We start from the raw sequence: 45,897 nt of genomic DNA, 5'->3' as shown, positions 1-45,897 counted from the left end.
CGGGCGGGGCGGTCAGGCGAGGGCGGGCAGCCCGAGCAGCAGGTCGGCCGCGGCGGCCCGGCCGCCCGCCGTGCGCTGCGCGCTGCCGATGCTCTCGGCCCGCTCCCGGAAGGAGCGGTCGCCGAGCACCCGGGTGAGCTTGTCCACGACGTCGGCGGGGTCGAAGTCGCGCGGCCGGTCCAGGGTCAGGCTGATCCCGAAGTCCCGCCCGCGCACCGCCTGGTCGTAGCAGTCCACCCAGAGCGGCCGGACCACCAGCGGCTTCCCGAAGTACACGCCCTCGTGGAAGCCGTTGCCGCCGCCGTGGGTGAAGAACACGTCGACCTTGGGGTGGGCGAGCACGTCCAGCTGGGACGGCAGCCAGCTCTCCACCCGGAGGTTGCCGGGCAGTTCGGCGCTCGGCGGAAGCAGGTGCTGCTGCTCGGCGGGCAGCCGCCACAGCACCTGGTGCCGGCCGTCCAGCCGGCGGGCCACCTCCACCAGGTCCCGGACCTGTGGCGCGGTCAGCCGGGTGATGGTGCCGAAGCCCATGTAGACCACGGAGGACTGGGCATCCAGCCAGTCCATCACGCCGCTGCCGTCGTCGGCCGGCGAGGACTCCGGCAGTGGCGGCACCATCGCCCCGACCAGCCGTACCTTCTCGGGCAGTTCGAACGGGTAGTCCAGCTCCGGTACGGAGTTGCAGAGCACCAGCTCCGCGCGGTCGATCCGGGTCATCGGGCTGGGCTTTGGCAGGCCCAGCTCCTTGCGCAGCCGGGCGTCCTCGGAGAGCACCCTGCCCATCGCCGGGTTGAGGAAGAGCGCGAGCGTGCGGAGCTTGAAGAGCCGGTTGCGCAGCCGCTGGCCGGCGGACATCGGGTAGGGCAGGCCCGAGTGCGGGACGGGGAAGTCCTTCGGCGTGTAGGACGGCCCGAACGGGCTGTGCGAGGTCAGCACGTTGCTCGGCAGGAACGGGACGCTCAGCACGAAGGGGATTCCCCGGGCCAGCGCCAGGTCGACGGCGAAGGAGCTGACGCAGTCGATCACCATCAGGGCCGGGTCGCACTTGTCCACCACGGCGGCGAGCCGGCGGAACTTCTCGGCCTGGAGGTCGGGCCGGTAGGACTGGCGGATCACCGCGCGGTGCGCCTTGAACCGCGATTCCTGGGTCACCTGGCGGTACACGTCGTCGCTCCAGCTGACCGCCGACAGCTCGGAGAACACGTCGCCGAGGGAGGCGAACTCCACCGCCGACCGGTCGGCGAGGGCCGTCACCTCGGCGCGCCGCGGTTCGTCCGTGGCGAACCACAGGTCGGGCACGCCCCGCCGGGCCAGCTCACCGGCCAGCACCAGCAGGGGGTTGAGCAGGCCGCTCTCCGGAAGGCTGACAAACAGGATCGGCCGGCGCGCGGCGCTCGGCCGGGGCGGGGTGCTCATCGGACTCCCTCGGGGCGGGGTGGCGGCTGGGTCTGCACCCCACCTTGGTCCCATGCCCGGTTCCGGGAATTCCTTAGTTCTGACCGGGCCCGGCCGGGAGCGGGGGTTGATCATCCGCTTGTGTCCCGTTTTGGGCGGCGGGCGAGGGCGAGGACTCCGGCGCCTGCCACGAGCAATTCCCCCGACGGGTTCAACGGTTCGAACGCAGATGCGACCGCTGGCCGGATCGCCTCCGTTCCGGACCGGGATCGTTCGGTTGCTTGCCCACTTCTTGACGTGTCCCATATATTCTTGCTCAGAACTGGCCGGGTACGCTGATGCCCGGTCAGCCGCTTTAGTGGTTCGCTCTCCGGGGCCGCCTCGGAATATCGGGTCCGTCTGCGCTTCGGAGGTGCAGGAGTACGTGTCGTTCGCAGGGGGAATTCCGGCATCAGTCGTCGGTCCGGCGTCCGGGGGGACGGTGCCGGGAGTCCGGCGGGCGCGCTTCGGGAGATCCGGTGGGCGGCGGTCCCCTGTCGTGAAACCGGTCCGCCGGGGCTGACGACACCTGTACCTGCAGCTCTGAGCTGCGGAGAAACCGACTTCACCGACCATTACCGCCCTGTGGAGGGGCGGCGGTCCGTCCCAGCCCGACCTGTCCCAGGCCGGGGCCCGACCGGTGTCGCGCCTGTCGTGGCCGGCCGGTAACCCGGCCGATTCCTGGATTTCGCGCACAGTTCCATGTGCGGATGCGGGTCACCCGTACGAAGACCCGGGTAGTTCGAACACTTATCCATCCGCACTTTCGCCTCGAAGGGAACGGACTTTCCGTGGTGATTTCTCAGTCTGTCCAGCCGAATTCCGCCCGGACCGTCACACCCGAGCGGGATCAAGTCGGCGGCGCGGCGGCGCGGCACCAGCAGTCGGTCGGTCAGGCCGGCCTGACCATGGCCCAGCTCGACCGGGCCCTCACCATCCGCCAGGCCAACGAGGCCTTCTTCTGGCAGTTCGGCCGCTCCTCGGCCGACCTCTGCGGCCGGACCTTCAGCGAGCTCGTCCACCCGAGCGTCCAGCAGCCGCTGCTGCGCCAGTTCTCCGGGCTGATCGAGGGCCGGCGCGACCGCTTCGCCACCGACGTCATCGCGGTCGGTCCGGGGGACGAGACCTTCACGGTGCCGCTCACCGCCGTCATGGTGCGCGGCGGCCTGCCCGACGAGTCCTCGATCCTGGTCATGATGCCGGACGGTCGTCCGGAGCAGGGCGGGTCCGAGGTGGTGGCGGGCCGGAAGAAGCTGCTGAGCGACGTCGACGCCAGGATCCTCGAGGGCATAGCGGCGGGGATATCCACCGTCCCGCTGGCCGCCCGGCTCTACCTGAGCCGCCAGGGGGTCGAGTACCACGTCACCTGCCTGCTGCGGAAGTTGCGGGTCCCGAACCGCGCCGCGCTGGTCTCCCGGGCGTACTCCATGGGCGTCCTCAAGGTCGGTGTCTGGCCGCCCAAGGTGGTCGAGAGCTTCGTGAAGTAGCCGCGGCTGCCGTTCGCGCAGGCAGGCCGACCGCCCCAGCCCGGAGAGGCTCTTCCGCACACCGGAAACCTCGTCCGGCACCACGGCCGCACCGCGCGTCGCCCACCGGCGGCCCAGCAGGCCGCGGACGTCCCCCACCGGCGGCGCAGCACCCCGCAGACGCCCCCCACCCGTGGATGCTCCTCCGATTCACCCGGCCCCGCCCCGCGGAAGGCCCGGAGCCGACCGGACGAACACGTCCACGGGCCGGGTCCTGATGCGGTTCCGGGACGGGCGTGGGAGGTTGGGTGTTCGGGGGCGGACGACCGTGCAGGGCGGCCGCCCGAGACGCGGCGCTCCAGTGGACGCCGTGCCGTCGAACCCGTTCGGAGGTGCCCGATGACCGTGCCGATGGGAGTCGAGGAGGAGTTCCACATCGTCGATGTGGAGACCCGAATGCTGGCGGCACGGGCTCACGAGGTGCTGGACGGCTTACCGGACCGCGGCTTCACGACCGAGTTCCTCCAGTCGGCCGTCGAGACCAACAGCGGTGTGCACACCTCGCTGGACTCCCTCCACGCCGACCTGGCCCGGTCCCGGCGCACGCTGGTCGACGCGGCCGCCCCGCTGGGCCTGGCCGTGGTCGCAGCCGGCACGGCGCCGCTCGCCCGGATGGGGTCGGTGGACGTCACTCCGGACCCGCGGTACCTGCGCATGGCCGAGGAGTACCGCACCGTGGCCGACGAGCAGCTGATCTGCGGCGTGCAGTTCCACGTGGACGTGCCCGACCGCGACACGGCCGTCCGCGCGATGTGCCTCGTCTCGCCCTGGCTGCCGACCCTGCTGGCGCTGTCCGCCAGCTCACCCTTCTGCCTCGGCGCGGACACGGGCTACGCCAGTTGGCGCACCATGCTGTGGCAGCGCTGGCCCACCAGCGGTCCGGCCGGCTGCTTCGGTTCGGCAGCGGCCTACGACGCGGCCGTGGCCCGGTTGATCCGCTCCGGGGTGATCACCGACGCCGGGATGGTCTACTACGACATCCGGCCCTCCGCGCACCAGCCGACCCTGGAGCTGCGGGTGTGCGACGCCTGCCCCCGGGTGGAAACGGCAGTGATGATCGCGGGGCTGTTCCGCGCGCTGGTGGTCGACGCCTGCGAGACGGTGCGGCGGTTCAGCGGCTGTCCGCACTCCCTCCAGCCCTGGCTGCGCGCCATGACCTGGCGGGCCGCCCGCTCCGGGCTGGACGGCCGACTGGTCGATCCGGTCACCGGCCTGGAGCGGCCTGCCTGCGCCGTGGTCCGGTCGCTGCTGGCGCGGTTGCGGCCGGCCCTGGAGGAGTTCGGCGACTGGGAGACCGTCTCCGCACTGGCCGAGCAGACGCTGGGGCTGGGCGATGTCGCTCACCGGCTCCGGCGGGTCGCCGCCGACGGCGGCTTGACCGCGGCCGTCGACTTCCTGATCGCCCGGACCCGGGCGAACCCGGCCGTGATCGGCCCCCGCGCGCGGATCGACGGCAGGAGCCTGTCCGCGCGCTGCCGGAGGACCCGGGCCGCTCGGCTCGCGGCGCACCGATCCGGCGCACTGCTGCGCCGCACGAGCCGGATCCGCGGCCGGACGGACCGGACGCCGGCCGCGGACGGCCAGTCGTACGCGGGCAACGGCGACCCGACGACCGCCACCGTCCTCCCGGCGCCGCTCGAACGGAGGTGAGGCGGCATGTGCGGGCTGAGCGGAGAGATCCGTTTCGACGGCGGGCGTCCCGACCTGGCCGCCGTGGAGCGCATGACCGACCGGCTGGCGGCCCGCGGGCCCGACGGCCGCGGATTGTGGTCGCAGGGCGCCATGGCGCTCGGCCATCGCCGTCTGAAGATCATCGACCTGTCGGAGCGCGGCGCCCAGCCGATGACCGACCCGGAGAGCGGCCTCACCGTCGTCTTCAACGGCTGCGTCTACAACTACCGGGCGCTGCGGCAGGAGTTGGAGGACCTCGGTCACCGCTTCTTCTCCACCTCCGACACCGAGGTGCTGCTCAAGGCGTACCGGCAGTGGGGCACGGCCTGTGTGCGACGACTGTTCGGCATGTTCGCCTTCGCCGTGGCCGAGGCGGACACCGGTCGGCTGGTGCTCGGCCGCGACCGCCTCGGGATCAAACCCCTCTACCTGGCGCGGCGGCCGGGCCGGCTGCGCTTCGCCTCCTCGCTGCCCGCCCTGCTCGCGGGCGGCGGGGTGGACACCTCCATCGACCCGGCCGCACTGCACCAGTACCTGACCCTGCACGGGACGGTGGCGGCGCCGCGCACCGTGCTCAGCGGCGTCCGCAAGCTTCCGCCCGCCACCGTGCGGGTCGTGGAGCCGGACGGCGGGCAGCACGACGAGTGCTACTGGCAGCCGTCCTACAGCCGTCGGCCGGAGCACGCGGGCATGGACGCCGCCGACTGGCGCGATGCCGTGCTCGACGCCCTGCGCACCGCCGTCCGCCGCCGCACGGTGGCGGACGTACCGATCGGGGTGCTGCTCTCCGGTGGCCTGGACTCCAGCCTGATCGTGGCGCTGCTCGCCGAAGCCGGCCAGGACGACCAGGCCACCTTCAGTGTGGGGTTCGAGGCGGAACGCGGCGAGCAGGGCGACGAGTTCGCCTACTCGGACCTGGTGGCCCGGGAGTTCGCCACCGACCACCACCAGATCATGGTCCCCTCGGACCGGGTCCGGGGGGCGCTGGACCGGGCGGTGGCCGCCATGAGCGAGCCCATGGTCAGCCATGACGTGGTCGCCTTCCACCTGCTGTCGGAAGAGGTCTCCAAACACGTCAGCGTCGTGCAGAGCGGGCAGGGCGCCGACGAGGTGTTCGCCGGATACCGCTGGCACCCCGCCCTGGCGGCCGTGCCGCGCGAACGGGAGCCCGAGACCTTCGCCAAGGTGTTCTTCGACCGGTCGCACGCCGAGCTGGGGCGGATGCTCCAGCCGGAGGTGCTGGTCGACCACGACGCCTCCGGCGAACTGGTGCGGGCGAACATGGCACCCCCAGGGGCGGAGACCGCCCTGGACGCCGCCATCCGGTTGGACACCCACGTGCTGATGGTCGACGATCCGGTCAAGCGGGTCGACAACATGACCATGGACTGGGGGCTGGAGGCACGCGTGCCGTTCCTGGACCACGAACTGGTCGAGCTGGCCGCCGCCTGCCCGCCGCAGTTCAAGCTCGCCCACGGCGGCAAGGGAGTCCTCAAGGACGCCGCCCGCAAGCTCCTGCCCCCCGAGGTCATCGACCGGCCCAAGGGCTACTTCCCGGTGCCGGCGATCCGCCGGATGGCTCCGCCGGTGCTGGGCCGGATCGAGCAGGTCCTGTCGGCCCCCGAGGCCCGGGCCCGGGGGATCTTCCAGGAGGCCTATCTGGCCGGGCTGCTCGCCGCACCGGACGCCCACCGCACGGCGCGCGGGGCGAACGCGCTGTGGCAGGTGGCCCTGCTGGAGATGTGGCTGCAGTCCCACGGGATCAACTGAACGGGAGGCGTAACCGTGGTGGACCAGCGCTCCGATCCCGTGGCCCCGCCGCCGGCGGCCCCCCAGGCCGTGGTCCTCCCGGACGCCCACGACACCCGGGAGGGCCACAGCCCGGTGACCGCCCACGGGTGCTGGTACCCGTCGGCGGACCCCACCGGCGGGCGGGTGGCCTTCATCTGCAACCGCGGCGGCGTACCGCAGTTGTGGACCGGAGCGGCCGACGGCGACGACGTGCACCTGCTCGACACCGGCACCGACCCGGTCATCGAGGTCTCGTGGTCCCCGGACGGCCGCTGGATCGCCTACACCACCGCCCCCGGCGGGGGCGAGCACACCCGGGTGCTCTGCGTCCGGCCGGACGGCGGCGACCGCCGGATCCTGGCCGGTGCGTTGGCGGGCAGCACCGCCTACCTCGGTCGCTGGACCCGGGACGGTTCGGCCATCGCCATCACCACGACGGACCCGCTGGTCGGCCTGTCCGCCACCGAGCCCGGCACCACCGCACCCGCCGAGCCCTACCAGGAAGTCCCCCCGGGCGAGTGGATCAGCCGCGACGGGCGCGCCGTGCTGCTCGGCGGCGCCCACCACGGCGAGGTCGGGACGGTGCTGCTGGACACCGGCCTGCCGGGGGCGGTACCGACGGTGTTGCGTCCGCCGAGGCCGGCCCCCTACGAAATCGCCCCCGAGCCGCATCTCACCGGCGGGGGCCTGGCCGCCTACCTGGCCGATCCGAGCGGCGTGCGGCCCCCAGAACTCCTCGCCACCGAACCGGCGGGCGCCACCCTGCGGGTGTGCGACACCACCTCGGACGGCCGGCTCGTGCTGCTGCTGCGAGGGCCGCGCGGCCGGCGCGAGGCCGTGGTGCTGCGGACCGACAGCGGCGAGACGGCCTGCACCGTGCCGGTGGCCGACGGGGACCCCTGGATCGGCCGGTTCTCGCCAGACGGCCGGACGCTCTATCTGCGCAGCGACGCCGACCGTGAGTTCGCGGCCCTGGTCACCGCCGAGCTCGGGCCGGACGGCCACTGCCGACATCGTCAGGTGATCGCCCAACGGGACTGCGTCGACCTGGAGTTGCTGTCCGTCCGGGACGACGGCCGGAGCGCCGTGCTGGCCTGGAACGTGCGTGGCCGCAGCGAGCTGGAGGTCGTCTCCCTGCCCGCCTCGCGGCGGCGCCGGACCGGCGCCGGCATCGGGGCGGAGGTGGACGGCTCACCGCCCGAACCCGCCCCGCGTCCGCTGCCCCTGCCGCACGAGGTGGTGACCCGGATCAGCCCGGCGGGCCCGGTGGGCTTGGCGCTGGCCGTCTCCGGTTCGGTCCGCCGCCCCGGCGTCTGGCACGCGGCCGACGGCGGGTCGCCCGTCCGCACACCGTGGTCCTCGCGGGACGAGGACGCCGTCGCACCCGGCCGCCCGCCGCCGCAGCGGCCCGAGCACCTGCGCGTGCGGGCCCGTGACGGGCTGGAGTTGGGCGGCTGGTACTACCGCGCACCCGGCGGCGGCCCCGACCTGCACGCGCCGTGCGTCGTCCATCTGCACGGCGGGCCGGAGCAGCAGGAGCGACCGGTCTTCGATCCGCTCTACCACGAGCTGCTGGGCCACGGCCTGGACGTCTTCGCACCCGACGTGCGCGGCTCGCTGGGCGCGGGCCGCTCCTTCGTCAACGCCGACCTCGGCGCCGGGCGGTTCGCGGCGATCGACGACGTCGCGGACTGCGCGGCGCACGTGGTCGCCCTCGGACTCGCCGACCCCCGCCGGCTGGCCGTGATGGGCCACTCCTACGGCGGCTACCTCACGCTGGCTTCCCTGGTCTGGCATCCGGAGCTGTTCCGCACCGGTGTCTCCGTGTGCGGCATGTCGGACTTCCTGACGTTCTTCGCCGGCACCGAGCCGTGGATCGCCCGATCGGCCGCCGCCAAGTACGGCCATCCCGAACGCGACCGGGACCTCCTGCACGCGCTCTCCCCGATGAGCCGGATCGACGCCCTCCGGGTGCCGCTGCTGGCCGTTCACGGTGAGCACGACACCAACGTGCCGCCGGGCGAGTCCGAGCAGATGGTCCTGGCGGCCCGCCAGCGGGGGATCCCCGCCGAACTGCTGGTGCTGCCCAACGAGGGCCACGAGTTCAGGAACACCCGAAACCGGGTCCTGTTCCGCCGTACCGCGGCCGCCTGGATCGAACGCCACCTTGCCGACTGAGCGGTGCGCGGTCCCGCGGGTCGGGCAGGAGGTATGTGGTCGCACACCGATCCGCGCCATCGCGCACGGCCGACGTACCGTCAGGCCATGACCGACCTGGCCGTGCCCAAGCCCGGTGGCGGGGAGCGGCCGCACGCACCGGCCGGGTCGTACCCGGTTCACCTCTCGGTCGTCGGGCCGGTGGAATCCGCGGCTGACAGCCCGACTTCGAGAACGCGGGTGTTCAGCGGGGGCGGTACATCCGGTGGCGGACGTACAGCACGATGCAGGTGATCGCGCCGACCGCGCACACCGGCAGTCCCAGGCCGACCGCCATGGTCACGCCTTCGCTGACGTTCTGAGCGTCCTCGTCGGCGTGGCTGACGAGGTAGGAGACCAGGGAGACGCCCACGGCCAGGAAGACCACCGCTCCGGCCAGGAACCAGCCGCCGGCCCGGTCCTGCCACTCGTCCCCCTGCAGCCGCCGCGCGTGGGGGCTGTGCGCCAGCACCGCGCGGCCCAGGCCGGACGCCCCGGGGGTGTGCCCGTCGATGTGCAGGCGTGTGCCGCCGTCGAGGACGAGGCGGCAGCGGTAGTCGTTGCCCAGCCGACGGGCGAGGCCGTGGATCCTCGGGGTGCCGGGGATCGTGATCGAGACGACCTGGCTCCACTCCCAGCCCCGCACGCCGCGCCGCGAGCCGTGGACGAGGCCGCGCTCGTGGACCTCGAAGTACTCGCCCGGTCCGCCCCGCACCGCGCGCCAGGCCTGCGTCACGGCGACGAAGAGCGCGCCGAGGGACAGGCCGATCACCAGACCGATCGCCCGGCCGCCGCCCGAGCGGCCGTCGTCCGCGCTGAACAGCGCCCACAGCCCGAGCCAGCCGGTGGGCACCGCCAGCAGCAGTGCCCACATGGCGTTCTGCCACCGTGCACCGGTGTTCACCCGGTGCCTGCTGAGCACCGCGCCGAACAGCTCCGTCATCTCCGTCTCGCCGGTCATCCACACAGTGAAGCACCACCGTTGCCGCCGCTCAAGGGCGGGCGCCCACAGCCAGATCGGCTACGTCGCGCGCGAACGCGGCCGCGCGGAAAGTACGTTGGGACCGCAGGAGCGTCATCGACGCCGGACGGACCCGCGCGCACCACGCCGACGCGGTCAACTCGCTGACGGGACAGGCGAGATGACCGTCGACGGGCCGTTCGCCACCGCTGCGCCGCACGCGTTCGCGCGGGGAGCACCTGACCCGCCGGTAGGCGCAGCACCGCGCCACCGTACGTCGTGGCGTTCGACCGCGGGTTGCCGTCCCCCGTCGTCGCGGCCAGGCGATCCGAGGGCGCCGGCGAGGTGGCCGGGCAAACCGCTCAGCTGAAATGTGGTCATTCGTGTGGCGGAGTGCCGCGTGCGTCGGCTTGCGGAAACGGGCCGCGCCCGCTTGTCTGACGCAACGTCAACCGACATGTCCGCTGTCGACCAGCGTGTTCGCAGGCGGGCTGCTACTTCGGGAGTTGTTGTGCGTTCACGAATCCTCGCTGTCGCGGCCGCAGCCGCTGCTCTCGTCGTGGTCCAGCCGGGCCCTGCCGGCGCCGCGGGCGACCCCAGCACGACGGAGACGTTCACCGTCACGTCCGGCGCACTGACGCTGACGGTACCGGCCAGTGCCAACCTCGGTTCGGGAGCGCCCGGTACCGTCATCAGCGCGCCGATCGGCCCCTGCACCGTCACCGACGATCGCGCCCTCCTGTCGGCCTCCTGGACGGTGACCGCGGCGGAGACGGACTTCGTGAACGGTACGGCGACGATTCCCGCCACCAACGCCACCTACACGGTCGGGTCGGTGACGACGACCGGTACCATCACCGTCACTCCCACGAACGTGACGCTGAGCAACACCGCGCAGACGGTGCTCACCGGGACCGCCGGTGTCGGAGACAACACCGCGAGCTGGGACCCGACGATCTCCGTCAACGTGCCCGCCGGTGCCGTCGGCGGGACCTACACCGGAACGCTGACCCAGTCCGTTGCCTGATGGAATGAAGGGGGCACGCCGGTACGGGGTCCTGCTGCTGGTGCTGGCCTTCGTCCAGGCGGCCGGGGTGATGCCGGCAGCGGGGCACGGGGCGCCCGGGGTGTCCTCCCCGCAGGACCCGGTTGCGGGCAGGACCATCGGTGTCAAGCTGCTCGACGCTCCGGAGAGCCGCCGTGCCGATCCCAGGGCGCAGGCCTACATCGTCGACCACGTCGCGCCCGGCGCGACCATCGAGCGGCGGGTGGAGGTCACCAACAAGTCGTCCGCGCCGATGCACGTCAGCGTCTACGCCGCGGCGGCCACCATCGCGAACGGCAAGTACACCTTCGCGCCGCAGCGCACGTCCAACGAGCTGACCGGCTGGACGTCGTTCGACACGGCGGACCTCGAGCTGGCAGCCTCCGAAACGGCGCAGGTTCGCACCACCATCCGGGTGCCCGGGGACGCCGCCGCCGGGGAGCGGTACGGCGTCATCTGGGCGCAGACGGAGACCCCCACGGACCGCTCGCACACTCTGACGTTCCAGGGCCGGGTGGGCGTCCGCATGTACGTCGACGTCGGTCCCGGGGGTGAGCCACCCTCGGACTTCAGGATCGAGCGGCTCTCTCCGGCGCGAGCCGGCGACGGGCGGGAGGAGGCTCGCGCCCGGATCCACAACACGGGCAGCCGCGCCCTGGACATCAGCGGGGCGCTCTCCCTCGTCCACGGGCCGGGCGGACGGCGCGCTGGACCGTTCCCGGTCGAGCCGGGCACCACACTGGCTCCGGGCGACGTCGCGGAGGCGGTCGTCCCGTTGGACGAACGGCTGCCGGGCCCGTGGACCGTGGAACTCACGCTCAGGAGCGGCCTGGTCGAGCACACCATGCGTGCCACCACCACCTTCCCGACGACTCCGGGCAGCGTCGGAGAAGTCGCCGCGTCGGCCGCCCAGCAGGGGCGCTTCCCCGCCCCTGTGGTCGCCGGGCTCTCGGCCCTCGCCCTCGCCGCTCTGTGCGTCCTGCTCTCCGCGTTCCGCCGGCGCCGCCGGTGACCACTCCGATCGGGCCCCGCCCCCGCAGCGGGCTGACCATATGCGCGGGCCCGCTTCCGAAGCAGTGAGGGACATTCATGTCCCGGTGAGTACCCATGGCGTGTTGTCGGCGGTTTGGAAACGGAGATGTCGGTGTTCAGGCACGGGAGAGGGCGGGCTGGAGCAAGCCGCGGCACGGAAGGTACGGGCGGCATGTTCGGGTCGTGGTTGAGGGCGCGGGCCCGCAGGGCGGGGTCGGTCATGATGGCCGGGGTGGCCGTCCTGGCGGTCGTGCTGGCCGCAGCCTGGACCGCCACGGTTCAGGGCGCCTCCGTCGCCCAGGTCAACGACGGCATGGTGCCGGCGATCGGCACCGGCATCACCACCGGACTCACCCGACCCGGTGGCACCGCCACCGCCGACCGCGCCGCCGCCGGCACCGGCAGTACCGGTCTCGCCTTCACGGTCGTTCCGGTCCCACCCTCCCTGACCATCGCCAAGAGCCACGTGCACACCTTCGTCCGGGGCGAGGACGGCGTCTACACCATCACCGTGGGCAACGCCACCGCGGCCGGCCCGACCGATGGCACCGCGGTCACCGTCCACGACGTCCTTCCCGCGGGTCTCCGCGCCGAGAGGATCACCGGCAGCGGATGGAACTGCATCCTGGCCAGCCTCACCTGTACCCGCAGCGACGTCCTGCCTGCCGGGCACAGCTACCCGCCCGTCATCCTGAAGGCCGACGTCGCCTGCGACGCCCCCGCACAGGTCACCAACACGGCCACCGTCACCGGAGGCGGTGACACCACCACCCACACCGCCACCGACCCCACCGCGATCAACAAGCACCACGAGCACGACGGTGACGGCGGCAGCGGGTACGACGGTGACAGCGGCGGCGGCCACGACGGGCACCATGACCACTGCGATCGCCACGACCACTGACTACCGGCGCCCGGACCCCGACCTGTGAGGGGCACGGGGGCACGGGGCCGCCTCGCGGGGTGGGCACGGCCCGGGAGCACGGGACTGTCGCACGAGACAGCCCCCCGGTGCCGGTCCGCAGCACCCCGGGGCCGGCTCGGCCTCCGCTCACCCGGACCGGTGGTGTCCGGGTGAGCGGAGAAGAAGTGGGCGGCTTGTCGATGGCCGAGTCGATGGACGTCCTGACACGGCGGCCTTGAAGTCCTCCACCCGCTGCGCCCCCGCAGAGGAGGTCAGTCTCGGCCGTCGCCGTGCTCGTCGTCCGGCCATGTGCGGGTGTCGCGCGGCGGCACGTACGGCTCCTCGCCGGGTGGCATGCCGCCCTCGATGGCGCGCTCGCGGGCGAGCTCGGCGTCGAACTCCAGCCCGAGCAGGATCGCCAGGTTGGACAGCCACAGCCACACCAGGAACACGATCACCCCGGCGAGCGTGCCGTACGTCTTGTTGTAGGAGCCGAAATTGGCCACGTACGCGGCGAACCCGCCGGACAGGAGCAGCCACAGCAGCACTGCCAGCACGCTGCCCGGGGAGACCCAGCGAAAGCCGCGGCCTCGCACGTTCGGCGCGGCCCAGTACAGCACTGCGATCATGAGCGACACCAGCGCCACCAGCACCGGCCACTTCGCGATCGACCACACGGTTACGGCGGTGTGCCCCAGACCGATCACGTCACCGGCGCGCTGGGCCAGCGGGCCGGTGAACACCACGATCACCGCGCTGGCCGTCAGGAGGATCATCATCAGCAGGGTCAGGCCGACCCGCAGTGGTGTGGTCTTCCACATCGGCCGGCCCTCGCGGATGTCGTACACGACGTTGCCCGCGCGGATGAACGCCGCGATGTATCCGGACGCCGACCACAGGGAGCCGGCCAGGCCCACCACCGCCAGCACCCCGCCGGTGCCGCGGCTGGCCTGCAGCTGGGTGACCGCGGTGTGCAGGATGTCGCGTGCCGGCCCGGGCGCGAGCTGTTGCAGGTTGTCCAGGACCGCATGGGTGGCGGAGGTGCCGAGCAGGCCGAGCACCGACACCAGCACCAGCAGCGCCGGGAACGTCGCCAGCACGCCGTAGTACGTCAGCGCGGCGGCCCGGTCCGACAACTCGTCGTCGAGGAACTCCCGCCACGTGCGCCTGAGCACTCCGAGCCAGCCCCGGCCCGGTACCTGCGTCGGTGCGTCCGGGCCCTGGTCCGTGGCCTCCTGCGGGCCGCGGACAGGCCCACCGTCATGTTCGCCGTGTGCTCTTCGGAACCATCCCATGGTGGGCGTGTTCCCACCGTCTCCCGCTCCACGCGCCCTGCCGGAAAGAGCTCCGGCCTCGCTGCGCGGCGCCGCAACGATGCTGCCCGAGGTGGGTCCGAAGGACCAGCGGTTGCCCTCGGCACGCGCACGGCGAAGTCGCGGGAGCCGTAGCCGGTCTCGTGCAGCGCGGTGACGACTTCCGCGCCGACGACCTCGGTGCGAGACCGAGGGCCCCGGGAAGGGTGGCCATGGGTCGCCGTCCGTCGCTGGATCGCCGGTCCTGGCCGCGCTGTCGTGCCAGGTCTGGATGCGGGCCCGCCGGGGGCGGTGCATGGGGTACGGGTCAGCGGGCGATCGAGATCGCGAAGGGCGCGAATCCGCTGGACCGGATGACGTGCGGGACGAAGAGGATCGCGGCCTCCGTGGCGCGGGCGGTCTGGATCCGGCCGAGATCAGTGATCCACTCCTTGCGCCAGCCGAGGTCGGTGAGCAGTTCACCGACGGTCTGCTTGGCCTGCGGGTCGTCGCCGGAGAGGAACGCGGTTGGCGCCTGGGTGAGAGTGGCCGGCGCGGTCATCACCGGGAAGAGCATGGTGTTGAGGGTCTTGACGACGCGGGTTTCGGGGAGCGCGTCCTGGAGTTGCTCGGCGAGGCTCGAGCCGGGGTAGATCAGGCCGGCGGGCAGTCCGTCCGGTCCGTCGGTGGTGGCGTTGGAGACGTCGACGAGGATCTTGTCGCGCAGTTCCTCGCGCAGGGCGGCGAGCCGCTCCAGCGAGCCGGCTCCCGGGGTGGCGTTGATGACGATCCGGGCTGCCCGGGCGGCGTCGGCGGCGGCGCCCGGCGCGCGGTCCGCCACGGTCAGCTCATGCCCTGCCCGGGTGAGGGCTGTGGCCAGGTTGCCGCCGACACGGCCGTTTCCGAGGACTGCGATCGTGGTCATGGCGAGGTGGTCCTTTTCGTGAGTGCGGGTGGCTTGTGGTGCGCGGTCAGCGGGAGAGCGTGGCGACGGCCGTGGCGTGGACACCGGGCGCGGCGGCCAGGAAGCTCTCGCTCTGCGGGGTCCAGGGGCGGCCCTGGGCGTCGGAGACCTGTCCGCCGGCCTCGGTGACGAGCAGCGCCCCGGGCAACAGGTCCGCGCGGGCACCGGCGAACTGCCAGAAGGCGTCGATCCGGCCGGCGGCCACGTTGGTCAGGTGCAGGGTCGCGGGCACGGCCGTGCGGACGACGAGCGCGTCGAAGAGCATCGCGGTGATCGAGGAGCCGACGCGCCGCACGACCTTCTCGTCCTCGTCGGGGCGGGCCTGGCTGGTGGCCACGATGCTCAGGCCGAGGTCCGCGGTGGGGGAGACGCGCAGCGGTCGGCCGTCGAGGTGGGCGCCCCCGCCGGCGAGCGCGGTGTAGGTCTCGCCGGTCAGCGGCAGGTGGACCGCGGTGAGCACCGGCTGGTTCTCACGTACGAGGGTGGCGGTCACCGCCCACTCCGGCAGGGCGTGCAGGTGGTTGACGTTGCCCTCGGCCGGATCCACGACCCACCACTCGCCGGGCGGCAGCGCCCCGCGGTCCAGTTCGTCCTCCACCCAGCCGGCGTCCGGGCGCAGGCGTGTGAGGCGGGGGCCCAGGATGTCGAGGGCCGTCTCGTCGTTGACGGCGAGCGCGTGCAGCAGTTCTTCACGGCTCTGGTAGCGGACCACCTCGCCGAAGCGCTCGCGAAGCGCGGAGCCGGCCGCGCGCACGGCGATCGCGGTCTGGTCCAGCAGGTCCGCGTCGGAGGTGGCGACGTCAGTGGTCCGAGGCGTTTCGGGCATGATGAACTCCATTGTGAGTAAAGGGCGTTGGGGCCGTTCGGGCTGAAGTGTGCGCTCTGTTCGGTGCGCTGGTCTCGAAGGTATCCAGCCCGTTGATTAACTTCAAATGCATGTAAAGCACGCCTAGGATTACTCACATGCAATTGGATTTGAATCTGCTGGCCGCGCTCGACGCGCTGCTGGAGGAGGGCAGTGTGGCCGGGGCGGCCGCGCGCCTGCATGTCACCGCCCCCGCGATGAGCCGGAGCCTGGGCCGGATCCGGCGCACCACCGGGGACCAGATCCTGGTGCGCACCGGCCGGACAATGACCCCGACGCCGTACGCGATCGCCGTCCGGGAACGGGTGCACGAGCTGCTGCACCAGGTCCAAGGAGTGCTGGCGCCGAGCCGTGAACTCGATCTGGCAACGTTGGAGCGCACCTTCACACTCCGCTGGCACGATTCCCTGGTTGCCTTGAGCGGCCCCGCACTGCTCTCGGCCGTGCATGAGGAAGCGCCGGGCGTGCGATTGCGCTTCGTCGCGGAATCGAGCATCGACACCCCCGAGCTGCGGCGCGCCGAGGTCGATCTGGAGGCGAACGCCAACCGGCCGAGCGCACCGGACATCCGTGCCGAGAACGTGGGCGAGACCCGCCTCGTCATCGTCGTGAGGCAGGGACACCCCCTCACCCGCCGCCGGACCGTCACCGTAGAGCGGTACGCCGCCGCTGAGCACGTCACCGTCTCGCGACGTGGAAACCTCGGCAATGTCGTCGACGACGCCCTCGCCCGGCTCGGCCTCACCCGCCGCGTGGTGGCGAGCGCGCCCACGGAAGCGGCCGCTCTGGAGTTCGCGCGCGGCTCCGATCTCCTGATCAGCGTCCCCGAAGCCACCACGCGCTCCGCCGTCGCCGACCTCGGCCTGGTCGTGCTCCCCCTGCCACTCGAACTGCCGTCGGCACCGGTATACCTGTCGTGGCATCAGCGCTACGACACCGATCCCGCCCACGCCTGGCTGCGCGGGCTGGCGCGAACCGCGCTGGCCATGGGTGGAGCGTCGTCGTAGTCGGCGCCGGGCGGCCGTGCAGGCGCCGTCGGCACCGACCACCAGGTCGAAGTCCTCAGCGGTGCCGTCACCGAAGAGCAGCCGACAGGTGCCGTCCGCCAGGGGGGGTGACGCCGCTGACGGCGCTGTCCCACCGCACAGTTCCCTCGGTGAGCAGCCCCCCGCACTGCGGCGACTACGCCGTCCTCCCTGTGAACGATCTTGTCGCTGCCAATCACAGGCTCAGCAGCAGGTCCCGGACTGTGTCGGGCTGGGACAGGAACGGGTGGTGGCCGGCGTCGAGTTCGACAACGCTGCTGGCTCGGCGGGCGAACTCGCGCTGCAGGCGTGGCGGGGTGCCCCGGTCCTGGGCGCAGACGAGGTAGGTCGAGGGCACCTGATGCCATGCGGCCGCCCGGACCGGCTGCCCGGTCACCTGCACGCTCTGCCGGGCGAGGTGGTCCGCCGCCTGCGCCTGGATCTCGGGGTCGCAGTCCTGCAGGAAGGTGTCCACGAGTAGCCCGGAGCGAACCCCGAAGGTGCCGGCGTCGGAGTCGACGTCGAGGAACGGGGCGGGGCTGCCGTCCCCGAAGTCCGACAGGCTCTGCCCGACCTCGGGCAGGTAGCTGGAGATCAGCACCAGGTGGCGGACCGCCCCGACGCCCGCGGCGGCTTCCGCAGTGATGATGCCACCGTAGCTGTGGGCGACCACAACAGTGGGTTCATCGCCGTCCAGCAGCACCTGCCGCACCGCCGCGACGTCCTCGGCAAGCCCCGGACCGCCGCGGCCCCCGGGAAGGCCCGCCTCACCACAGCTCGGCAGCGCCGGCGCCACGCTCCGCATCCCTCGCTCCCGCAGCAACTCGGCAGTGCGATGCCACCACCACGACCCGTCCCGCACGCACGCCCCGTGCACGAACACGACCCTCACCGCTGCCTCCAGGACCGCCTTGGCTGCCTTTCGACCAACCATAGGAGTGGCCGCCGTCGCGGCAGGGACCCGAGGACCATTCACGGCATTTGCGGTCCGAGCCATCTCATGTGCGGTCCTCGGCCGAGGCACCGGGCCATCCGCTGACGGACTGCCCGTTCCGACAGCCGGCGGGGACGACGCCCGGGTACTCACACACGCGGGGCCCGGGCCGTCGTGCTCCCGAGTCGGCACCGAAGCGCCGAGGACCGTGCTGGTGTCCCGCAGGTCCTCGGGCAAGGTCCGCACGAGAGGCGCTGCTCTGGCGCACGGAGGTGACGGCCTCAGGGCGCGACCGGCTCCGGCCGGTAGGCGTGGTCGATGTTGTCCTCGACCCATGAGCGGAGTGCGTTGAGCGGGATCGCGGCGCTCCGGCCGAGCGCGGTGAGGGAGTACTCGACGTGCAGCGGGACGGCGGGGTAGACGGTGCGGTCGAGGATGCCGAAGTCCTCCAGGCGGCGCAGGGTCTGGGTCAGCACCTTGGGGCTGACGCCCTGGAGCTTGCGCTGGAGTTCGCCGAAGCGCTGGGGGCCGTCTTCGAGGGCGCCGATGGCGAGGGCGGACCATTTGTTGGCGAGCAGGTCCAGCAGGGCGCGGCAGGGGCACTGGGCGGCGTAGACGTCGTGGTGCGAGTGCTGGCCGCTGGGGCATGTGGTCGTCATGATCACCATCCTCACCAGGTTACTTCCCGATGGGAAGTACTAGACCTTGAAGGTAACCATACCCACGGGGATAGCGTCGCCGACGTCGAGGGAGGGCCGCCGACGGCCCTCCGCAGAGTGCTCTTTCAGGAGATGACGCATGTCCGCAAACATGATGCGCGCGGTGGTCCAGGACGGTTTCGGCGGGCCGGAGGTGCTGCGGATCGAGCGGGTGCCGCGCCCGGTGCCGCTGCCGACCGAGGTGCTGGTGCGGGTGCACGCGGCCGGGATCAACCCGGTGGACTGGAAGACCCGCGGCGGCACCGGCATGGCCGGCCTGCTGGGCGAGCCGCCGTTCACCCTCGGCTGGGACGTGTCCGGTGTGGTGGAGGAGGTCGGCTTCGGTGTGACCACGCTGAAGGCCGGCGACGAGGTGTACGGAATGCCGTGGTTCCCGCGCGTCGCCAATGCCTACGCCGAGTACGTGACCGCCCCGGCCCGCCAGTGGGCCCGCAAGCCGGCCACCATCGACCACGTGCACGCCGCTGCCGTACCCCTGGCCGCGCTGACGGCCTGGCAGGCCGTGGTCGACACCGCCCAGGTGCAGGCCGGCCAGCGTGTCCTGATCACCGCCGCCGCCGGTGGCGTCGGCCACTTCGCGGTCCAGTTCGCCCGCCACCTGGGCGCCCACGTGATCGCCACCGCCAGCGCCGCCCGCCACCCCTGGCTCAAGGAACTCGGCGCCGGCGAGAGCATCGACTACACCACGACCCGCTTCGAGGACGCCGTCGCGGGCGTCGACGTCGTCATCGACCTCGTGGGCGACGCCCACGACCAGACCAGCACCCGCTCGCTGAAGGTCCTGCGCCCCGGCGGCCTGCTGGTCGCGATCCCGGCCGGCGTCTCCGCGGAGCTGGCGCAGGCGGCTGAGGCGACGGGCGTGCGGGTGACCCCGTTCCTGGTGGAGCCGGACGGTACGGCGCTGGCCGCGATCGCCGGCCTGATCGACGCCGGCGAGGTCGCTGTCGAGGTGGAGGAGACCTTCCCACTGGAGCAGGCCGGTACGGCCCACGCCCGCGGCGAGGCCGGCCGCACCCGCGGCAAGCTCGTCCTGACCGTTACCAACTGACCATCACCACAAGAAGTTCGGAGCAGGCCGTGTACTACGAGATCCGCCGCTACCAGGTCCGGGCCGGACGCCGCGAGGAGTGGGTGTGCTACATGGAGGACGTGGTCATCCCGTTCCAGGCCTCGCTGGGCATGGACGTGACCGCCTCCTTCGTCGACGCCCAGGACGAGGACGGCTACGTCTGGATCCGCCGCTTCGAGGACGAGGCCCAGAGCGAGGCCCTGTACGCGGCGGTCTACCAGCACGACCGCTGGAAGAACGAGATCGGTCCGGTCGTCCACGGCCTTCTGATTCCGGAGAAGTCCGTCGTCACCCGCGTGATCCCCACCCCGGCCTCACCGCTGCGGTGACCGGCCCCGGCCGTCGCAGCGTCACCAACACCGCCCAGTCCCTGAGGAAACCTCCCATGAGCACTGACATCCTCCAGAAGTCAGCCCCCGCCTCCACGATCACCCGAGCAGCCGCCGGCGCGCTCATCGCGGCGGTGCACACCGCCGCTGCCCGGATCGGTTTCACGGCCGCCGTCGCCGTCACCGACCCGGGCGGACACCTGAAGGCGTTCGACCGCGCCGACGACGCGCTCTTCCTCACGGCCGAGGTCGCGCTCGACAAGGCCTGGACCGCGGCCTCCTTCCAGACCCCCACCCACACGTGGAACGACCACCTCGCCAACCCGCGGCTCTCGCCGCTCGCCGCACACCCGCGCCTGATGGCGGTCGGCGGCGGCTACCCGATCGTCGAGAACGGCCGGTGCCTCGGGGGACTCGGTATCTCCGGCGGCAGCTACGAGCAGGACCAGCAGGCCGCCGAGGAGGCCCTGACCGCCCTCGGGTTCGAGCTGCAGACTGCGATCGTGGCCTGAGCGGGTTCTCCCGTGCCCACGACGGAAGACCCCTGCTTCTGCTTCGCTAGCGTGGCCGCCCGGTCGAGGGATCTGCCCGAACTGCGGGCGTCACACGGGATCGTGACCGCGCCGTAGACGCCCTACGGCTCGCCGGCGGTGACGGCCGGCACCTCGGAGGAGCTCGACGCCGGAGCGGAGAGCGCCCTTTCGGCGCGGACGCAGGGCGAGTTGGCCGCCCTGGTGGCCGACCCGGCGAACTGGTCATCGTCGGCGGACCCGGCATCGTGATGCAGTCGAGGAGGCCGTGGCGCCAGGCGGGGAGGAAGGTGCGGGTCCAGTGGTCGGTGGGGATCCTGGTCGGTGGCCGGGGGGGGGTGGAGGCTGCCGCGAGGGTGTGCGGCGATGCCGTGCCGGCGCAGGGCGCCGGCTGCCGTCGGATCAAAACGTGTCGCTCCGGGCTGCAGTGGGTGGTTACGCTCGCGCGATGGAGTTGGACGAGGCGCTGGAGCCGTTGCGCCGGGTGCTGCTGGAGCGACGTACCGACGGTTGTCCGGAGTCGGTCGCCCAGGCGGTGGAGGCTGCCTGGGCGGCGCTGGCCGGCGGGGCGGACACCCCGAGTCTGTGGGAGCTCGGCGTGCTGTCCGACGGGGAGGTCCTGGAGACGCGCCGGCTGCTGGCCGAGGTGGAGCAGGAACTCTGGCCTGCGCTGCGGCTGCCCACCACCCTTGAGGGCCGCGACCTGGCGCTTGCCCGGTACTGCCTCAGGGACCTGGTGGACGGCCGTCTCGATCCGCTGGCAGCGGCCGAGCGGATCGGCTTTGAGCTGTGCTCCGCCGATGACCCCGGCTCGCCACTGTGGCCGGTCCGCGGATGGCTGTACCGCGCGGAGGACCAACAGGAGCACCGCGGCGGGCTGACGAAGGAATTGGTGGCCGAACTGCACGACCTGGCCGCCGGGCTGCTGGCCGGCCCGCTGTCCTGACGGCCGGGCTCCGACCGCGGCCGCCCACCATGCCGTCTCGCCGCCGCCCCGGGCGCCGTCCCCGTGCGGGGACGGGGTGTGGGTGGGGGCCGTCAGGCCGACCGTCCAGGAGGTGACGTGCCGCCTCGGGGGAGGCCACGGCGGTCAGGCTGCGCCCGGCGGTGTCGAACTGACGGCACATCGGTCGCCACGGTCCGGTTGCCTCGACGGCAACCCCAGGACGGGGCACGGGACGTACCGGTGGGGGCAGCGGGGCTGGAGGCCGCCGCCGGGCAGAACAGCGCGAATCCACTTCCCCCGACGCCGCCCGCGCGGGCGACGCTGCGGGGACCGCCCCGAATACCGCATCTCTGGAACGGCCGCTCTGCCGGGCACCAACGGCCCGGGCGTTCCGTCCAGGCCGCCGACGTCGCGCTCGGTCCGGCCGCGGGCAAGTCCGGTCATCAGCCGAAGCCTCGGCCGGCCCAGCTTCGGGGAGTCCTTGGAGAAGACGCCCCGGAACAGCGCGGTCTCGCCTGATCCCGGCGGCCGACCTTGTTCGCGGCTCGGCGTCCACCTGTCGGGCTGCGGCGGTAACTGCTGACACCTGGGGCCCGGGGCTGCCGGGCCATCGGGTACGGTCACGGTTTCACGTCCGCTCAGTTCCGGTGACGGCCCGTCCGGATCGCCACCAGGCGAGCGGCGAGTCCCACCCGAACCGTGTACAACCCCTAGGGAGCTTCCTCGTGCACCAACTCCTGCGCCGGAGCCTTCCGGCCCTCGCCGCCCTCGGCATAGCCGTCGGCGCTCCGCTGCTCACCGCCGGCGCCGCCCAGGCCCAGGCCGAGCACGGGTGCGGCACCGTCGGCGTCCAGTTCTCCGTCGACGGCGGCAAGGGCTGGATCTCCGACGGCCGGATGTCCCAGCCGCACGGCGTCATCCAGGTCCGCCTGGCCGGCGACGTCGTGGAGGGCTGCGACTACCGGATCTCGCTGGCCTCCTACGACACCGAGGGGCCGACCTGGGCCACCTCGGGCAAGCAGACCTTCCTCGGCTGGGCGACCACGACGCTGCGCAGCGGGAACCGCCAGGCGACCCTGGACGTCTCCGCCCACCTGCCGAAGTGCTACGGCCAGATCGACCTGTACAACGGCGACAAGAAGTTCGACGGCGTCGCCAACCCCGCGCCGAGGTACCCGGACGGCGTCTACTCGGACAACCTGATCTCGGCCTGGAACGGCGGCAAGGCCTGCGTGCCGACCCCGACCGGCACGCCGACCGTCCCGGTGCCGACCTCCTCGGCGTCGCCCACGGCCACCGCGACCCCGCACCCGACCGGGACGCCCACCGCCACGACGACGCCTTCGGCCACCGCCACCGCCTCGCCCTCCACCACCGCCAAGCCGTCGGGGCCGGCCACCACCGGGACGCCGTCCAGCGGCACCCCGTCGACCACCCCGGCCGTGCCGGCGCCGTCCGCCCCGGCGGACACGACCGGCCCGGTCGGCAAGCCGACCGCCAATCCGGTCTCGACCACGCCGGACAGCACCCTGGCCAGCACGGGTGGCAACAGCAGCCAGATGATCGTCTACGGCGCTGGTGGCGCCGCGCTGCTCGCCGTCGGCGGAGGCGCGCTGGTGATCGCCCGCCGTCGGGGCGCCCGCCGCTGACGCGGCACCGCTGAGGTACCCAGGACGCCCGCGGGTCCCGAACCCGCGGGCGTCCGTCGTGTGCGGCTACAAACCGTGGGGGTTTCCCACGCCCGTGCCCCGTTCGGATGAATCCCCGGGAAGGGGCACCGTCCGCCCCCGGCACCGGGCGAAGATGTCACCGCACCCGCACCCGCACCCGCACCCGCACCCGCACCCGCACCCGAGCAGCGGGCCCGCGTGCTCCCGCACACCCATTGCTCCGCGCCTGCGCGGGCACGCACCACGAGGCAGGGGACCACGATGGCGAACGGCACCGTCCTGCTGGCACTGCGCAACGACCCCCTCGCCGGCGGCGTGAGCGCCGAACAGATGCGCCGGATCGGCAAGGAACTGGAAGACCGCGGCCTGGAGTTGCGCTGGGCCGGTGACAGCAGGGACGCCACGGCGATGCTTCAGATCGAGGCCGGTCTGGCCGCCGCGGTCGTGGCGTGGGGCCTGCCGCGCCCGCCCGGTGACAGTGGGGACGCCGGTGCCTCGGAGAGCGGGGTCGAACTGCCCACCGGTGGGGCCGAGGTGCTGGACCGCATCCGGCACCGGTTCAAGGACCTGCCGGTCTTCCTGCTCATGGCGGACGGCTCCGACCATGACCTGGAGCACCTTCCGCTGTGGGTCGCCGAGGCCGTCATCGGCTACATCTGGCCACTGGAGGACACGCCCCCTTTCATCGCCGGACGGGTCGCGGCTGCTGCCGCCGCCTACCAGCGCGATGTCCTGCCGCCGTTCTTCAGCGCCCTGCGGCACTTCGACGACGCCCACGAGTACTCCTGGCACACCCCGGCGCACTCCGGCGGCGTGGCCTTCCTCAAGTCGGCGGCCGGCCGCGCCTTCTTCGACTACTACGGCGAGCGGCTGCTGCGCACCGACCTGTCCATCTCGGTCGGTGAGCTCGGGTCCCTCTACGAGCACTCCGGCCCGATCGGCGAGGCCGAACGCAACGCGGCCCGGGTCTTCGGCGCGGAGCGCACCTACTTCGTCCTGCACGGCGACTCCACCTGCAACCGCATGGTCGGCCACTACAGCGTCACCTCGGACGAGATCGCCCTGGTCGACCGCAACTGCCACAAGTCCGTCCTGCACGGCCTGGTCGTCACCGGCGCCCGGCCGGTCTACCTGGTGCCCACCCGCAACGGCTACGGCCTCGCCGGACCGCTGCCCCCCGCCGCCATCGACGCCGAGGCCGTCGCGGCCCGGATCGCCGCCAATCCGCTGACCGCCGACGCCCTCTCACCGCAGCCGCAGTACGCCGTCATCACCAACTCCACCTACGACGGCCTGTGCTACGACACCCTCGCCACGGCCCGGGCCCTCTCGCCCAGCACGCCGCGCCTGCACTTCGACGAGGCGTGGATCGCCTACGCCCGCTTCCACCCGCTCTACCGGGGCCGGTACGGCATGGCCGTCGGCCCGGACACCTTCCCGGAGCCGCAGCGGCCGACCGTCTTCGCCACCCACTCCACGCACAAGTTGCTCGCCGCCCTCTCGCAGTGCGCCATGGTCCATGTCCGCCCCTCGCCCCGCGCGCCCGTCGAGCACCACCGCTTCAACGAGGCGTTCATGATGCACGGCACCACCTCGGCGTTCTACCCCGCCATCGCCTCCCTCGACGTGGCGACCGCCATGATGGACGGGCCCCAGGGCCGCTGGCTCATCGACGAGGTCGTCACCGAGGCCGTCCGATTCCGCCAGGCCGTCGTGCGCACCGGGCGCCGGATCGCCACCGCCGGCGACCGGCCCGGCTGGTTCTTCGGCATCTGGCAGCCCGAGACGGTCACCGAACCCGACACCGGCACCACCATGGCGTTCGCCGACGCACCGGTGTCCCTGCTCGTCACCGAGCCCTCATGCTGGCAACTCGAACCGGGCGCCGCCTGGCACGGCTTCGACGGTCTGACCGACGGCTACAGCCTCCTCGACCCGATCAAGGTGACCATCACCTGCCCGGGCGTCACCGCCACCGGCCGGACCGAGCCCTGGGGAATCCCGGCGCGCATCCTGACCGAGTACCTGGCCGACCGCGGCATCGTCGTGGAGAAGACCGACAGCTACAGCACCCTCGTCCTCTTCTCCATGGGCATCACCAAGGGCAAGTGGGGCACGCTCATGGACGGCCTGATGGACTTCAAGGCCCTCTACGACGAGGACGCCCCGCTCCACCAGGTGCTGCCCGACCTCACCCGGAACCACCCCCGCCACTACCGGGACACCGGCCTGCGCGAGCTGTGCGCTCGGATGCACCGCCACCTCACCGACGGCGCGTTCGTCCAGTCCCTCGACGAGGCCTTCCGGAACCTGCCCACCCCGGTCCACCCGCCCCGGCACTGCTACCAGCAACTCGTCCGCGGGGGCACCGAACGCGTCCGCCTCGCCGACGCCGCCGGACGGACCGCCGCCGCGATGGTCACCGTCACCCCGCCCGGCATCCCGGTCCTCATGCCCGGGGAATCACTCGGCGCCCACGACGGCCCGCTGCTGCGCTACCTCACCGCCCTTGAGTCCTTCGACCGTGCCTTCCCCGGCTTCGGCAGCGAGGCCCACGGCGTCGTCACCGATCCCGACACCGGCGACTACCTCATCGAATGCCTGATCCCCGCCACCCGACCGCAGCCCTGAGGAGCCCCGGTCATGACGACATCACCGTCCGTGGCCTGGCCCGACGTTGTTTCGACATGCAGGGTGGAGGAGTGACAGCACCAACCAGCAGTCTGCGCGACCACCTCGGGTACTGGCTTCGCCGTCTCTCCGATGAGGTCCACGGCCGCTTCGAGAAGCAACTGGCCGAGCACGGCGTGACCGTCTCCCAGTGGGCGGTCCTGATCACCGTCTACCGCGGCGACGCCACCACCACCCGCGAGGTGGCCCGCTACCTCGACATCGACGTCGGCGCGGTCTCCCGCCTGGTCGACCGCCTGGTAGCCAAGGGCCTGATGTCCCGCGAAAGCGACCCCAACTCCCGGCGCATCCTGCGCCTGACCCTCACCGACGCCGGCCTCGACCTCACGCCGCGCCTGGCGGAGATCGCCGACCGCAACGAGGCCCACTTCTTCGCCCACCTCGACCCGACCCGGCGCCTCCAACTGGAGGACTGGATCCGCCGCCTGGTCGGCGACACCCACCCCGAAACCCCTGCCTCCGGAAGGGCCCCGTCATGAAGGCCACTCCGGCCACGGCCCGTTCGATGACCAAGGCCGTGAGCATCCGGCGCCCCGTCGCCGAGGTCTTCGCCTTCCTTGCTGATCCCGCGAACTGGCCCGCTTGGGCCGTTGTCAACGTCAAGGCCGTCGAGCCCACCGACGACCCCGACTGGTGGCTGATGACCACTCCGCGCGGCCCCGCCAGGCTCCGTATCCGCGGCAACGCCGCACTCGGCATCCTCGACCATGACTACGTCGAGGACCAGGCGTCCTGGCAGGTCCCCGCCCGCGTCGTCGCCAACGGCACGGGCGCCGAATTCATGATCACCTTCTTCCAGCCGCCCACCTTCACCGACGCCTTCTTCGACGAGCAGATCGCTCTCGTCGACACCGAACTGGCCACCCTCAAGCGCATCCTGGAAACCGGTGCGTGAGCCTGTCCCGAAGTCGGAAGGTCCGGGCCGGTTGAAGACCTGAAGGAGGCGCACGGCTTGGAATTTCAAAGTATTTGCTTTGAAAACCCAAGTGGTGGCGTTATGCTGACATGCCGTGATCACTCACAGGGATGACGGATACGAACTCTCAGTGGACCCGGACCGCCTCGATGTCGTTCTGGTCCACCACTGGCTCTCGACCGACGCGTTCTGGGCGCTGGGCCGTAGCCGGGAGACGGTCGAGCAATCCGTGCGCGCTTCACTGAACTTCGCCGTCTACGAGACAGCCGGTGGCGCTCAGGTCGCTTACGCCCGTGTCGTCACGGACTGGACGACGTTCGCTTGGCTGTGCGATGTCTACGTGGCGCCGGCACACCGCGGCAAGGGCCTCGGCACCTGGATGGCCGGCGCTGTTCGTGACCACCTTGCCCCTTACAGACTCAAACGAGTCCTGCTCACCACACTCGACGCGCACCACGTCTACGCGAAGGCCGGCTTCGAACCGTTCCCGAACCCTGAACGCCTGATGATCCTGAACCCGGCACCATGACGGAACCAGCTGGCCTCAGGCCGCCCGACCGCTGGTCACCCATGGTCACCGGACCCCCGGTCAGACCCGCCCCTGGCTGGACCTCGCGGCCTGATCGGCCAGTGCGCGGCCGACGGGCGCAAAAGCGTGGGAATCCGTCGGCCGCGCTGCGCGCCCGAGCAGCGGCCGACACACAAGAGCAGCTACTGACCTGGCTGGTCCGCCTGCCCGTCGGCGGGCTCCGCCCCCCTGACGCCGACCCGTGCTGACGCGCCCGGCCCGGTCGCCGCACGGGGGCGGTGACCGGGCCGGGGTTGGAGTGTGTGCAGCGGGGAGGGTCAGCTGATGCTCAGGTCGTCTGCGTAGTACGTCCCCTGCGAGTACCAGCCGTGGACGTAGAGGGTGATGCTCGTGGTGTCGGGGTGCGCGGTCCCGCTGCCCTGACGTGTCCAGCGCGGCACCCAGCCGGGCGAAGGCCTGCCCGTGCCGTACGGGTCCCCGAGCCGGCGGCGGATCTCCAAGCCCTGCTCGGCGCAGTCGACCGCCTGCCGAAGTTCGCCCTGCCGTCGGTACGCCTCCGCCAGGTCCAGCAGGGCCAGCGCCTCGCGGTAGAGATTGCCCTGCATCCGGGCCAGGTCGCGGCTCTCGAACTGGAGGGCGATCGCCTCGTCGAGCCGGCCCTGCTCGCAGCGGACCAGCCCGAGGATGTTCAGGGGAGCCGAAGCCAGTTCGGCCGACGCACCGGCGCGGTGGAAGGCGATGCTCTCCAGGCAGTGCGCTGATGCCTCCTCCCGGGCACCCCGTCTGAGGTGGAGCAGGCCGAGGTTGTCGAGCGTGATGGCCGCGTCGAGCTCGCTGCCCCGGGCACGCTGGACGGCGAGCGCACGCTCCAGGCAGTCCGCGGCCTCCTGATGACGGCCCGTCTCGATGTAGACGACACCCAGGTTGTTCAGCGCCCGCCCCTGCCGCAGCTCATCCCCCGTCCGTCCGAACAGCTCGACACTGAGCCGCAGTTCGGCTACGGCCTGGGCAAAACGGTGCCGAGTTGAGGCCAGGGTGCCGAGCTCCAGGTGGCCGATCGCCGCAGCGCGGGCCCAGCAGTCACTGTCGCCCGCCGCCTCCACGGTGGCGGTGGCAAGCAGCTCCCAGTCCGTCCAGTGGCCACGCCGCTGCAGGAACGCGCGTAGTCTGGTGGTGAGTTCAGCCAACTGATCGGGCCGGACCGCACCGTGACCGGCAGCCTGCAGGGCCACTGAGACGATCGCTGCCCGCTCTGACTCCAGCCAGCGCAGTGCAGCTGACGGTCCGACGAACCGCTGGAGCGCCGGGCCCGCGGCCGACGCCTCGCAACCGGCCTCCCTCTGATGGCCGGGGCGCAGCAACTCGTCCGCGTCGACCACCGCGGTCAGGTGAGCATCCACCACTCGGGCAAGTGACTGTGCAATGTCCGCAGGGGTCTCGGTGGCGCCGCTGACCTCTTGAGCGAACAACCTCAACAGATCGTGGTACCGGTAGCGGTGGGCATCCTGCGCCGCAATGGCGGACACCCCAACCTATCCGCCGGCTCGCAACGGCACCGCCACCCCGCGGTACCGGGATCCTGTGGCCGGGCCTTGCTGGTTCCTGCTGGGCAGTCAGTGGGCCTGGGCAGCGACGCCCATGTCGGGCGGCGGGACGCATGACGCGCGCAGATTCCCCTGACGCTCGTGAGAGACGGCGCGGGTGGGGTCCGTGTGCCCACGGAACGGCGGTAGTGTCCATGCCGCCGTCACGGCCTGGGAATCGTTACATCACTCGCCTGGGCCGCTTCCTGCGAGGGCACCTGGCGCGCCTGGAGCGGTGTATGACCCGCGCCCTGGAGAACGCCGTCCGCCGGGGCGAGGTCAGGGCTTCGCCGGATGCGGAGGGTGTCGCCAAATTGCTGGTTGCGGCGAGCTGCTGGGCAAGTGCCGGGACTTCCTGGCGGAGATCGAGGCGGAGACCGCCGGTGAGCACTTCACCTGCGCCGAGCGGGAGGAGAACGACGTGCCGTGCCCCGGGGCGCGGGCGCGCTACCTGGCCAACGAGACCCTGCGCGTTGGCCGGGTAGCGCGAAGGATCAGGCCGCTGTGGCGAGTGCCCGGGTGGGCTGCGTTTGCTCGTAGGCGTGACCGACCCGCAGGAGCACGGGCTCGCCGAGGGGCCGGCCGATCAGCTGCATGCCGATGGGCAGGCCCCCCGCGTCGTGGCCGACCGGGACGGTCAGGGCGGGCATTCCGGTGATGTTGGCGGGGGCGCAGAGGCGCACGTAGGCGTCGGAGACGCTCTCGGCCGTGCCGTCGGGCCACGTGACCGTCTCCTCGTCGGCTCCGACCGCGGGCATCGGGACGCTCGGGGCGGCGATCACGTCGACCTCCTCCAGCATCCGTGCCCACTCGGCGCGCATGAGCGTGCGGGAGCGTTGAGCGCGTAGGTAGTCCCCCGCGCTCATCAACTCGCTCGCCTCCAGCAGGATGCGGACGTCGTCCTGGTACAGCTCGGGGACCGTGCGCAGGCTGCCTTCGTGGTAGGCGCCGGCCTCCGGCACCATCAGGCCCCACTGGGTGGCCTGGATGTAGCGGGTCATCGGGATGTCGACCTCGACGAGCTGGGCGCCCAGGGCTTCCAGTTGCCCGACGGCGTGCCGGACGGCGGTCTCCACCTGCGGGTGGACGTGGTCGAAGTAGTAGGTGCGCGGCACACCGATGCGCAGCCCCGTCAGGTCCGTGCCGACGCCGGGCCGGTAGTCCGTGGCGGGCACGGACAGCGAGGCGGGGTCGCGCGGGTCGTGTCCGGCCAGCGCGGTCAGGACCAGGGCGGCGTCCTCGACGGTGCGGGTGAGCGGGCCGACGTGGTCCAGCGACCAGGACAGGGGGGTGACGCCGTGACGGGGGACGAGACCGTAGGTCGGTTTGAGGCCGACGACCCCGTTGAGCGCGGCGGGGACCCGGATCGACCCGCCGGTGTCGGTGCCCAGGGCGAAGGTGGCGGTGCCCGAGGCGACGGCGACCGCGGAGCCGCCGCTGGAGCCGCCGGCGACCCGGGTGCGGTCCCAGGCGTTGCGGGTCTGCGGGGTGGTCAGGCCGAACGCGAACTCATGGGTGTGGGTCTTGCCGAGCAGGATCGCGCCGGCTGCGCTGAGCCGCGCGGCGACTGTGCTGTCCGCCGTCGCGCGATGGTCGGCACGAACCCGGGAGCTGGCCGTGGTGGCCATCCCGCCGACGTCGATCAGGTCCTTGAGCGCCATCGGGATGCCGTGCAGCGGTCCCCGGTAACGGCCGTGCGCCGCTTCGTGCTCGGCTTCGCCCGCCGCCCGGCGCGCCCGCTCGGCGGCGACGGTGACGTAGGCGCCGAGGTGCGGCTCCACCTCCTCGATGCGGTCGAGGACGGAGTCGACCAGTTCGACGGGGGACAGGCGCCGGGCCCGGATCGCGTCCGCGGCGGCGGCGAGGGACAGCTCATACGGCTGCATCGTGGTGCTCCTCTGCGGCGCGGTAGGCGGCGGCGGGCGGGACGTCCGCGAAGTCCAGTTCGCGCAGGACGGCGACGACGCTGTGGATGTGGTCGGCGACCGCGGCCACCGCGGCGTGGCGCTCGGCGGGCAGCACGAGTCCGGCGCGGGCGGCCCAACGGGCGGCCTCCGGCGGTGTGAGTTCGGCGGCGGACATGGATGTTCTCCCTTTCGGTGGAGGTTGGAGTGGCGGAGCCACCGACGCCCTGAAGGCCAGGGATTCGTCAGACAGCTGCAGACGCCACGGCAGTTCGGCGGCACGTGCGGGAGCGCCGAGCGGGGCAGGTCGCGGGGTCAGGCCGCAGCCGGCGGCATCACGCTGCCGTGCTCGGCGAGCAGACGGTAGCGGCCGTTCTCCCGGCGGACGGTGCCGGCCGTGGGCTGCGGGAAGTGGGTGCCCAGGAGCAGCGCGTCGGTGTCCGCCAGGGCGTCGAGCAGCCGGGCGCGGGTGCGGACCGCCTGGGCGGGGTCGATGTCGACGCAGCTGTGCACGTGGGGGTGGGACAGCTGCACGGGGTGGTGGATGCTGTCGCCGGTGATCAGCGCCCGGCGGTCGCTGCCGCGCAGTTCCACGGCGACCTGCCCCGGGGTGTGGCCCGGGGCCGGGACCAGGAGGACGCCCGGCGCCACCTCGTGCCCCTGCTCGGGCACGTCCACGAGGTGGTACTGCCCGTTGTCGCGGACGGGGTGGACGGAGTCGCGGAACATCTGGCTGCGGGCCTCGTCCAGGTCGGTGGCGGCCCAGTGGTCCCATTCGGTGCGGCTGGTGAGGTAGCGGGCGTTGGGAAAGGTGGGGACCCAATCGCCGCCGACGAGGCGGGTGTTCCAGCCGACGTGGTCGGTGTGCAGGTGCGTGGTGATCACCAGGTCCACGGACTCGGGCGGGAAGCCGGCCGCCGCCAGCCGCTCCAGGAAGTCGGTGTCGAGACCGTTCCAGGCCGGGTTGGCGCGGTTCTTGCCATTGCCGATGCCGGTGTCCACGACGATCCGCAGCCCGCCGGCCTCCACCGCGAAGCTGTGGCTCGCCAGGCGGGGGGCGTCGGCGTCGGCGAAGTCGGGGCGCAGCCATGCGGCCTCGTCCAGCACCTCCTTGGTGGCGGCCGGCAGCAGCCAGGGGCCGGTCTGCCGCGGCAGTTCGATCTCGTCGACGCGGTGGACGGCGATGTCGCCGAGGCTCCATCCCGTACTGGTCGAGGAGGTGGTCGGACGGGTCGTGCTGGTGCTCATCTCTGAGTCCTTGCGTGCTGGTTGGGTCGAGTTTGAGATCGGTCAGGCGGTACGCGGCCGACGCACGGCGCGGGTGAGGCCGATAAGGGCCAGCAGGACGACGGTCGCGGCGTAGAGCGAGACGGCCTTCTGCAGGCCGTACAGGTTGGTCAGCAGGCCGGCGAGGACGGCGGGGATGCTCATGGCCAGGTAGCTGAGGACGTAGTAGGCGGCGAGCGTGCCGGCGCGTTCGCCCGGGGCGGCCGGGGGCAGCAGCAGGCGCAGGGCGCCCTGGGTGACGGCGCCGAAGCCCGCGCCCGCCACTGCGGTGCCGGCGAACAGCGCGGGCAGGCTGTGCAGTTGGGGGCTGCTCAGGGTCAGCAGGGCTCCCGGGATCAGGAGCGCGGTGCCGGCGAGGCTCACGGTGCGGGCGGGCAGCGCCCGGGCGGTGTGGCCGGCGATGCCGGCCGCGGCCGTGAGGGTGAAGAAGACCAGGCCGCCGGTCGCGCGGGCGGCGTGCGGGTCGATGAGTCGGGCGAGCGAGGGGCCGAGGGAGGAGTAGAAGCCACCCAGTGCCCAGGCGGCGACGATGCCGGGCGTGGTGAGGGCGAGGGTAGGCCGGGAGGCGGGGGCGACGGTGATCGCGGGGCGCAGTGAGCGCCAGGCGCCGGGGTGGGGGTGGGCGGTCTCGGGGGTGAGCAGGACCGCGGCGGCCTGTGCGGTGAAGAGCAGGAGCAGCGGCAGGTAGACGGTGCGAGTGGGGGCGGGGGCGTACTGCACGAGGGCGGTGGCGGCCAGCACGCCGACCGCCATGCCGGCCACGGGGGTGATGCCGTTGGCGACCGTTGCCCGGCCAGGGCGGTCGGGGTCCTCGAAGTCGAGCAGGGCGGCTCCGGCGGCGCTGGTGGCCACGCCGGTGGCCAGGCCCTGCAGGATCCGGGCGGCGATCAGCGCCGGCACCCCCTGAGCGGTGGCGAAGACGGTCATCGCGACGGCTTCGGCCAGCAGCGCCCCGGCGAGGACCGGGCGCCGGCCGAGGTGGTCCGAGAGCGTTCCCGCGGTCAGCAGTGCCACCAGCAGGGCGAGCGCGTAGGCGCTGAACACGACGGTGAGCGTCATGGCCGAGAAGTGCCACGCGGCCTGGTAGAGCGCGTAGAGCGGGGTCGGCGCGCTGGAGGCGGCCAGCAGGGCGACCAGGACCGAGGCGTGCAGTCGGAAGGCACCGCGGCGGCCCAGCGCGTTCAGGCGGCGGCGGGACGGCAGGGCTGTGACGCTGAGCATGGAGCACCTCTCATGCCTAAAGGCAAACGCTTTGCGTTAGGAAGGGTAGGCCCCATGCCATTCAAAACGCAAACCTTTAGCTTTTGGGTGCCGAGGGAGCGGAATCCCCGCCGAGCGCCGCCGCCACCAGGTGGCCGGTGTAGCCCTCCGACAGGTCGGAGGGGCGGAACAGGATCCGGTACATCAGGGGGGCGACGACGACGTCCAGCAGGGTCTCCACGCCGGGCACGGCCTCCCCGCGCCCGGCCGCGCGCACCCCGATGGCCTTCAACTGCTCGGCGGCGTAGTCGGAGCAGCGGGCCGCGTTGCCCTGCTCGGGGTCGCCCAGCAGGGCGTCGCGGATGTAGGTACGGCCCGCCGCCGAGGACATCTCGTCGGCGAACTGCGCCGCCCATGCCTCCAGGTCCGCCCGCAGGCTGCCGTGGTCGGCCGGCAGGGCGTCGGGGCGCAGCCGCTCGACGGCCACGTCGGACAGCAGTTCCCGCAGGTCCCCCCAGCGCCGGTAGACGGTGGACGGCGTGACTCCCGCGCGGGCGGCGATCAGCGGCACGGTGAGCGCATCCCGCCCCAGTTCCGCCTCCAGATCTCGGACGGCCTGGTGCACGGACTGCTGGACGCGGGCGCTGCGCCCGCCGGGGCGTGTGGTGGCTCGGGCACTCATGAACCCAGCTTAACGCGAAGGAGTTGCGTCTGGTTCGACCAGGCGCCGGAGCTCCGGTTGAGGCCCTCGCAGGGCCACCCGCCAGCACGGCACCGCCCGACAGTCGGACCTCCGCGATCGGCGCTGTACAGCTCACCTGTTGCCCTCGCACAGCGGACAACGGAGGCCGCCCCGGGCGGCGGTAGCCAAGCCCGCCAGAGGCCCACAACTGTCGGACGAACCGGCTTCAGCGGACGACGCCGTGTTCCCAGGCCCAGGCTGCGATCTCCACACGGTTGCGGGCCGGCAGTTTGTCCTGGATCCGGCTGAGGTGGCTCTTGACGGTGCTGAGCGAGAGAGTCAGCTGTGCGGCGATCTCGTTGTTCGTGTGCCCGCGGGCGACCCGGCTCACGACCTTGAGTTCCTGGGGAGTGAGCCGTCGTGCGGCGGCGGCCGCGGTCTCAGCGCGTGACGGTTTGCTCAGGTGTTCCAGGAGCCGAACAGTGACGGACGGCGAGATGAGGGAGTCACCTTTGACAGCGGCATGCACTGCTTCGATCAGCAGCCGGGGGCCGGAGTTCTTGACCACGAAGCCACTGGCACCGGCGCGGAGCGCTCCGTAGACGTACTCGTCCATGTCGAACGTCGTGACGATGACGATCTTCGTACCGTCCGTCGCGGCTCCCTGTGCCTGGCGCAGGCGCCTGGTCGCCTCCAGGCCGTCCAGTTTCGGCATGCGGATGTCCATCAAGCAGACGTCCGGCCGCAGCCGGTGAACTGCCTCGACCGCCTCCGCGCCGTCGGAGGCCTCCCCGATCACGGAGATGTCGTCTTGCCCCTCCAGGATGAGGCGGAAGCCCATCCGCACCATCTCCTGATCGTCGGCGATCACCACAGAGACGCTCACTACGGGTCCCCACTCCCTCACTTCATGGGTATCGACGCAGCCAGCTCCCAGCCGCCCTCCGGCATGGGGCCGCTGCTGAGCTCACCGCCCAGCTCGACCACCCGCTCCGACAGGCCGACCATGCCGAAACCGCTGGGGCGGAACCACACCCGGCCGCGTTGCTGACCGCTCGCGTTGTCACGTACGCGGACGACCAGTCGGTCTCCGTCGGTTCCCAGCTTGACATGCACGGTGGTCGCGGTGTGGGCGTGCTTGCGGATGTTGGTCAGGCCCTCCTGGACCAGTCGTTCGACGGACTTGGCGAGTTGCGGCGACCAGACGGCACCGTCCACGTCGTCGGCTATGTCCAGCCAGGCGTGCTGGCCGGTGCCGCTGAACTGGTGGACGAGATCCTCGATCCTCGTCATGGCGGGGGTGACGGGTGCCTCCGCCACGGCTCCGTCCGCGTCGCGCAGGAGTCGGACCATGCGGCTCATCGCCACCAGCCCTTCCTGGCCGGTCCGCTCGATGTTGGCGAACAGCTTGCGTGCCGTGGCCGGGTCACGTTCCGCGGTGGGTTCACCAGCCTGAGCCTGGACGACCATAGCCGTGACGTAGTGGGCCACGTGATCGTGCAAGTCGCGGGCGAGGTCCAGGCGTTCTGCCTGGCGTACGTTCTCCGCGGCGGTCCTGCGTCTGCCGTCCTCGGCTCGCAGGTAGCCGCCCAGCAGCACGAAACCCACCGGCAGCAGGGTGAACAGGCCGTTGATGTCATTGAGCACCGGCAGATCCGACAGTGTTGGAGCGCGGCCCTCGATCCGTACGACCGCCACGAAGAGCGGGACCACCGACAACATGAGCGGCACAGGTCGTCCATACCGGCAGGAAAGGCACAGCAGCACCAGAAGGCCGAGGAGTTCGGCCCACCCGGGGGTGCGCTGGAGCACGGTGCCCTTCACCAGGGACGTGGTCAGCAACGAGACGGTCGCCACGACGACGCACAGCGCGCCTGCCGTCCACTGCCGTCCGAACCGGTACAGCCGCAACTGCGCGGCGGCGGCGCCCAGCGCCATGACCCCGCTGGCGACCACCGCCAGCCCGACGTAGCTGAAGCTCACCACGGATGCGTCGAGAAGCACGAGCAGCGCGCTCAGACACAATGCGGCGACCGTCCCGGGGGAGGGGCGCGGGAAAGAGCGGGGCATGGCGACGAGTTTAGACGCCCGTTCGCCGGCCCTCGGAACGGAGCAGGCCGATACGTACTTTCGGCCGATGCCGCCAGCTCGAATACCGTCTTTCGACGGCATCGCGACCCGTCGGCCGCTCCCACAATGATGCGTGTCCAGGCAGAAGATCCTCCCGTCACCAGGAGTCGCTGTGAAGTTTCCCGCGTTCCGTACGCATGTCAGGTCCCTGTTGGCGGCCGGATCCGTGGTTGTGGCAGCCGTGTCGCTCACCGGCTGCGGTGTGTTCGGCCACAGCTGGGACGTGAAGCTGGAGGTGACAGGTCCCGGCAGCGCCGACGTCGGCTACAGCTTCTCCGGTGACACCAGCGGGAAGACGGCGCTCAATCAGAAGCTGCCCTGGAACAAGGCCCAGAACGTCGGCTTCGGCTTCAACGATCTGGCCGTCAAGAACGCGAAACCCGGCACCGTCTGCCGTATCTACGTCGACGGCGAGCTCAAGGTCGAGCAGAACAAGCCCAACGCCGAGGGCGCCCTGTCGTGCTTCATCCAACTGAAGGGCTGATCCGATGTCTTTGACGAGTGTGGCCGCTCGCACGGCGGTCCGTGCGACCGGCGTCACCAAGGTGTACGGGGCGGAAAAGCCCGGCACCACCGCGGCGGTCGGCGTTCAAGCACTGCGCGGAGTCGACCTGGCGATCGACAAGGGAAGCTTCCTGGCCGTCATGGGACCTTCCGGATCCGGGAAGTCCACCCTGATGCACTGCCTTGCCGGCCTGGACCGTCCGTCCTCCGGCACGATCATCCTGGAGGACACCGAGATCACCGCACTGTCCGAACGACAGCGCACGGACCTGCGTCGCGACCGCATCGGCTTCGTCTTCCAGCAGTACCACCTGCTGCCAGAGTTGAACGGCTCCGAGAACATTCTGCTACCGCTGGATATAGCAGGCCGCCGCCCTGACCAGGACTGGCTGGACACGCTCGTGAGCGCCCTTCAGATCGGTGATCAACTCTCGCGCCGCCCCTCGGAGTTGTCCGGCGGACAGCAGCAGCGCATCGGCATCGCTCGCGCGCTGGCGGCCCGTCCCGCAGTCGTCTTCGCGGACGAGCCCACCGGCAATCTGGACGCCGGCTCCGGCCGGCACGTATTGGAGTTCCTGCGCTACTCCACCCGCGAGTTCGGGCAGACGGTGGTGATGGTCACGCACGACCCGGTGGCGGCCTCCTATTCCGACCGCGTCGTGCTGCTGCTGGACGGTCGCATCAGCGGCAGGGTCGACGGACCCACCCCCGAGTCCGTACTCGACGCGCTCCAGAACCCCGGGAAGCGGTGAGGGCGTTGAGGGCATCGGGGCTGACCAAGGCGGCGATACGGCAGATCGCGGCCAGGCCGTCACGGCTGCTGCTCACCGGCTGCACACTGATGGTGACGGCTTTCTTCCTGGCCGGTTCGATCGTCTTCACCGACACCCTGAAGCGGCAGTTGGCCGACGACCTCTCGCCGGTCGCCGCGGGCACGGCCGTGGTGGTCGGCACGGACGGCACCCAGCCGCTCGACGACAAGAGGGTCGAGGAACTCAAGAACGTACCGGGGGTGGCCGAGGTCCAACCCGTGGCCACCGGCAGCGTGCTTCTGAAAGGCGCGGGCCGTGACCCCTACCCGCTGATCGGCACGGCGCTCACGGGGCCGCAGTCCGTCATCCGCCCGTTGCAGGGCACGCTTCCGGACGGGCCCGGTGAGGTCGTGCTCACCCGGATGCTGGCCGACCTCCCAGGCATGGGAGTCGGCAGCCGGATCACACTCGTTCCGCAGGCCGGCGTCGGCTCGGCGACGTCCCGGGACGCTCCTGCCCGAACGGTGACCGTGACGGTCTCGGGCGTCGTCCAGGCCCCCTCGGCCATGGGAACCGCCGTGCTCACCACGCCCACCAACGCCCGCTCGTGGCTGGGCACCGACGGCTGGCAGCAGACGCTGCTCCGCGTCCCGGACCGCCCCGCTGCCGACGTGGCGTCCACGGTCCAGGCCGAGCTGGGCAGAGGCTTCTCCGTACGCACCGCATCCAAACTGCGCGCGGAGAGCGGACCCAAGTGGTTCACCACCGTGTCCACCCTGCTCACGATCTTCGTCGCAGTGGCCCTGCTCGCCGGAACCCTGATCGTCTCCACGACGTACCGGGTGCTGCTCGTGCGGGACCAGACACGGCTGGCCCTGCTGCGCTGCGTGGGCGCACGGCCGGGGCAGGTCATGCGGTCCGTGCTGCTACAGGCCGCGGGTTCCGGGCTGATCGCCGGTGCGGTCGGAACGGTCGCGGCGATCTGCTGCGCCTTCGCGATCACCGGAATCACAGCTCTGCCCGGTCCCGCGATCTCGGCACCCTCACTGTCCGCAGGTGTGCTCGTTTCCGTGCTGGCCGCCCTGCTCGCGGCGATGCCGGCGGCGAGAGCCGCAACGCGCGTCGCACCGGTCGCCGCCCTGTCCGTGGCGGCCACCCGCCACGCACCGGACCGCATCGGCCGCACGCGCGCGCTGATCGGAGTGCTCTGCCTGGTCTGCGCGCTCCTGCTCATCGCCCTCGCGGGGCTCGGCGGCGCGGGCGGTGCCGTGGCGGCGGTCGGCTCAGTCGTCTCCGCGGTCGCTCTGTTCGGTTGCCTCCTCGCGCTCGGGCCGGCACTGCTGCGCCGCGCGACACTCGCCCTTCAACAGCCCGTGCGGGCGGTCGCGGGGCTGGACGGTGCCCTGGCAGTGCGCAACCTGGGCCGTGCCGCGCGCCGGACCGCGGCCTGCGCGACGGTCCTCACCCTGGGCTTCACCATGGTCGCCGCGGTGCTCGTGACACTGGCCTCGGTGGAGAAGGGCACGGACCGGCGGCTACGGGAGCGCGACCCGGTCGACGTCGTGCTCGACGCGTCGCGCACCGGCCCGTCGGCGCTCACCCCTGCCGTGGTGAAGGCGGTGGCGGCACAGCCCGAGACCGACGCGGTGGTGCCCGTCACCCGGGTGGACGGCGTCGCCCTCGGCGGCAACGGTCGCCACCAGGAGACGGAGATCCGAGGCCTTGATCCTGCCGCGATCCCCGCACTGCTGGCCGACAGCCAACGTGACTCCCACGGCGGAGACCTGCGGGGTGGCCAGGCAGCCATCTCCACGTCCGTGGCGCAGTCGCTCGGGGTCCGTCCCGGCGACCGGATCTCGCTGCGCGTGTCCGGCGGCGGGGAGTCCAGCGCCGAAGTGGCCCTGATCCATCCGGACGACGCCTACATGCTGGGCGGTGTCGCCGTCCTGCCGGGGGACTTCGCCCAACTGGCGCCTCTCGCCCCTGTACGGTCCTTGTACATCACCGCCGTCCACCGAGACAACCCGCTGTCGCTGCGCGCTCCGTTGGACAGGGCGCTGCCGTCGAACGCTTCGCTCCACCTGTCCTATCCGGGCGAAGACCGGGCCTCTCTGCGACAGTTGATCGGTCAGCTGCGGATCACGGCACTGGGGCTGGTCGGCATCACCGTGCTGGTATCGCTCGTAGGCGTGGCGATCACCCTGACCCTGTCCTCGATGGAACGCGAAAGAGAGAACGGTGTCCTGCGAGCGGTGGGTTTGCGCGGCTCACGCCTGCGCTCCGTGACGGCTTGGGAAGCCGGACTGCTCGGCTTGTACGCGGCCGTCCTCGGCGTCACGCTGGGCTCGCTCTACGGCCGGATGATGCTCGGTGCGCTGCCCGGTCTCAGCAGCCCCACGATCCCGTACGGGCAGTTGACGGCGACGTTGGTGGGGGCCCTGGCCCTCGTGCTGGGCGCGTCTGTGATCCCGGCCCTGCGTTCAGCGGCGGTCTCGCCCATGACGGCCCTGCGCGCGGACTGAGAACTCCTAACGCAAGGCAGTTCGCAAGCGTCGCCAGCAGATCAGCGAGCAGGCGAGTTTGAGGAATGCCTCGTGGATGTCGTCGCGAGCCTCCCGGCGGATGCGTAGGCGGCCGAAGCAGTGCAGCAGTGCAGTCTGTTCCACGGACCCACCGCTTGGTTCCGAGTCCGGAGCCATGGGCGGTGCCGCGGCGGCGATGACGGGTTTGATGCCCTTCGCCCAGAGGTAGCAGTCGTGGTCATGGCCGCGGTCGGCGTAGACCTCTTTAGGCCGCCTGCGGGGCCGTCCGCGTTTGCCGCGGATCGGTGGGATCGCTGCGAGCAGGGGTATCAGCTGGGTGACGTCGTTACGGTTGCCGCCGGTCAGGGTCACGGCCAGCGGGATGCCGGTGGCGTCGCAGATCACGTGGTGCTTGGAGCGCGGCCCGCCCCGGCCGACCGGGCTCCGGCCGGTTTTTGGCCGCCCTTGAGCGCCCGCACATGGGAGCTCTCGATCAGGAGAAGGCGCCGGGCCGGCCAGGGTGGTGAGCACGCCGTCGAGGCAGGCCTTGACGGCGTCCCGATCCGGCCACGAGGAGGCCGGCAGGAATCCTCGGGTTCGCGGCAACCCTTTGCGGAGTCTGTGGCAACAAGAGGACGGATCCGGCCCGTTCCGGTGCCGGGATCCGCTCCCACCTCGTGCACGGTTCGCAAGGAGAACGTCAACCTATGAGCAAATCCCCCCGCAGTGGCCGCCGCGGACGTCACCGCCGTCGCCTGAGCGCCACCGCTCTGCTGCTCGCCGTACCCCTCGGCGTCGGGTCGTACTTCGTGCTCGTACACGGGGATTCCCAGGCCGCGACGGTCGACGGCGACGCGTACTACCGGCTGGTCTCGGTGCGCAGCGGCAAGGTGCTGGACGTCAACGGCTTCTCCACTGCCGACGGCACCCGTATCCAGCAGTGGACCGACCAGAACACCGCCAACCAGCAGTGGCGGCTGAAGCCGACCGGGGACGGCTACTACGAGCTGGTGAACCGCAACAGCGGCAAGGTGCTGGGCATCGTGGGCGACTCGACGAACCAGGGCGCCGTCGCCGAGCAGCAGACGGACCGCTCCGCCCCCTCCCAGCAGTGGCGGATCGGCGACGTGAGCGGGTCCGACGCGGTCACCTTCACCTCCCGCAAGAACGGTCAGGTCCTGGACGTCACGGGCAACTCCACGAACCAGGGCGCGCAGGTCATCCAGTGGCCCGGCTGGGGCGGTGCCAACCAGCAGTGGAAGCTGGTGAAGGTCCCCGGCACGGCGGTGCCCGGATCCGCGACCGGCGGCTCCCAGGGCTCCGGCTCGTACGTGTGGAAGAACGCCCCGGTGGCGGGCGGCGGTTACGTCACCGGCCTGGTCTTCAACCAGAAGGAGAAGGGCCTGCTGTACGCGCGCACCGACATGGGCGGCGCCTACCGCTGGGACACCGGCGCCGAGCAGTGGATACCGCTCACCGACTGGGTCGCCCAGAAGGACTGGAACCTGCTGGGCATCGAGTCGCTGGCCACCGACCCGGTCGACCCGGACCGGCTCTACCTCGCGGCCGGCACCTACACCAACGACTGGGCCGGCAACGGTGCGATCCTGCGCTCCACCGACCGCGGCCGCACCTTCCAGCGCACCGACCTGCCGTTCAAGCTGGGCGGCAACGAGGACGGCCGCGGGGCGGGCGAGCGCCTGGTGATCGACCCCGCGAACCACGACAACCTGCTGCTGGGCACCCGTAAGAACGGCCTGTGGCGCAGCACCGACGCCGGCGTGACGTGGAGCCAGGTCTCCTCGTTCCCGGTCAAGGACGGGGCGAGCTTCGGCACCGGCATCTCCTTCGTGACCTACGGCCCGGCCGGCAGCAACGCGGTCTACGTCGGCGTCGCCGACAAGTCCGTCAACCTGTACCGCTCCACCGACGGTGGCAACTCCTGGCAGGCCGTCTCCGGGCAGCCCACCGGCCAGATGCCGCAGCACGGCGTGCTCTCCGGTGACGGCTCGCTGTACCTGACGTACACCAACGCCCCCGGGCCCAACGGCGTGACGGCGGGTTCGGTGTGGAAGTACAACACCTCCGGCGGCGGGTGGAAGAACGTCTCGCCGTCCCAGGGCGGCTACGGGTTCGCCGGTCTGGCCGTCGACCCGCAGAAGCCGTCCACGGTGATGGTCACCACGCTGGACCGCTGGTGGCCGCAGGACGAGGTCTACCGCAGCACTGACGGCGGTGCGACCTGGAAGACACAGTCCGACAAGTCGGTGCGGGATCCCTCCATCGCCCCGTACCTCGGCACCGGCATCGGGCACTGGATGACCGCCCTGAGCATCGACCCGTTCGACTCCGGGCACGTGATGTACGGCACCGGCAACGGCATCTGGGCCAGCAAGGACGCCAACGCGACCGACAACGGCGGCACCAGCCACTGGACCATCGGAGCCCGCGGGCTGGAGGAGACCGCACTGTACGACGCGGTCTCCCCGCCCGGTCCCGCCGCCCTCATCACCGCGATGGGCGACCAGGGCGGCTTCGTGTACGACGACCTGACGAAGGAGCCGACCGGGCGGCTGGTCAACCCGACGATCTACAACAGCACCTCGGTCGACTACGCCCAGTCCAACCCCTCCCTGGTGGTCCGGGTCGGCCGGGGCGGCGAGCAGGACGGCGCCCTGTCCACCGACGGCGGCCACACCTGGAACGGTTTCAAGGGCGAGCCCGTGCCCAGCGCGGACAGCGGCCACATCGCCATCGCGGCGGACGGCTCCAGCATCGTGTGGACCGAGGCCGGCCAGGCCCCGTACCGCTCCACCGACCGGGGCGCGAGCTGGTCGAAGGTCAACGGACTGGGCAAGGACGCGCTGGTGATCGCCGACCGGTCCTCGGCCACCACCTACTACTCGCTGAACAACGGCACGCTCTACGCCAGCACAGACGGCGGCGCGAGCTTCGGTGCCCGCGCCACCAGCCTGCCCTCCGGCAAGCTCACCGCCGTCCCCGGCGTCGCGGGCGACCTGTGGCTCGCCACCGGCCAGGGCGTGCTGCACTCCACCGACGGCGGGCGCAGCTTTACCAAGCTCTCCTCGGTGCAGTCCGGCACCGCCGTCGGCTTCGGCAAGGCCGCACCGGGCACCTCATACCAGGCGCTGTACCTGATCGGAACGGTCAAGGATGTCGCCGGCGTCTTCCGCTCCACCGACCAGGGCGCCAGCTGGGTGCGGATCAACGACGACGCCCACCAGTGGGGCGGCTTCGCCGGACAGGGCATCATCACCGGCGACCCCGACACCTACGGTCGCGTCTACATCGGCACCAACGGACGCGGTCTCCAGTACGGCGACCCGTCCTGACACCACCGACCGTGCGGCGCCGCCGACCCTTGCTCAGGTTCTAGTAGTACTTCGTTAGGTCTGAAGTGGTTCGGTGTGCCCTCCTGACCGAATACACCAAACACCGCTGCAAGGTAGCTGGCGGCTTGTCCGGCTGGGGCGGGTCTGGTTGCTCGGCGGCGGCGCGTGCTGGCGTCCCGGGCCGACGGCTCGTCTAGCGGTCCACTACCGACAGCAACACGTCCACGAGACGGTCGGCGGCGTCCGGCCGGCCCGTGCCCGGCGGCCCGTCGCGCGATGTCCGCGCGGCGGGCCGGGTCCGTCAGCAGCGGACCGATCGCGTCCTGGAGTGTGTCGGGAGCGGGCCGGCCGAGCAGGGCCACTGCCGCGCCGGCATCCGCCAGGTGACGGGCGTTGTGCTCCTGCTCGTTCCCGGCCGAGGTGGCGAGCGGGATGAACACCGCGGCCCGCCCCAGGGCGGTCAGCTCGGCCAGCGTCCCCGCGCCGCTGCGGGAGATGACCACGTCGGCGAGGGCGAGCACGTCCGGCAGCTCTGGGCCGACGAAACCGGTCACCAGGTACCGGGAGCGCAGGTGCTCCGGCAGCACCGCCGCCCGCTCCCGAAGCCGCTCCTCGTGGCTGGGACCGCACTGGTGGACCACGTTGGCGTGGCCGAGGAGCCACGGCAGGATCTCGCTCACCAGCTCGTTGATCTGCTGGGAGCCCTGCGCGCCGCCGGTGACGTGCACGGTCGGCCGGGAACGGTCGAAGCCCCACAGACCGAGCGCGTGGATCGCCTTGTCGCCTTGGCCGGTCAGCACCTCGGGACGTACCGGGTTGCCGGTCACCACAGCGGTAGCGCGGGCGGCCTCGGGCAGGAACTGGAGCGTCGACTCCGAGGAGACGGCGACCCGGGTCGCCATCCGGGCCAGGGCCCGGTTGCCCAGACCGAGCCTGACGGTCTGCTCGTGGACCACCAGCCTGTTCCGCGCGATCGGTTGACACGACGCAGTGACGGCTTCCGGCCATGTTCGGTCGCGGAGGTCGGTTCATCGCGTCCGCCCAGCAACGATGGCGAGACGGGGCGTTGCTGCAGGCAGGTGGGGCCTGCGATCCAGCTCTCGCAGTCGCTTCGGCATGCTGTTCCCATGGGAACAGCAAGGGGCGGCCAAGCGGGCAGATGCGGGTCCAAGCGGGGAGGAACGGGGACCGTTCGTCAAGGCCACGAGATCGCCGCAGGTCAGAGCATGTATCGGTGGCGGGTCAGGAACCGGTGATGGCGGGGACGGGTGGCGGGTCGGTCGGGAGCGTGACGCCGGTGCACGGGTACTGCTGGGCGAACGCCTTCGCCAGCTTGAGCACGATCCGGGCGTCGGCCTGGCGTACCTCGGCGGGCGGCGGTGCGGGCGGGAAGCTGGGGTTGCCGGCCGCGTCGATGGAGATCCGGGCGTAGCCGGTGGCGGACTGCCCGGTGTAGGGGTCGCGGAAGCCGCACGGGATGGCCAGGTCGAGTGAGTAGCCCTCGGCCGCTTGCCAGGCGGTGTTTCCGCTGCCGAAGGAGAGCGGCCGCACCGCGCCGCGGCTCGCGTCCAGCGCGCGGGCCTGGGTCAGCTGGCTTTCCGTGTGGAGCGCGATGGTGGGACCGTTGCCCAGGTAGGTCGGTGCCGAGCCGCCGTGCCAGGCCAGCTCGCAGTGGTAGCCGGCGCCGCCGGCCGACTGCCCCGGTTGCAGTGTGGGGGTGGTGGTCGCGGCGGTCAGGGTGCCGTTTCCGCCGCCCGCCAGGGGGCGGAGGTCATCGGCGTCCAGCACCCCCCAGCAGGCCTGAGCGGGCAGGTGGGTGACGGGCTGCCAGGGCTGGCGGACCAGCAGCGTGACGCCGACGGCGACCAGCACCGCCGCCGCCGCGATGCCGGCCCGCGCCCGGAACCGCCTCCGACCGGGCCGGAGCCCGGTGGACGCGCCGCTCACTTGCCCGCCTGGTGGTAGGAGCTGTCCACGGCCAGTCCGCTGTTGTAGGCCTGCTGGGCCTGGGTGGCGGCGTTCAGGGCGCTGCTCCCGTTCGGGTCGAGACCGGCGTTGCCGAGCGCCTGCTGGACCGCCTGACCGACCGCCTTGTGGCCCTGGTCGACGAGCGCGATGTTCGCGGTGACGCTCGTCTGGGTGCTGTCGTGCTGGTACTGCGCGCCGATGTTCGTGATCATGTTGCTGACCTGGTCGTTCGCGATGTCACCGAGGATCGGGACCTTGCCGACCACGCTCCCGAGCGTCTGGCTGTAGATCGTGTTGGCGATGCCGGTGTTGGTGGTGATCGACTGGTTGTAGGCGGCGTCCGCCGCCCAACCGGCCTGCGAGACCGCGTTGGCGCGCGCGTTGCTGAGGATGCCGCTGACCGTGCCGGTCTGGGCGGCGACACGGTTGAGGTTGGCGCCGAGCTGGTCGGGGGTCTGCCCCGGTTGGTGCACCTGGGTCTCCAGCTGGGCGGCCAGGTAGCCGTTCTGGGCCTGCTGGAGGGTGCCGTAGGCGCCCGGGTCCCGGGCCAGGGTGTCCAGCAGGTGGTTGGCGTTGTCGGCGTTGAGGTTCGCCGGGGTGCCGAAGACGCTGAGCTGGTTGCCGACCGGCGCGTTGACGGCCTGGTTGACGTCGCCGATGTAGGAGGCGGTCATGTTCGCCACACTGCCGTTCATGCTGGAGAGCGGGCCCTGCAGCAGGCTCGGGTCCTTGCCGAAGGTGTTGACCACCTGGTTCATCACGTCGTCGGTGGCGGCGGTGTGCGGCGGCAGCTGGGTGCCGTTCGGCGCGTCCCACGGGACGCCCGTGGTGGCGGCCTGGAGCGCGTGGCCCAGCGCCGTCGGCTCGTAGGTGAGGGTCGCCTTGTAGTTGGGGTCCGTGATGCTGGTGTCGGTCAGGATCGGGTTCTTGCTGCCGTCGGTGAGGAAGCTCAGGTAGTCGTTGGGCGCCGTGT

Annotated in this window: 38 protein-coding genes and 2 pseudogenes (1 of these 40 running past the window's edge); 21 read left to right on the top strand and 19 right to left on the bottom strand. The window is 71.8% G+C overall.

The genetic code is table 11. The annotated features are described in order from the left end of the window. Positions 1–12 precede the first annotated feature (12 nt). On the bottom strand, positions 13–1,416 hold the full coding sequence (locus HS99_RS27935) for a glycosyltransferase (RefSeq protein WP_030598399.1): 1,404 nt from the start codon (positions 1,414–1,416) through the stop codon (positions 13–15). Between the two features lie 809 nt (positions 1,417–2,225). Between HS99_RS27935 and HS99_RS27930 the strand changes: the two genes are divergently transcribed. From HS99_RS27930 to HS99_RS27915, 4 genes are all read left to right on the top strand, one after another. Then, positions 2,226–2,921 (top strand): LuxR C-terminal-related transcriptional regulator, encoded by a 696-nt coding sequence (locus tag HS99_RS27930; protein WP_370863306.1) that lies wholly within the window; start codon positions 2,226–2,228, stop codon positions 2,919–2,921. Positions 2,922–3,299: 378 nt separating this feature from the next. Further along, positions 3,300–4,610: a carboxylate-amine ligase gene (locus HS99_RS27925; protein WP_063737943.1), complete on the top strand. Its 1,311-nt coding sequence runs from the start codon at positions 3,300–3,302 to the stop codon at positions 4,608–4,610. Between the two features lie 6 nt (positions 4,611–4,616). Then, a complete protein-coding gene (locus tag HS99_RS27920) occupies positions 4,617–6,401 on the top strand; it encodes an N-acetylglutaminylglutamine amidotransferase (protein ID WP_030557716.1) in 1,785 nt (594 codons plus the stop codon). A gap of 15 nt (positions 6,402–6,416) precedes the next feature. After that, positions 6,417–8,600 carry an alpha/beta fold hydrolase gene (locus tag HS99_RS27915; protein ID WP_046387352.1) on the top strand — a complete coding sequence of 728 codons (2,184 nt, stop codon included), beginning with the start codon at positions 6,417–6,419 and terminating at the stop codon, positions 8,598–8,600. A 223-nt stretch (positions 8,601–8,823) separates the two neighbouring features. On the opposite strand, the gene HS99_RS27910 is transcribed toward HS99_RS27915, so the two are convergent. After that, positions 8,824–9,579: a hypothetical protein gene (locus tag HS99_RS27910; RefSeq protein WP_030557719.1), complete on the bottom strand. Its 756-nt coding sequence runs from the start codon at positions 9,577–9,579 to the stop codon at positions 8,824–8,826. Positions 9,580–9,979: 400 nt separating this feature from the next. Here HS99_RS27910 and HS99_RS27905 point away from each other — a divergent pair, with 400 nt between their 5' ends. The 3 genes from HS99_RS27905 (at position 9,980) to HS99_RS27895 (ending at position 12,560) form a co-directional block, all read left to right on the top strand. Continuing rightward, positions 9,980–10,606: a hypothetical protein gene (locus tag HS99_RS27905; RefSeq protein WP_198429386.1), complete on the top strand. Its 627-nt coding sequence runs from the start codon at positions 9,980–9,982 to the stop codon at positions 10,604–10,606. A 4-nt stretch (positions 10,607–10,610) separates the two neighbouring features. After that, complete coding sequence (locus HS99_RS27900; protein ID WP_030557722.1) at positions 10,611–11,636, top strand: hypothetical protein; 1,026 nt, start codon at positions 10,611–10,613, stop codon at positions 11,634–11,636. A gap of 192 nt (positions 11,637–11,828) precedes the next feature. Continuing rightward, positions 11,829–12,560 (top strand): DUF11 domain-containing protein, encoded by a 732-nt coding sequence (locus tag HS99_RS27895; protein ID WP_157846601.1) that lies wholly within the window; start codon positions 11,829–11,831, stop codon positions 12,558–12,560. A gap of 272 nt (positions 12,561–12,832) precedes the next feature. On the opposite strand, the gene HS99_RS27890 is transcribed toward HS99_RS27895, so the two are convergent. From HS99_RS27890 to HS99_RS27880, 3 genes are all read right to left on the bottom strand, one after another. Further along, complete coding sequence (locus HS99_RS27890) at positions 12,833–13,855, bottom strand: YihY/virulence factor BrkB family protein (RefSeq protein WP_046385939.1); 1,023 nt, start codon at positions 13,853–13,855, stop codon at positions 12,833–12,835. 325 nt (positions 13,856–14,180) lie between these two features. Continuing rightward, on the bottom strand, positions 14,181–14,777 hold the full coding sequence (locus HS99_RS27885) for an NADPH-dependent F420 reductase (RefSeq protein ID WP_030557727.1): 597 nt from the start codon (positions 14,775–14,777) through the stop codon (positions 14,181–14,183). 46 nt (positions 14,778–14,823) lie between these two features. Further along, positions 14,824–15,642: an inositol monophosphatase family protein gene (locus HS99_RS27880; RefSeq protein WP_030557728.1), complete on the bottom strand. Its 819-nt coding sequence runs from the start codon at positions 15,640–15,642 to the stop codon at positions 14,824–14,826. A gap of 137 nt (positions 15,643–15,779) precedes the next feature. Here HS99_RS27880 and HS99_RS27875 point away from each other — a divergent pair, with 137 nt between their 5' ends. Further along, positions 15,780–16,688, top strand: a complete 909-nt coding sequence (locus HS99_RS27875; RefSeq protein ID WP_030557729.1) for a LysR family transcriptional regulator — start codon at positions 15,780–15,782, stop codon at positions 16,686–16,688. Between the two features lie 214 nt (positions 16,689–16,902). Here HS99_RS27875 and HS99_RS27870 read toward each other — a convergent pair whose 3' ends face one another. Beyond that, the gene (locus HS99_RS27870) at positions 16,903–17,598 is read right to left on the bottom strand and encodes an alpha/beta fold hydrolase (RefSeq protein WP_030557730.1); all 696 of its coding nucleotides are present in this window, start codon (positions 17,596–17,598) and stop codon (positions 16,903–16,905) included. A 323-nt stretch (positions 17,599–17,921) separates the two neighbouring features. Further along, a complete protein-coding gene (locus HS99_RS27865; protein ID WP_030557731.1) occupies positions 17,922–18,299 on the bottom strand; it encodes a winged helix-turn-helix transcriptional regulator in 378 nt (125 codons plus the stop codon). A gap of 139 nt (positions 18,300–18,438) precedes the next feature. Between HS99_RS27865 and HS99_RS27860 the strand changes: the two genes are divergently transcribed. The 9 genes from HS99_RS27860 to HS99_RS27820 all read left to right on the top strand — a co-directional run bounded on the left by HS99_RS27860 (position 18,439) and on the right by HS99_RS27820 (position 27,039). Next, positions 18,439–19,407: an NADP-dependent oxidoreductase gene (locus HS99_RS27860; RefSeq protein WP_030557732.1), complete on the top strand. Its 969-nt coding sequence runs from the start codon at positions 18,439–18,441 to the stop codon at positions 19,405–19,407. A 29-nt stretch (positions 19,408–19,436) separates the two neighbouring features. Further along, the gene (locus HS99_RS27855) at positions 19,437–19,757 is read left to right on the top strand and encodes an NIPSNAP family protein (RefSeq protein ID WP_030557734.1); all 321 of its coding nucleotides are present in this window, start codon (positions 19,437–19,439) and stop codon (positions 19,755–19,757) included. 56 nt (positions 19,758–19,813) lie between these two features. Beyond that, on the top strand, positions 19,814–20,269 hold the full coding sequence (locus HS99_RS27850) for a GlcG/HbpS family heme-binding protein (protein ID WP_030557735.1): 456 nt from the start codon (positions 19,814–19,816) through the stop codon (positions 20,267–20,269). 466 nt (positions 20,270–20,735) lie between these two features. Beyond that, positions 20,736–21,233: a hypothetical protein gene (locus HS99_RS27845; protein ID WP_030557736.1), complete on the top strand. Its 498-nt coding sequence runs from the start codon at positions 20,736–20,738 to the stop codon at positions 21,231–21,233. A gap of 725 nt (positions 21,234–21,958) precedes the next feature. Continuing rightward, positions 21,959–22,882 (top strand): hypothetical protein, encoded by a 924-nt coding sequence (locus HS99_RS27840; protein ID WP_046385938.1) that lies wholly within the window; start codon positions 21,959–21,961, stop codon positions 22,880–22,882. A 282-nt stretch (positions 22,883–23,164) separates the two neighbouring features. Beyond that, positions 23,165–25,534 (top strand): Orn/Lys/Arg family decarboxylase, encoded by a 2,370-nt coding sequence (locus HS99_RS27835; RefSeq protein WP_030557739.1) that lies wholly within the window; start codon positions 23,165–23,167, stop codon positions 25,532–25,534. 71 nt (positions 25,535–25,605) lie between these two features. Then, positions 25,606–26,073 (top strand): MarR family winged helix-turn-helix transcriptional regulator, encoded by a 468-nt coding sequence (locus tag HS99_RS27830; RefSeq protein ID WP_050366254.1) that lies wholly within the window; start codon positions 25,606–25,608, stop codon positions 26,071–26,073. Next, positions 26,070–26,489 carry an SRPBCC family protein gene (locus tag HS99_RS27825; RefSeq protein WP_046385866.1) on the top strand — a complete coding sequence of 140 codons (420 nt, stop codon included), beginning with the start codon at positions 26,070–26,072 and terminating at the stop codon, positions 26,487–26,489. The genes HS99_RS27830 and HS99_RS27825 overlap by 4 nt, the downstream gene beginning before the upstream one ends. Before the next feature lie 115 nt (positions 26,490–26,604). Beyond that, complete coding sequence (locus HS99_RS27820) at positions 26,605–27,039, top strand: GNAT family N-acetyltransferase (RefSeq protein ID WP_030557743.1); 435 nt, start codon at positions 26,605–26,607, stop codon at positions 27,037–27,039. 317 nt (positions 27,040–27,356) lie between these two features. Here HS99_RS27820 and HS99_RS27815 read toward each other — a convergent pair whose 3' ends face one another. The 8 genes from HS99_RS27815 to HS99_RS27780 form a co-directional block, all read right to left on the bottom strand. Then, positions 27,357–28,442, bottom strand: coding sequence for a tetratricopeptide repeat protein (locus HS99_RS27815; RefSeq protein ID WP_078938647.1), 1,086 nt, complete (start codon positions 28,440–28,442; stop codon positions 27,357–27,359). A 674-nt stretch (positions 28,443–29,116) separates the two neighbouring features. Then, positions 29,117–30,508, bottom strand: coding sequence for an amidase (locus HS99_RS27810; RefSeq protein WP_030557746.1), 1,392 nt, complete (start codon positions 30,506–30,508; stop codon positions 29,117–29,119). After that, positions 30,495–30,704, bottom strand: a complete 210-nt coding sequence (locus tag HS99_RS27805; protein ID WP_030557748.1) for a hypothetical protein — start codon at positions 30,702–30,704, stop codon at positions 30,495–30,497. The genes HS99_RS27810 and HS99_RS27805 overlap by 14 nt, the downstream gene beginning before the upstream one ends. A gap of 137 nt (positions 30,705–30,841) precedes the next feature. After that, a complete protein-coding gene (locus HS99_RS27800) occupies positions 30,842–31,774 on the bottom strand; it encodes an MBL fold metallo-hydrolase (protein ID WP_046385865.1) in 933 nt (310 codons plus the stop codon). 42 nt (positions 31,775–31,816) lie between these two features. Next, positions 31,817–33,034, bottom strand: coding sequence for an MFS transporter (locus HS99_RS27795; RefSeq protein WP_063737942.1), 1,218 nt, complete (start codon positions 33,032–33,034; stop codon positions 31,817–31,819). 76 nt (positions 33,035–33,110) lie between these two features. After that, positions 33,111–33,695, bottom strand: a complete 585-nt coding sequence (locus HS99_RS27790) for a TetR/AcrR family transcriptional regulator (protein WP_030557752.1) — start codon at positions 33,693–33,695, stop codon at positions 33,111–33,113. Between the two features lie 226 nt (positions 33,696–33,921). Continuing rightward, positions 33,922–34,545, bottom strand: coding sequence for a response regulator (locus tag HS99_RS27785; RefSeq protein ID WP_046385572.1), 624 nt, complete (start codon positions 34,543–34,545; stop codon positions 33,922–33,924). Between the two features lie 53 nt (positions 34,546–34,598). After that, on the bottom strand, positions 34,599–35,867 hold the full coding sequence (locus tag HS99_RS27780) for a sensor histidine kinase (protein WP_078938521.1): 1,269 nt from the start codon (positions 35,865–35,867) through the stop codon (positions 34,599–34,601). Positions 35,868–35,997: 130 nt separating this feature from the next. Between HS99_RS27780 and HS99_RS27775 the strand changes: the two genes are divergently transcribed. Genes HS99_RS27775 through HS99_RS27765 form a run of 3 tightly spaced genes read left to right on the top strand, consistent with a single transcriptional unit; the run spans position 35,998 to position 39,603 of the window. Next, positions 35,998–36,309, top strand: a complete 312-nt coding sequence (locus tag HS99_RS27775) for a hypothetical protein (protein WP_030557756.1) — start codon at positions 35,998–36,000, stop codon at positions 36,307–36,309. A 4-nt stretch (positions 36,310–36,313) separates the two neighbouring features. Then, the gene (locus HS99_RS27770) at positions 36,314–37,081 is read left to right on the top strand and encodes an ABC transporter ATP-binding protein (RefSeq protein ID WP_030557758.1); all 768 of its coding nucleotides are present in this window, start codon (positions 36,314–36,316) and stop codon (positions 37,079–37,081) included. A gap of 5 nt (positions 37,082–37,086) precedes the next feature. Then, positions 37,087–39,603, top strand: coding sequence for an FtsX-like permease family protein (locus HS99_RS27765; protein ID WP_030557759.1), 2,517 nt, complete (start codon positions 37,087–37,089; stop codon positions 39,601–39,603). A 6-nt stretch (positions 39,604–39,609) separates the two neighbouring features. Here the strand turns inward: HS99_RS27765 and HS99_RS41715 are convergent. Next, positions 39,610–40,097, bottom strand: a pseudogene (locus HS99_RS41715) (transposase); the annotation flags it as partial. Positions 40,098–40,310: 213 nt separating this feature from the next. On the opposite strand from HS99_RS41715, the gene HS99_RS27760 reads away from it, so the two are divergent. Then, positions 40,311–42,956: an RICIN domain-containing protein gene (locus HS99_RS27760; protein ID WP_030557761.1), complete on the top strand. Its 2,646-nt coding sequence runs from the start codon at positions 40,311–40,313 to the stop codon at positions 42,954–42,956. Positions 42,957–43,149: 193 nt separating this feature from the next. On the opposite strand, the pseudogene HS99_RS27755 reads toward HS99_RS27760, so the two are convergent. From HS99_RS27755 to HS99_RS27745, 3 genes and pseudogenes are all read right to left on the bottom strand, one after another. Further along, positions 43,150–43,930 (bottom strand): annotated as a pseudogene (locus tag HS99_RS27755) (UDP-N-acetylglucosamine--N-acetylmuramyl-(pentapeptide) pyrophosphoryl-undecaprenol N-acetylglucosamine transferase); the annotation flags it as partial. 268 nt (positions 43,931–44,198) lie between these two features. After that, positions 44,199–44,903 carry a hypothetical protein gene (locus HS99_RS27750; protein ID WP_030557763.1) on the bottom strand — a complete coding sequence of 235 codons (705 nt, stop codon included), beginning with the start codon at positions 44,901–44,903 and terminating at the stop codon, positions 44,199–44,201. Next, positions 44,900–45,897, bottom strand: the 3' portion of a protein-coding gene (locus tag HS99_RS27745) for a hypothetical protein (protein WP_030557765.1). The gene runs 1,237 nt beyond the window's last position; only the last 998 of its 2,235 coding nucleotides appear in the window; the start codon falls outside the window, past its right edge; its stop codon occupies positions 44,900–44,902. The genes HS99_RS27750 and HS99_RS27745 overlap by 4 nt, the downstream gene beginning before the upstream one ends.

The sequence above is a fragment of the Kitasatospora aureofaciens genome (genome assembly GCF_001188955.3).
In the GTDB taxonomy this organism is placed as follows: domain Bacteria; phylum Actinomycetota; class Actinomycetes; order Streptomycetales; family Streptomycetaceae; genus Kitasatospora; species Kitasatospora aureofaciens.
This window is presented reverse-complemented; position numbering and strand designations above follow the sequence as displayed.

Coding starts and splice junctions, on each gene's coding strand:
- HS99_RS27880 (WP_030557728.1), bottom strand. CDS start 15,642: ATGCCCGAAACGCCTCGGACCACTGACGTCGCCACCTCCGACGCGGAC.
- HS99_RS27810 (WP_030557746.1), bottom strand. CDS start 30,508: ATGCAGCCGTATGAGCTGTCCCTCGCCGCCGCCGCGGACGCGATCCGG.
- HS99_RS27920 (WP_030557716.1), top strand. CDS start 4,617: ATGTGCGGGCTGAGCGGAGAGATCCGTTTCGACGGCGGGCGTCCCGAC.
- HS99_RS27890 (WP_046385939.1), bottom strand. CDS start 13,855: ATGGGATGGTTCCGAAGAGCACACGGCGAACATGACGGTGGGCCTGTC.
- HS99_RS27925 (WP_063737943.1), top strand. CDS start 3,300: ATGACCGTGCCGATGGGAGTCGAGGAGGAGTTCCACATCGTCGATGTG.
- HS99_RS27895 (WP_157846601.1), top strand. CDS start 11,829: ATGTTCGGGTCGTGGTTGAGGGCGCGGGCCCGCAGGGCGGGGTCGGTC.
- HS99_RS27800 (WP_046385865.1), bottom strand. CDS start 31,774: ATGAGCACCAGCACGACCCGTCCGACCACCTCCTCGACCAGTACGGGA.
- HS99_RS27850 (WP_030557735.1), top strand. CDS start 19,814: ATGAGCACTGACATCCTCCAGAAGTCAGCCCCCGCCTCCACGATCACC.
- HS99_RS27875 (WP_030557729.1), top strand. CDS start 15,780: ATGCAATTGGATTTGAATCTGCTGGCCGCGCTCGACGCGCTGCTGGAG.
- HS99_RS27885 (WP_030557727.1), bottom strand. CDS start 14,777: ATGACCACGATCGCAGTCCTCGGAAACGGCCGTGTCGGCGGCAACCTG.
- HS99_RS27760 (WP_030557761.1), top strand. CDS start 40,311: ATGAGCAAATCCCCCCGCAGTGGCCGCCGCGGACGTCACCGCCGTCGC.
- HS99_RS27805 (WP_030557748.1), bottom strand. CDS start 30,704: ATGTCCGCCGCCGAACTCACACCGCCGGAGGCCGCCCGTTGGGCCGCC.
- HS99_RS27910 (WP_030557719.1), bottom strand. CDS start 9,579: ATGACCGGCGAGACGGAGATGACGGAGCTGTTCGGCGCGGTGCTCAGC.
- HS99_RS27835 (WP_030557739.1), top strand. CDS start 23,165: ATGGCGAACGGCACCGTCCTGCTGGCACTGCGCAACGACCCCCTCGCC.
- HS99_RS27845 (WP_030557736.1), top strand. CDS start 20,736: ATGGAGTTGGACGAGGCGCTGGAGCCGTTGCGCCGGGTGCTGCTGGAG.
- HS99_RS27825 (WP_046385866.1), top strand. CDS start 26,070: ATGAAGGCCACTCCGGCCACGGCCCGTTCGATGACCAAGGCCGTGAGC.
- HS99_RS27865 (WP_030557731.1), bottom strand. CDS start 18,299: ATGACGACCACATGCCCCAGCGGCCAGCACTCGCACCACGACGTCTAC.
- HS99_RS27900 (WP_030557722.1), top strand. CDS start 10,611: ATGAAGGGGGCACGCCGGTACGGGGTCCTGCTGCTGGTGCTGGCCTTC.
- HS99_RS27770 (WP_030557758.1), top strand. CDS start 36,314: ATGTCTTTGACGAGTGTGGCCGCTCGCACGGCGGTCCGTGCGACCGGC.
- HS99_RS27780 (WP_078938521.1), bottom strand. CDS start 35,867: ATGCCGTCGAAAGACGGTATTCGAGCTGGCGGCATCGGCCGAAAGTAC.
- HS99_RS27785 (WP_046385572.1), bottom strand. CDS start 34,545: ATGGTGCGGATGGGCTTCCGCCTCATCCTGGAGGGGCAAGACGACATC.
- HS99_RS27935 (WP_030598399.1), bottom strand. CDS start 1,416: ATGAGCACCCCGCCCCGGCCGAGCGCCGCGCGCCGGCCGATCCTGTTT.
- HS99_RS27860 (WP_030557732.1), top strand. CDS start 18,439: ATGTCCGCAAACATGATGCGCGCGGTGGTCCAGGACGGTTTCGGCGGG.
- HS99_RS27795 (WP_063737942.1), bottom strand. CDS start 33,034: ATGCTCAGCGTCACAGCCCTGCCGTCCCGCCGCCGCCTGAACGCGCTG.
- HS99_RS27790 (WP_030557752.1), bottom strand. CDS start 33,695: ATGAGTGCCCGAGCCACCACACGCCCCGGCGGGCGCAGCGCCCGCGTC.